The organism is Acerihabitans sp. TG2, from assembly GCF_035013185.1.
GTDB lineage: Bacteria > Pseudomonadota > Gammaproteobacteria > Enterobacterales > Enterobacteriaceae > Acerihabitans.
Window position 1 is genome coordinate 1 of record NZ_JAYGJO010000012.1, and the last position, 57,671, is coordinate 57,671.

The window sequence follows — 57,671 nt, forward strand, 5'->3', positions numbered from 1 at the left end:
TACGACAGGTCAACACAAAGGCAGTTCAGCCAATCCCAGCACGGGTCAGTCCGATCCGGTATTCAGGAGTATAGTAGACTGAGTATCCCAGCAGTTGCCGCGACGGCTCATGCTTTACGTTATCCGGTAGCGCCAAAGTATCTGTCGATACTCATGGCTGGTATAGTGACTACCTTGTCGCTATGGAACATCACACCTTTAGGCCGGCCGCGTAGCTCCCAAGCCATCTGAAGCGCTTTTACTGTTAACGCTGTATCAGGCGAGTTCAACATCGCCCAGTCCACCGGTTTGCGGGCAAATAAGTCCAGCACCACAGCCAGGTAAGCCCACTGCTTGCCCGTCCAGATATAGGTCACGTCACCGCACCAAATCTGGTCCGGTTCTGTGACTGCGAACTGCCTGTCGAGATGATTTGGGATTTCAACGTGTTCACTCTCTCCTCGTTTGTATTTGTGTGTCGGCATCTGACAGCTGGCGATACCGAGCTCTTTCATTAGCCGCCCTGCCAACCAGCGACCGAGTTTCACACCTTTGCTGCTCACCATTGTAACGATACTTCTTGCACCGGCAGAGCCGCCGCTGGCGCTCCATGCCTCAATGACCAAACCTCAGGTGGCCAAATTTAGCGTGCCACTTCACCTGATGCTGGCTGAAAAATTCATTTATTTAACAAAGTCACGTAGCGTCCACGCTGATTTACATAATACTGTGTGTTTTTACGCTTTCTTAACGTTTTTTGATGATTTACATTATGAAATATGTGATCGTTTTAAATAAAACAACGTTTTATTTTTGATATCATGAGTTCGTGGTGATATCCATATGCAATCAGTTGCTAAGAGAAATTATATTAATTTCATATAAACGACTTAACGCAATGGATATATTTTCAATCAGTAACCGTTTAAAGTTGTTTATGCTTTTTGTAGAAAGTAACCGATCAGGACGCGTTTACGTACGTCAGACCCACCTCTGATGTGGATTACTATATTGAAAATAGAAACACAGTAACTCTGGGAAAAATTAATGATGGATACAAAGAGTGTAGCATTAATATTCGCAATATTTCCTTTATCCTGTCTGGCAACAGATGGAAAAACCACTTTTCAGTATGAACATAACTGGAAAACGATGGATCGCCGTCATAGCGACTCAATCAAGCTGATTCACAAATTAACCAGTGGCTGGTCATATGAAGTAAAATTCAGCACATCGGCCGGGGGTAACAGTAATTACGATACCGCGTATGACGATATGCAGGGCGGTTCAGGCGGATTAGTTATTGGTAAAGATTTTAAACTGAGTGACAAAAAAAGCACTATCACGCCGTCGTTTGAAACGTCTATCGGTTCCTCCTCCGTCTCTTATCAGCCAGGAATAAAGTACAATTATTCAATCAATAAAGAGTGGTCGGCCTACGCGCGTTACCGCTATGAACTTAAAAAAATATCGCGCAGCACACGGTATTCAACGATTAGCAACTCTGATAAGTATGGCTATGCGGGCGACACTTACCTGTCAAAATCCGATACGGGCCGCCACCGTCTGGATACCGGCCTCACCTATTCAGGGTTTAAGGATCTGGCGCTGACCTATGTGTTCAACTACTACCTGGGCGATAACGTCACCGAGTCATATTCGTACAAAAATGGCAAATTCATCGAGAAAAACTATACCGTTCATAATGGCAAAAAGAACGATTACGAAAACCAATTTAAGATCCAATATAAATATTTTAAAAAATTGATGCCATATTTAGAAGTCGATGATGTCACCGTGTCAGGCACTTCGGCATCAAGGCAAGCGAAAATTAAAATTGGCTTTAATTACGTTTTCTAAACGCCTGATGCATTTTTTCTAACCAATACCTTACGCTTAATTTACAGTGGTAATGAAAATGAAAAAAACATTTATTATGGCCGGAATGGCCCTGCTGTTATTGACAAACTCGGCAGCTAACGCCTCTGACACCAAATTTAATTATGAACACAATTATGCCACCCAGAATAGATACCATGGCGATAAAATTGGCATGGCTCATTTTATGGATAATGGTATCTATCTCGGCGTTGAATTAGCTTTCTATAACACAAAACAGGATATCGCGCTCGATGACGTTGTGTCGAATGCTTACTCGTTTTATACCGGCTACGATCATATGCTCGCCGATAATGTCACCCTTACGCCGAACATCGAAACCAAGTTTTATTCAGGCGGCACCAGCGGTGAAGGCTATTCAGGCAACATTGGCGATAGCGGAACCCAAGGCGCACGCTACACGCCAGGGCTGAAACTCACTTACCACATTAATGACGCGCTGGCGTTGTATGCGCAATACCGCTACGACCTCCGTAAAATCACCCGCAGTAAACGTACCGAAGCCGATGGTGATACCCACCGCAGCCGCTATGAACTGGGGGCAATCCTCTCCGGGATCGGTCACGTCACCGTAGGTTACAAAGTATATTATTACGACGGTGACTATATCATGCAGAATAATAAAAATCATGATTATCAACAAGATATAGATATAAGTTATCGTTTTACCGAGAACTGGCAAGGCAATTTGGGTGCTGAAGATGTCGCCAGCAGCCGAGTGACGGATACGCGTGAAGTAAAAATCAAAACCGGTTTCACCTACACCTTCTGATTACTGCGGGGAGACGCGGTGGCTTCTTGCCCGCGGCGCTCCAGATGGAGAGGTTCATATGCAAGTTAAAACATGTTTCATGACATTAAGTTTGTTGCTTTCTACACCGGCAATGGCGCAGACCACATTGATTCAAGGTACGGTAGCCAATGGCGGCCCTGTGCGCTCCGCCGAGGTGACCGTGATCGACAAAAACGGCAGCCAGCAGAGCACCAAAACGGATCAGCAGGGCCGCTTCAGCCTCGATGCTTCCTCACTTCAGGCCCCGCTATTGCTAAGCTCGGTCGACCCACGCTTACCTGATGGCAAAACGAGTCATAACTGCCTGAACAGCGATACTCAGCGTGCTCGCTGCATGGCCTCAGTCCTCCCGCAGTTACACCACGGCAAGACCAACGTCGCCAACATCACCCCGTTCACCGATCGGCTGGTATCAGAAATCGCTGTATCACTGAAATTTATCGGGCCCCAACAGTGGATCGAGAGTGGCAGCGCAGAGGCGATGAAAGCCGAGCTGCTGCAACAGCCGCTGGCGCATTTTCACGCGGGAATGGACGCCGCGCTAACCCGGGCCGGTATTCAAGACGCTGCTACCTTTAACCCGATTAGCACGCCGATGCAGGCAAATGGTCAGGGCATTGACGCCATTTTGCTGGTAATTAATCACAATCGAGGCTACGACAACAACAGCGGGCAAGCCGGTGAGACCACATTGAGTGACATCTCTTTTCGCCCCTTGGTTGGGCTGACTGCCAGCGACCCTTATGAACCATTTGACTACACTCGCGCAAAAAAAGAACGAGAGGCAATCATTGCGGCTAAAACCCGCGTATTGATCGTGGGTGACTCCACCGCCGCCACTTACGAAGTCAGCCGTCTGCCGCGGATGGGATGGGGCCAGGTATTCCAGCAGCGTTTTCGCGATGGCGCGCAAGTTCAGGTACTTAACGGCGCTCGTTCTGGTCGCTCCAGCCGCGACTTCTATAACGAAGGCTGGTATCAGCAGATGGCGCGATTCATCAAACCGGGCGATGTGGTGTTGATTGATCTCGGGCATAACGATGAAAACTGCAACGCGGCCAAGCCGATTCGCGGTGCGGCCGATGTTAAAAACCTGTGTAGCTACCCCAATGATGCTCAGGGAATGAAGCAGTATCCGGCCGGCCAGCCCAAGCTATCATTCCAAAACGCACTCGAAAACTACATTAATTTGGCTCGTGAAAAAGGTGCTACGCCAATTCTGATGACGCCAACGACACGTTTTACGAATGCCGATCGCAAGCAGGCATTTAAAGATGGGGATACCCGGCCAGTGATCAGTAGCCACTACACCCGGCAGAACAGTGCCAATGGCTACGCCTTTACCGGCGATTACTCTGCCACCATCAAAAAAACTGCCCAGGATAAGCAGGTCCCACTGATTGATCTGGAACAGTTGACCATTGATTTCGCCAATCATCATGCCAGCGACTGGACTTCTTACTGGCTAGCGATCGACCCCAATGACAGCCGTTACCCCTACTACAAAACGCAAACCGCGGGTGTGATGAGCAAGCCGGATACGACACACTTCCAGCAAAAAGGGGCTGAAGCTGTCGCGGAGTTGGTCGCCGGGGCGATTAAACAAAATACGCAGTTAACGTCATTGGCCGGTCAACTGAATTAAGGAGCAAGACAACATGTTCATACATTCTTTGGGCAAAGCATTTCTGCTGGGGTTGATCTCTTTCACCGTCACCGGCACGGTCTGTGCGGCATCGAATCAGGTTGTCGTGTCGACAAAGGTACAAAAAGGCGAATTTGCCACCATCGCGGCGGCACTGGAATCCGCACCCGCAGACGACACGCCTTTCACCATTTTCCTCAAAAAGGGGATCTACAACGAACGTCTGGAGATCAACCGGGCCAATGTCACCTTGAAAGGTGAAGCGCGTGATGAAACGGTGATCAGCGCGACCACCGCCGCAGGCATGCTGAATCCGCAGGGCGAAAAATGGGGCACTTCGGGCAGTAGCACGTTACTGGTCAACGGCAGCCACTTTACTGCCGAAGATCTCACTATCCGCAATGATTTCGACTTCCCCGGTAATCGGGCGCTGCCAGAAGGCGCGCCGGGTAAACTCAAGGACACGCAAGCGGTAGCGCTGTTATTAGCGGAGAAAAGCGACAAGGCACGTTTTAAACGCGTCAGACTCGAAGGCTATCAGGACACGCTCTACAGCAAAACCGGCAGCCGCAGCTACTTCACCGACTGCGAGATCGGTGGCCATGTCGACTTCATTTTCGGCTCGGGCGTTATGGTGTTCGATGGTTGCAAAATCATCGCCCGTGACCGCAGTGATATCGCACCGCCCTACGGTTATTTGACCGCGCCGAGCACAAAAAGCGAGTCACCTTACGGCCTGGTATTTCTCAACAGCCAGCTGCTAAAAGAGAGCGGCGTTCCGGCGAACAGCTTCGCCCTGGGCCGCCCGTGGCACCCGACCACCACCTTTGACGATGGGCGCTATGCTGATCCAAAGGCCATCGGACAGTCTGTTTTCATCAATTGCTATATGGACAACCATATCTACGGCTGGGACAAGATGTCGGGCAAAGATAAACAGGGCAAAACGATCTGGTTCTATCCACAGGACTCTCGTTTTTTCGAGGCCAACAGCTCTGGCCCAGGCGCGTCCATTACCCCGGGACGACGCCAATTAACTGAAGCACAGCTGGCCATGTTCACTCTGAAAGCGATCTTCCCTGATTGGGCGCTAGATTAGTATTTTATTTAATAGGATATTGATAATGAATACTTTTTATCTTAATTTAGTCGCAGCATCACTGCTTATGCTCAGTATCTCGCCGGTACAGGCCGATAGCACACAGCGCCTCAAGGCCGTCCAGCAGTATGTCGATACCGTGCTGGATAAAGCAGGCGATCACTACCATGGCGATAAACCGACTCCGTTGCTGGCGGATGGTATCGATCCGCGCACAGGCAACCAGCTCGAATGGCATTTTCCTGGCGGCAGAACAGCCGTGCTTTCCAATTTCTCTGCACAACAGAATCTGATGCGCGTTCTGGTCGGTTTGAGCCATCTTACCGGAGATGCGCGCTACCACCAGCGCGCGGCAGACAACGTGAAATACTATTTCGATCACTATCAGGATAAGAACGGTCTGCTAATCTGGGGCGGTCATCGTTTCGTCGATCTCAAAACGCTACAAGCCGAAGGGCCGAGTGAGAAAGAGAGGGTGCATGAATTAAAAAATGCCTATCCCTACTACGACCTGATGTTTGAAGTGAATAAACCAGCGGCCGAACGTTTTATCCGCGCCTTCTGGAATGCGCATCTGTATGATTGGAAGATCATGGAAACCAGTCGTCATGGCGAATATGGCAAGAAAATGGGCGATCTCTGGAACAACAAGTTTGAGCAGCAACCCCCCTTTTTCGCCACTAAGGGTCTGAGCTTCCTTAACGCAGGTAACGACTTAATCTATTCCGCGTCCATGTTGTATAAATACAACAATGAGGCAGGCGCGCTGGTGTGGGCAAAACGTTTGGCCGAGCAGTATGTCCTGCCACGCGACAAAACCACCGGGCTGGGTGTATATCAATTCACTCAAGCGCTCAAACGTGAGTCGACAACGGACGACGCCGATACCCAGTCCAAGTATGGCGACCGGGCACAACGCCAGTTTGGCCCTGAATTTGGTCCGAGCGCGCTTGAAGGTAATATGATGTTAAAAGGTCGCACCAGCACCATTTATTCCGAGAATGCGCTGATGCAGCTCCAACTGGCGAGCGACCTCGGCAACGACGGTAAAGACCTGCAAAAATGGACGCTCGATGGCCTCAAGGCCTTTGCCAAATATGCTTACGACGCAGCTAACAACAGCTTCCGCCCGATGATTGCCAATGGTAAAGACCTCTCCAACTATGAGTTACCGCGCGATGGCTACTACGGTAAAAAAGGTACTGTACTGAAACCTTACAAGGCCACCAGCGACTTTATGCTGTCTTACGCACGTGCCTACTCACAGGATAACGATGCTGATTTGTGGAAAGTGGTACGCGGTATTGCCATGGGTCAGGACCTCGGTGATATGGGCAGCAAACCGGGAGAAAGCATGAAGGTTAACCTTGCGACCAGCAATAACGATCCCTACGCCGTCTTTGCCCTGCTGGATATTTATCAAACCAGCAAGGTGAAGGATTATCTGACGCTGGCAGAGACCGTGGCTGACAACATCGTGGCGACCAAACTGCATAACGGCTTCTTTATGGAAAGCTCCGATCGCCAGTATGCCGACATCGATAGTATTGATCCTTACGCCATTCTGGCGTTGGACGCGGTGCTGAATAATAAGCAAGGCGCGGTAGCTCCATTCCTCAATGGAGCTGGTTTCACGGAGGGCGCGTATTTGATGCCAGATGGCACATCACGTATCTCGACAAGTGATAACGAAATTTTCGCGCTTAACGTTGGCGAACAGTTGAAGCCCAACAATAAGAAATAATTTTTCTGCGTAACATCAGGAAAACCGGGCTGGGTAGGGGCCTTAAAAGGCCATCGCCCCGCTTTTGACCCGATCTGGCCCGATCAGGAAACGGTTGATCAATGACTATTGCTCCAGAGAAACCGGTCACGGCAGAAAGCGACGGAGTGTTAGAAGTTCGGTGTCATTCCAGTTAAATACCGACAAAAAGGAATGATACATGTCCCAGCCCTTCGATTTTGATAAAGCCCTGAAAGCACTTCAGGATGGTCCGACCTTAACGGGAAAAATGGCATATTGACACCGTTAATCAAATAGTTAACGGAAGCCGCGCTGGCTGCTGAGCTGGATTCTCACCTTGCTCAGGATATCGCTGCTAACCGTAAAAACGGCTCGACCAAAAAGACAGTTAAATCACCCACCGGTGCCTTTGAACTCGCCACTTCCCGCGACCGTAACGGCTCCTTTGAACCTCAGTTGGTGAAGAAGTATCAGACCACCTCTCTGACGAGATTGAGCGCAAGATCATCCGCATGTTCGGTAAGCGCCCTTAAATCGGCATCTTTTTTTCAGTGATTAACTGCACCACACTGCCTTTGTCTACCATAAATGCAGGGCGCAATCATGAAATCTCAACAGCGTGCCGAGCATTGGCGCGAACAGATCACTGCCTGGCAAGCATCCGGTCTTTCTGGCCAGGTTTTCTGTCAACAACAGCAACTGACATATCACCAGTTTGTTTACTGGCGGCAAAAATATTGCACCGATAACCCGACCCAAGCGCGTGCCCCAGGGTTTGCCAAAGTCACCGCCGACATCACCCACGCCGACACCCCAACCGAACTGACACTCTCATTGCCAAATGGCCTGGTGATCACCGGTCTTAATAACAGCAATGTGACCTTGTTGGGCGCTATTCTCAGGCAACTCTGATGCGTAACCGTGACTTACGCCCGGCGCTGGCGATGCCGCAGATTTATCTTTATCGCGCACCCATCGATTTTCGCAAACAGGTCAACGGGCTGGCGGCGCTGATAGAACAGGAACTGGGGCATAATCCCTTTTCCGGGGCGCTGTATGCTTTCACTAACCGCCAGCGCAATAAAATCAAATGTCTGATGTGGGAAGACAATGGTTTTGTCCTCTATTACAAGGCGCTGGCAGAGGAGAAATTCAAGTGGCCCAATCTGGCCGATGACCTGTTGCCCCTGACCGGGGAGCAGATTAACTGGTTGCTGGATGGTTATGATATCAGTCTGCTCAATGGGCATAAAAAACTGCATTATGATGGCGTTAATTAGTCGAAATAAGAAGCATCAGGTAGCTGTTTTTGTTATAATTTAGCCATGAAAACGCCCATTTCCCCGCCAGCCGAAAACCCAGACAACCGCAGTTTATCTGCGGTTGAATTGCTGGCGCAGGTCGAGGAACTTCAGCAACAGCTTCAACATCGCGAATGTTACATCGCCCTACTCGAAGAGCTGCTCCGCCTCAAAAAAGCCCAACAGTTTGCCGCCAGCAGTGAGCGGCATACCGACCAGATTGCCTTGTTCGATGAAGCCGAACTGGACGTGGCAATGGAGTCCTTGTTGGCTCAACTGCCGGATGACGTATCGCCGCCCCCACCGCCGTCTGGCACCCAAAAACGCCAACGCGGTTTCTCCGCCAACCTGCTGCGTGAACGTGTGGAGTTGTGCCTGTCCGACGAAGAAAAAGCCGGCGCCCGCGCCACCTTCTTCAGCAAGGTTAAAGAAGAGCTGGCGTTTATTCCCGCCCAATTAAAAGTCATCGAATACTGGCAGGAAAAAGCGGTGTTTGACCGCGATGGCGAGGAGTTTATCGTGGCGGCCCGCCGCCCGGTCCATCCGCTGGGCAAATGTTTTGCTACCACCGCCTTGCTGGCCTATATCATCGTGGCCAAATATGCCGATGGGCTGCCGCTGTACCGTTTGGAAAACATGCTTGCCCGCAGTGGCCACCCGGTAAGCCGCACCAATATGGCCCACTGGATCATCCGGTTAGCCAAGGTATTGACCCCGCTGCTTGCCCGGCTGCGTGACGTGCAAAGCAGCAGCCGTTACCTGCATCTTGTGCAAAGCAGCAAAAGCAATATTTTCAGGGCTTCCCGGTGATCATTTAGGCAAATACACCTACAAAAAACGCCTTGTTTTACCAGCAGTGAGCGCAAAAGATGGTGCGCGTTCGATAGTTTTTTTCAACAAAGGAACCAATGCTTACTTTTTTGATATGTATCTGAAAAGTGCGCTATCAAAGAAGAAAGGAAAAGAGCTGGAAGATGATGAAATCGGCGCATATTGCAAGATCGCAACTGATTTCGTCGATCTGTCGCTCAAGCAGATAATGCAGCTGTTGAAAGACAGAGAACTAATAGAGGTGAGTTGTGATGAGTGACCGTCTGAAACGCATTCAAGGTATGGCTCAGCGTTATAACACGTTAGGCGTAGTTAAAGATGAGACAGTAGCCGCCATCAATGCAGCGGTTGAAGCGCGCAGCATACCAAAGGTTCGCGCGATGACAGGGGCGGAGATTAAGGAAGTCCGCGTACGTTACCATATGTCTCAGTCGGCGCTTGCTCACACGACAGGTATGTCGGTTGAGAGCGTGTCGAAATGGGAGCGCAATGAAAGCAAGCCAAATCAGGCGGCGTTACGCATTATCAATGTGATTGAAGATAAAGGACCTGACGTTTTCATGGTCTGAGCTAATACAAGTAATGACCGGCTTTAGATGTTTAGCATTGTAAGCTTCTGGGGATTCGCTGCGTTAGCGCCTTCCTGCCACGCGAATTCTTTAGGGTAGACAACTAGCAGCTACGCAGATTGTTTTTGATAAAGGTGCTGGATTCCATGACTAAGGCGCTCAAATCGCAGCGCTGACGTAGCGGGGATCCACGTGAATACGGGACGATATGACAGTTCCAGCGTCGGCGCGACGCTTTACGTGACCTCATTCGCCGCTAGTGGATATTGGCTGAGGCCTAATTTGAATGACCTGATCCCTCTTGTGAGTGAATGGTGCTCATTATCGATCGCCACAACACGCATGAACTCCAGCAAGCAAAAAAACATCTATACTTAATCAACATTACTTAAATAAATCTCACTATTCAGGATGTGACCATCATGAAAATTAAGTGCCTCACTGCCGTAACACTTACCGCTTTATCACTATTGTTTGTTGCCGGATGCTCTTCGGACCAAGCAATCAAAACCGTTGATGGAAAAACCATTGTGACTGATGGGAAGCCCCAAGTTGATAAGGATACCGGACTGGTGTCTTACAAAAATGCGGAAACAGGCAAGACAGAACAGCTCAACCGAGATCAAATTAAAAATATGAACGAGCTACAAAACTGACAAAAAGGCTACTGCTTCGAGGCGCTCCCGTAGAATTGCATGTCACGTTTTATCGCGCCGCCGCGTTTGATCACTTTCGGGTAGACGCGCATAGCACTATTGCTGCCGCATTAACTTAGCGCTAAATTTGGCATCAAACATCGTTCTAAAAAGGATGCGTTATCGCCGATGTAAGGGTACGCCTCGCGCGGCGACCCACGTGATGGCGGCATAAGTCGCAGCACTTTTCTGCATCAGTCTCTTTTTTCCCCGTGCTACAGTGCGGCTATTGTTTAGCCGGCTCACATTTTACCGTTAAGCCAATAATCACAAAGACCAGCGCTACACCATCCGGTGGGACAGCATCCCTGCGCTCAAATTAAGCCCTGAAGGAAAAAACAATGACGACCTTAAATGAAAGACTGGCATGGCGCTATGCAACCAAGAAATTCGACGCCACCAAAAGCGTGCCGGCCGAAAAACTTGAACGTATTGTTGAAGCGGTGCGACTGGCCCCTACCTCCAGTGGGCTGCAACCGTTTGAGTTGTTTGTGGTGAGTAATGCGGATATTCGCGCCAAGATCCGAACCGTTGCGTGGGACCAAGCGCAAATTACCGACTGTTCGCACCTGCTGGTATTTGCCGCATGGGATGACATCACGGCTGATCGGGTTAATATGATGTTCGACCTGACCAACGATGTACGCGGTGTTAAAAGTGAGGCTTGGGAAAATTATCGCCAAATGTTGCTGGGTATCGTCGCCGATCGTGGAACGGAGGCTAACTATCAAGCGGCTGCGCGCCAAGCTTACATCGGTCTGGGTGCAGCCTTGATTGCGGCGGCTTTCGAAGAGGTTGATGCGACGCCGATGGAAGGGTTTGACCCGGCAGCGGTCGATGAGATCCTCGATTTATCATCAAAGAACCTGCGTAGCGTGGTGATGCTGCCGCTGGGTTATCGGGCGGGCGAAGGTGATTGGCTGGTGAACTTGAAAAAAGTCCGACGCAGCCGCGACAGTTTTGTCACCGAAATAAAGTGAACTGAACAAGATAACGCCGCAACAAGCAAAACCCGGCACGTCTGTGCCGGGCACCCGCGGCACACCCCCCCGAAAAGGGCAGGACCTCAGGTCTGAACGTGCTGTTGTTGATGCCGGTAATGGGTGTATTGATGAGAAAAAACATCACCTAAACCTTTCCCGATCGTGAGTGGTTATGTTAGATTTTTAGCACCGCCAAATGCAGGATCGTACTTGCCAATGTAACGATTTCTCAATGCAAACAGTTTTCTGATTCGTGTAGCCATGGCTATGCGCAATATTCTGTTTTTTATTGAGAGCGTTATTCATGAATAATCTGCTTATAGGGTTAGTCCGTGCCTTGCGTCACCATCACTGGTTGAGACTGCTGGGCGGCGCCTTTATGTTGTCTTCCGTCGGTAATGGTCTGACTCAGGTGGTGGTTTTCGGCCAGTTGTTGCGTTGGCATGCGTCACCGTCCGCCCTGACGCTAGCTTATGTGCTGGCGACATTACCCGGTTTTTTTGGCAGTTTTTTTGGCGAGAAAGGGTGTCGCCGAGTGCCACCATTGCGTTTATTGATCCTGACCGAGCTGTTGGGCATGTTCGCCCTGATATTGCCGCTGCTGGGTATGTTTTATCATAATATCCCCGCAATGTTGGCCGTACAGTCGGTCGCGGCATTCCTGGCCGGCATGTCATATCCGGCCCTGACGCTGACCTTTAAGCAGGGATTATCAGCCGAGGAACTTCCGGCTGCCACTTGCATGGAAACCCTGATTTTTTCTGCACAGGTACTGCTAGGAACCGGATTGGGTGTCCTGTTGTTTGAGGTGTTTTCCCCACTAACCTTGCTCAGTATCGATGCAGTCAGTTTTGTGGCGGCCATCCTGCTGCTGGCAGCCACAGCACGCCATATCCACCTTCGTCCGCTACAAGAGATGGACACACCGCCTCAGGTGGCGGTGATCCGCTGGGCTGGGTTGTCGATATTGCAAAAACGCAGCCTGCTGTTACTACCGGCATTGGCCGCCGTCGGCTCGCCGGCCATGGCATTGTTGCCCGCCATAGCACAGCAAATCCGTCCCGGTGATGCCACCGGGTTGGCATTGCCTTTACTGTTCGCTCGCAGCCTCGGACAGTTATGTGGCCCGTTGTTGCTCAACGGCGAGAGGCTGCGACATTATGCAAAAAGTAACCGGCACTTATTGATGTGTTTAGGGATTTTTTTGGCGGCTTATGGTGCGCTTCCGCTGCTGGCAGCAGAAAAAACCACGGCATTAGGGCTGATATTCGTCGCGCATTTGGCCTCTAATGTGGTGTTTGCTTTAGGTACCTTCAGCGTTCTGGCCTATTTCCCGGCACAAAGTGTTTCAGGCGCCAGTGCCAAAGCATGGCGATGGCAGACACTAACGGCAGCCCTGGCAACCACTCTCGCCGCCGGGCTGGCCGCTCAATGGGGTGCAACGCAGTCTTTATATGCGGTGTCCCTCACGTCGTTGGCGGCAGTGGCACTGATTTTGGTGCGTTACCGCCAATAATAAGACTATAAAATACCATGCATAATGCCCGATATCTTTGTCGGGTCAACGTTGGCCTCTAACCCTGCGCAGCAAATACCTAACGTGTTATTTTCCCTGCGCAGGTGACGGGGATCCCTTGACCGGTGTTTACGGACCTTGCTCTGCTGTTGCTATAATTAAAGCCATATTTTACGTGGCGACTATTGAGTAAAATAATCGTCTGATTCACATTTATTGATTTCAATTCTTGACCGTTCTTATAATAGTAATAAGGTTATATTTTTCCAATGCTACCAAAACAATGAATTAACATTTAATTTACCAACAATTTGATTGCATTAATAAGCCCACTGATTCATCGATAAAACCGCGCTCCAGGTATCATTTTCATTTTTTTTTACAAAATAAAAACATCATCGTACTTTGTTGATCAAGATCAACAGTAATAAATATATAAAAGCATTATATAAATACTTAACCATACTGATAGATAGGCTACGTAAATCAGCAGCCATAAATAAAAATAATTTATTATCCATATGTCAACATTAAATAGCTAAAAAAATAGAATTATATTATCTGTGCACCATTGGAAAAATGCTTAATCACTTATAGACACCTACTATGAAAGCAATACCAACAAGTACGGAGCCAGAATCGGCCAGCACAGGCCCAGAAGGAAAGCTACACCGGTTGATTTTTATGTTCGTGCCGGTACTGGTCGCAGTGTTGCTGTTATTGATCCCGGTGCCCTCGGGGTTACAACCCTATGCATGGCATTTTTTTGCCATCTTTGCGGGGGTGATTGTCGGCTTGATCTGCGAGGCATTACCCGGTGCAGTTATCGGTCTGACGGGCGTCGTGGTCATCGCCTTGGGTGCGCAATGGCTGTTGTTTAGTCCGGCTGAAATGTCCGCCCCCAAGTTTGATCTTGCTACACAATCGTTTACATGGGCGGTGAGCGGATTCGCCAACTCGACGGTATGGCTGATCTTTGGTGCATTCATGTTCGTTGCAGGCTACGATAAAACGCATTTTGGACGCCGTCTGGCACTGATCTTGGTAAAATATCTTGGTCGCCGCAGCCTGACCTTGGGTTATGCCATCACCTTTGCTGATCTATTGCTGGCACCCTTTACACCGTCCAACACCGCACGCAGTGGCGGCACGATCTACCCGATCATTGCCCACCTGCCGCCATTATATGGTTCCATACCTCATGACCCCAGTGCCCGTAAAATTGGCTCCTATCTGATGTGGGTGGCCATTACGTCCACCTGTATCACCAGTTCCATGTTCCTGTCGGCACTGGCGCCAAACCTGTTGGCCATCGCGCTGGTAAAAGACATTGTCGGCATCACTATTTCCTGGGGTGACTGGTTTATCGCCTTCCTGCCGTTGGGTGTGCTGCTGATTCTGACGATGCCGTTACTGGTTTATTGGATTTATCCGCCTGAGATTAAAATCAATGATGAAGTGCCTCGCTGGGCCAGTGAGGAGTTGGGAAAGCTGGGCAGGTTGTCGCGTAATGAAATTCTGCTGCTGGTGTTCGTTTTTTGTGCGCTGGCGATGTGGATTTTTGCTGCACAATGGATTGAACCCGCACTTGCCGCACTGCTGGTTGTCACACTGATGCTGTGGACCGGCGTATTGGAGTGGAGTGATATTTCCAACAATAAAGCTGCCTGGAATACCTTTGTGTGGTTTGCCACCCTGATTGCGCTGGCGGATGGATTATCCTCCACCGGGTTCATTGGCTGGTTGGGTGATGAAGTCGGAACGCTCATGGTGGGGATACCCCCGCTTCAAGCATCTATCTTGCTGTTGGTGGCGTTTTACTTACTGCACTATCTTTTTGCCAGTACCACCGCACATGCCACTGCATTATTACCGGCCATGCTAACCATTGCGTCCACCATTCCAGGCATCAACATGCAGGTATTTTGTCTGATGATCGTCACCTCAATGGGGATTATGGGGATCATCACACCTTACGGCACCGGGCCTAGCCCGATTTATTATGGCAGTGGCTATCTACCCACCGCCGATTACTGGCGCCTGGGTGCTATTTTTGGCGCTTTTTTCTTGATTGCGCTGTTGGTTATTGGTTATCCATGGATGACAATGATGTTCTGATAACCGACCTATTCATACCTGCACGTGTGAAGATAAATACTTTATATTGAAACATCCACCACCGTTGCCAGCCGACTGGTTTTATCAGATCGGCAAGGTGGTGATAACCAACCAGATGTCGCTGGTGATGCGGTCCAGAAACCCGGGACGAACGGCGGCAATAACGGATTAAGTGAGAAAAAATGTCGAATAAACCTTTCCATTACCAAAACCCGTTCCCCCTTGCCAAAGAGGATACCGAATACTACCTGTTGAGCCAGGAGCATGTCAGCGTTGCTGAGTTCGATGGGCAAGAAATACTCAAAGTCGCCCCCGAAGCCCTGACGCTGCTGGCGCAACAGGCGTTTCACGATGCCGCATTTATGTTGCGTCCCGCGCACCAAAAACAAGTGGCATCCATTCTTCATGACCCGCAGGCGAGCGAAAACGATAAATATGTTGCACTGCAGTTTTTGAGAAACTCAGAGATTGCAGCTAAAGGGGTTTTGCCAACCTGCCAGGACACCGGCACTGCGATTATTATGGGGAAAAAAGGCCAACATGTGTGGACCGGTGGCGGCGATGAGGCCAGTCTGGCTCTCGGGGTGTACAACACGTACCGCGACGATAACCTGCGCTATTCCCAAAACGCCGCATTGGACATGTATAAAGAAGTGAACACCAGCACCAACCTGCCCGCGCAGATCGACCTCTACAGTGTGGATGGCGATGAATATAAGTTTCTGTTCGTTGCCAAAGGTGGCGGTTCTGCGAACAAAACCTATCTCTACCAGGAAACCAAAGCTCTGATAAGCACCGGGAAACTGAAAAAGTACCTGGTGGAAAAAATGCGCACATTAGGAACCGCAGCCTGCCCGCCCTACCACATCGCGTTTGTGATTGGTGGCACGTCGGCGGAAAGTACCCTGAAAACCGTCAAATTAGCATCAACCCATTATTATGATGGCCTGCCGACTGAAGGTAATGAGCATGGCCAGGCCTTCCGTGATGTCCAGTTAGAAAAAGAGCTGTTGATAGAAGCGCAGAACCTGGGCTTAGGGGCTCAGTTTGGTGGAAAATACTTTGCTCATGATGTGCGCGTGATCCGTCTACCGCGCCACGGTGCTTCTTGCCCGGTGGGAATGGGCGTTTCATGCTCCGCCGATCGTAATGTGAAAGCCAAAATTAACCGTGAAGGCATCTGGATTGAAAAATTAGAGCACAATCCGGGTCAGTACATTCCCGAATCCCTGCGCCAGCAAGGCGAAGGCGACGTGGTGCGTGTTGACCTGAACCGCCCGATGAAAGACATTCTTGCCCAGCTCTCTGAGTCCCCCGTGTCCACTCGTCTTTCCCTGAGCGGAACCATCATTGTGGCACGTGATATGGCCCACATGAAACTCAAAGAGCGGTTAGACAACGGTGAAGACTTGCCGCAATACATTAAAGATCATCCAGTGTATTACGCGGGACCGGCCAAAACGCCGGAAGGTCATGCTTCGGGTTCCATGGGACCGACCACCGCAGGTCGTATGGATTCCTATGTGGATCTGCTGCAATCTCACGGTGGCAGCATGATCATGCTGGCCAAGGGCAATCGTAGCCAACAGGTTACGGACGCATGTCATAAGCACGGCGGTTTCTATCTGGGCAGTATCGGCGGCCCGGCTGCGGTACTGGCTCAGCAGAGCATAAAACATCTGGAGTGCGTCGAGTATCCGGAACTCGGTATGGAAGCCATTTGGAAAATCGAAGTCGAAAACTTCCCGGCATTCATTCTAGTGGATGATAAAGGCAACGACTTCTACGAGCAGATCCAGAAAAATCAGTGTGCCGAGTGTTTGCAATAATCACCGCACTGCCGACCCAGTGCTTGCCAGCGTACGGCGAGCGCTGGATAGTGCGGGCTACGCCATCATAAAAAGCATTACGCCGTTGGTCACACTACCGATGGCGTTACCTAACCCGCCTGTGGACAAAAACGCGTAGGTGAAAATACCCACAACAGAGTGCCGCTGTATAGCCTATGTCAAAAAAGTGTAAATATTGAGGTTGTATTTTAAACAAGATAATTGCAGTATTAGGGATAATATTAGTTATCTTATTTTTAAACTACTCCTCGGTTTTTTACATTTAGCACTGACCTCTGGCGCTGTTTATTTTATTAAAATGAATTCTGATGCGTTGATAAGTTAGAAATTTGACTTATGGCAAAAGAAATGACAGTAGATTATTTTCTAATGCTTTATGATAAAAAAGAAGTTGGTATTTAATAAACAAAATTAATTCTTATCTACCTAATAATTATAGCTTTTTCAATTATCATTTCCAAAAAAATCCCCCTACCCACCAGAATAGATCAATATAAAAATTGAAAACACTGATTATTACCGCTATTTTATAGCATAATTTTCAGTTGCGGATTCATTATGCAAATAACCAAACGGGCCGCATGGATCGGCGTATTTGCCTTTAGTCTTATTTTCTGGCTCTTGGTCGCGCTCGCGTTCTATCTATGGTTTCATTGACGGACATCAATAGGCCACTCGCGGGTGGCCTATTGATGCACTATAGTTTTTTTTGCCAGAATAACGCGCGACCAGCTTCCGGCTGTAATTCATAACCGGCAAAACCAAATTTGCGATAGCTGGCCTGCGCCACTGCGTTTCCTTCCAACACCTCCAGTGTGATTTTGCAGCATTGGCGAGCCTGCGCATGGCCCTCAATTGCCGCAAGCAACCGCTGGCTAACACCTAAACCGCGAAACGCCGGCAATACCGCGATATCATGGATATTCATTAGCGGCCGCGCGGCAAAGGTGGAAAATCCCTCGAAGCAGTTGGCCAGACCGGCAAACTGACTATTCACCACGGCCAACAGCGTTAGAGCATCAGGCCGCTGGGCAAGTTGTTCCACCAGGTGGCTGCGCGCATAGTCGCTAAGCGGCGCCGCTCCTCCCATGGGATCGCGGGCGTAATGGTCCAACAGTTCCACAATCTGACCCGCGTGTTCCTGGTTGCCATAATCCGCCCTGATAATCTCTATGTTCATCCCTTTGCCTCCTGTGCCGTGGGGCTTATAAACTCGTCGGCCTGATAGCCAGAGCGGTATTTTCTCCACCTGAAATCCTAAATTTCTGCACCTGGCCGGAGTTTACCACCGTGACAGACTGCACCGGCGGCTGTGCTGGTTGAATAGCGCAATGACCGTCAGCTAAAGAACCACCCGATACGCCGACAATATGCTGTCCTGGCTCAACAAAAAACCGTCCGGTTTCACCCGCGGCAATGTTTGCCGCAGTTTTACCGTCAATCAACACCGATAACAAACATCCCGCCCCGGAAAGAAATTCGCTGTCGCGATTCACCACGATCGTTGCGCCATTGTTGACGTTGGTTTGGAACCCTAGCGTACGCTCCGGCGGGATCAGCGTCGGTTGGACGGTGGTCATCGGGGGTGTGGTGCAGCCAACGAGCCCAAGCAGGGTGGCGACAATGATGATAAATGCGGATTTTTTCATTCTATGCTCCTCAAGTGATAAGGGGGAATCATACCAATATCACTCTCTGTTCCATAGACCCAGTGTTATCACCCCATAGCCCGTCAACCCCCTCTGCACATTGGGCTAGAAAACGGATGCAAGCGCGGGTAGAGAATGCAAGACCCGCGCAACGAATGCTTTTTCTACCGCGTTCACTTGGCTGGGTCATAGGGTCCTTTGATCCATTAGTGTGAGCGCCAACGCAGATATTGAAACGATTCAATATGAGCCCAGCGGATAGTGATCCCACTACCAGTATTTTGACATAAGCAGCATATGATTAGGCTGATAATGATATTCGCGGTGAATACGGTTGATATTTAGCCATTTGGCAATATTTTACCCACCCGTACACTGAGGATGACATTCTGATAACCGCTTTTTGGCGGTTTCACCAAGGAGAACTATCATGTCAAGTGGAGCTAATTTATGTTAATTCTTGAACTGCTCATTGTGCTTTTCGCCATTTTTCTCGGCGCTCGATTAGGCGGCATCGGCATCGGATTTGCTGGCGGTCTCGGGGTATTGGCGCTGGCGATCATCGGCGTGCATCCAGGCAGCATTCCTTTTGATGTTATCTCGATTATCATGGCGGTGATCGCAGCAATTGCTGTTATGCAAGTCGCCGGCGGGATGGATTATCTGGTGCAACAAACTGAAAAAATCCTACGTAAAAACCCCCGGCATATTACGTTACTCGCCCCCATCGTGACCTATTTCCTGACCATTTTTGCCGGTACCGGCAATATCTCTCTTTCCGCGCTGCCGGTCATTGCCGAAGTGGCCAAAGAACAGGGCATCAAGCCCTGCCGACCACTATCAACTGCGGTGGTGTCGGCGCAAATCGCCATTACTGCATCACCAATTTCAGCGGCGGTGGTGTATATGGCATCGGTCATGGAGCCACGCGGGGTAAATTATATCCATCTATTAATGGTGTTGATCCCCTCGACTTTTTGTGGCGTGGTGCTGATGTCGCTGCTGGTCAGCAAACTGTTTAATTCGACGCTGTCCACCGACCCGGTATACTTAAAACGTTTGGAAGAGGGGCTGGTGACACTGCGCGGCAGTCAATCTATCACTATCAAACCACGGGCCAGGTTGTCCGTTTTGCTGTTTCTGGCCGGCGTATTCAGCGTGGTAGCATATGCTATCGTTAACAGTCCGGGGCTGGGACTGGTCGTCACCCCCATCATGAGCACCACCAGCGCTATTCTGATTATTATGCTTAGCGTCGCCACCTTGACCACCCTGCTTTGCTCCGCCAGCACCGATGCGGTACTCACTTCAAGCACGTTTAAAGCCGGGATGAGCGCCTGTATTTGTATTCTTGGAGTAGCATGGCTGGGTGATACCTTTGTGCAAGCCAATCTACCCTGGATCAAAGAGACAGCCGGCGGGGTCATCCAAACCCATCCTTGGCTGTTGGCGGTGATTTTCTTTTTCTGTTCTGCCCTGCTCTACTCGCAGGCGGCCACGGCCAAGGCATTGATGCCCATGGCGCTGGCACTGAACGTTACCCCACTCACCGCCGTAGCATCCTTTGCCGCTGTGTCCGGATTGTTTATTCTGCCGACCTACCCTACGCTGGTAGCCGCGATTCAAATGGACGATACCGGCACTACCCGTATCGGGCGCCTGGTGTTTAACCATCCGTTCTTTATCCCTGGCACCATCGGGGTGGCATTTTCCGTGCTGCTGGGCTTTTTATTTGGCAGCATGATCCTATGAACTGATATCCCAGCCCGCATTGAACTGCACCCCAAACGTTGGACACCCAACTGAGTAAGGTGCATTTTTTATAGGAAAAGCGAAACATTCACTGTCGTTCAGGATGGCGGCAGCGAAATAATCGCTCTGTTACAGCGCGTAAATCAGGCGACTCGGTCCACCCCCCATCCAATGCCATTCTGATGTTCAAAAAATAATTAGCCGGTATCTGCCGAGAAAATCCTTGCGTTGACAATAGGTTAGGATTATGTTCATTTTTTTTGAATAAGATGAACAAATTTATTCGATATTCTATTTTATTAATGAACGTTAGTATTATCCCATCGAAAGCAAACGCTTTCACACTCACACTCTAGGATATCAATTATGAAAAAGACAATCGCCGCACTCAGCCTGATCGCCGCCATGATGGTTCCAGCTGTATCAATGGCTTCTGTTAGTGACTACCATGACTATGCCAATACCTATCCGGTAAGTCAGGGTATTTCCAGCCACACTAACACTGCGGAATAATGCCTGGACTACCTGGACTAAGTTATACAAAAATTTTCATTAATTTACAAACCCGGATGAGCTCAGCTAACCCGGGTTTGTTTTTTTTAACCATCAGTTACCCGCGTTACCCCCTCGCTTAATCAAATGATTGCCCACCACGACCAATAACCGTATAAATAACCCATCAATAAAATCATGCCAAAGTCCTGTGAGTCTCAGACCGGTATTTACCTGGCCACTCAGGAGACTATCGATAGGGATTTCCAGTGAGCAAGAGGTAACAGATGTTTTCAGCGTCACCCCAGAGTAAGGCAACCATGTTAGGCCTGTTGGCTATCTTGCTATGGAGCAGTTCAGTAGGATTGCTGCGCAGCGTTAGCGAATCATTGGGCCCCATTGGTGGCGCCGCCATCATTTATAGCGTCAGTGCGGTCATGTTGCTGGTATTGATGGGGTTTCCGGCGCTACGCACCTTTCCACGCGCCTATTTGCTCGGTGGCGGTATTTTATTCGCCAGTTACGAGATTTTTTTATCGCTGGCTTTGGGTTATGCCAACGATCGCGCTCAGGCGATTGAAATCGGCATGGTGAACTATCTCTGGCCTAGCTTTACCATCTTGTTGGCGGTGGTGTTCAATGGGGAAAAGGCCAATGGCTGGATTGTACCGGGCCTGCTGTTGTGTCTGTACGGCATCGGCTGGATCATGGGGGGTGATGGCGGCTGGTCGCTAGAGCGTATAGGGCATAATATTCTGTCCAACCCACTGAGTTACGGACTGGCCTTTTTCGGTGCGATTATCTGGGCGGCCTATTGCAATGTTACCAAGCGCTGGGCACAGGGTAAAGATGGCGTAACACTGTTTTTTATCCTGACGGCACTCACGCTTTGGGTACAGTATGCCTTTAGTCATGAACCGATTATGCGGGTGGATTTTCCGATCACCGTACGCTTCGTGTTGGCGGGTGCCGCTTCGGCCGTCGCTTATGCGGCCTGGAACAGCGGGATCATGCGCGGCAATTTGATGCTGCTGGCCACTGCGTCCTATTTTACCCCGGTACTGTCATCGCTGGTAGCGGGACTGGTATTAAATACTCCGTTAACGCTCTCTTTTTGGCTCGGCGTGGTGATGGTGACTGCCGGCTCGCTGCTATGCTGGCATGCCACCCGACGTAATAAAACCCGTCCCGCCTGATGACCATTTGGAGAAAGGCCTACAGCTATCTCGCGAGTACTCACCTTTATCATTTACGATAAGCGTATTGCGTCATCCCACCGGTTATAATAATGTAATCGGTAACGTTTTTTTGTCCAGACTACACATCACTCGCGACAAATCAAAAACCGCTGGAAAACCGCATAAATACTCGATTTTAATCTTATTTCAAAATATTACTAAAATAGCAAATTTATGTAATTAATATTATGTAAATATGAATATTAATTTCATGTTTATTCTAATTTTTACTAAGCATGACGAATTTTTATTTCTATCAATGTTATACAAAAAAAATTTTCTCAGTAAATTCTGTTTTTATCAATTCACTACGATTTTATGTAAAATTTTTACAACAATATCATATAGTTAATAGCCAGTTTTTTATCATAAACATCCAATCATAGCTGTCTATCAATTTTTTACTATAACAATAATTTCATGATCTAATTCTATCCAGACTTATCCGTTTTGTTCTTATTTTTCGTGTAGATATTTTCGATAGTCATAATTTAATTATTTTCAATACTATAAAATGTATCTAAATATTTCAATGACTTGCAAATAGTCTTTATATTACATTACTATAAATTATTATAGTTATTTTCAGCACATTACTGCCAGGATGGTAACTGACATTAACGTAGGTGTAGTGGAATTTCATTTTTCAGACGATTTGTGTCAGATGGTAATAACCAAGGTTGCTATACATGTTTTTGGTAAAGGTAATTAATGATGTTTAATCAGCCACCCGCTAAAAAAATAGTTATTCTTAGCATTCCACCTATTGATCTTTTAGATATTATTGGGCCAATAGATGTGTTTCGTCTGGCTAATTTTTTAACAGAAAAAAAAACGCCTTATCATGTGGAGCTGGTATCCACCGGAGCAGATAAACAGATAGAAAGTGATTCTGGTATAAGCCTATTGGGACATTCAACCTTAGCTGATATCAAATGGATAAATTCGGTCATCGACATAGATACCTTGATCATTAGTACGCATATCGACACCATTGGCAGGTATCCACCCCATGTGATTGAGTGGATCAGATCTCAGGAAAACCGCGTAAGACGCATTTGTACCCTTTCAGGGGGAATATTTGCGTTGGCGCAGACCGGTATGTTGGATGAAAAACATGCCACCACCCACTGGCGCATCATGGATGCGTTTGCCAAACATCATCCGCGTGTGCATGTAGAGAATCAGCCTGTATGGGTAAGGGATGGCAATATTTATTCGTCAGCCGGCATGTCTTCCAGTATCGATCTTGCGTTGAACCTGATAGCCGACGATCTTGGTGAAGCCTTGGCGGCAGAAGTGACTAAAGAACTGGTGTTATTTCTTCGTCGACCCGCAGGGCAACCACAGCTCAGCTGTTCTCTTATGGCACAAGATTCCCATCATCGTAGCGTAAAGGCGCTGCAACCCTGGATACATGAGAATCTGACGCAAGATCTTACCGTCGAAGTTTTAGCAGACCAACTTGCCATGAGTCGCAGTACCTTGATCAGGATTTTCAAACATGAGCTGAATATCACTCCAGCAAAATATATAGAAAATATTCGACTGGAAACCGCGCAACGATTTCTACAAATGACCAGCATGAGTTTGGATAAAATTGCGACAAAGTGTGGCTTTACCAGTGCGGATGTTTTTCGACGAGTATTCCAGCGTAAACTGGGCATCAGCCCGTTAAATTATCGCCAGCAGCTGAACGCTGATAAATAATAGTCGACTTGGATAGACTACCCCGTAATCATTACTTGGCGTGGGTAGACGTGACGGGAAAACGTGCTGTAAACAGGGTGGCCGAGCCCCTTGGGGAAGAAGAAGACTGTCTTACACTTGCCAGATCTCTTCCATCCATCTGTCCAACAATCCAGTTGGCGATATTTTGATAAGGAACAAAAATACTTTGATTTCTTTCCCGGTGGGTGGCGGTGAACACCCCGATGACGGCCCCATCGCCGCCATACACCGGACCGCCACTCATGCCTTGGATCCCGCCAGCATCAGTCAATGCCATCCTGCAACTGGTACCGGGTTTTTTCCACCAGCCAAATTCCTGCAAGGTGCCTGATGAGGATGTTGGCATGGCGGTATACGCATTATAGCCATACATCTTGAGCTTTTCGCCTTTTACCGCCGTCTCGAGTTTGGGTAAGGTTCGCCCGGTATTGTCATGATAGATTATCGCCACATCACAGGTCGGATTGTAGGCCTTGACCCGCACCATCATGATCTTGGCCACATGTCCCGCCGTGAGACTGTAATGCTTGGTAAGAGGGAAACTGGAGCCAATGGCGCCAGCCAGTACCGGGATGCCGATAAAATGAAGATCAACTTTAGCACTGGCATTGTGATCCACGTGATAATGTCCTACCGCACTACAACCGGTCAGCCCACAGATCAGGCTTGTGAGTATTAATTTCATACGTTCAACCTGTAAATAAATTAATTAGGGAATGGCATCAGGCGACGCTCCACAATTAACTTGTGACTGCCCATGGCACCCACATATCATTGCGGAACTCTGCTCGATTTCCATTCACATTTCTGCCATATTTTTCAGACAGCCTGTACAGAAAAATAAAAACCGCATTAATGTTTTTTATTTACAGCTACCATGCCCTGTCAATTTTTTTAAATTTAACAGGATAGAAAAAAACAACATCACCTCTGACTACGCTGCACTCTCCAGCGCTTGACTATCATTATCGGCAACCGAGTAGCTTGGCTTACCGGGCCTTGTCGTACGCATCATCACCGAGGCCCCATAGAACCGGCCGGTATGATGATGTCCTTTTTTGGCGTTTTTCCATTTTGGTAACGTACGACTTTGTATAAATTTCATATGTCGATAAAAACTGTATGTAGCAATGGCCATCAAAAAAAAACATAAGATGAGTTGGTTCATAAGAAATAAACCTTATTTTTAGATATATCGCTTTAAAGCGAATGTTTACATCATTACTATTAGTTCAGCAATGACTTACTGTGCTAGGTTAGCGAATGCATTAACAATAAAACACAAAAAATGTCATTATTATGTAATCATTAGCCTCTTCTTATCGATATTTTTCATAAATTTTTACCATAATAATCACATAGGAAAATTCCTATGTTTCAATCTTACGACGATCTGCTCCTTTTTTTTTTAGCCAGCGTGCAGACGCGCTCACATCGCGGTGCCAAAGCGCACAAAGCCTCGCGGGGTAAACCATTCGACAGCCATGCGCAGCCTCACTCGGTTATCCTGAAGATAACGGGAAAATGTTTATTGTTTTTTTTCGCTTAGGCGCCGATGCTTTATGGTAGATGAGCAGCAAATCCGAGGTGATAAGCATGACTGAACTGGAAAAAATGCAGCAAGGCGAACGTTATTTTATTAACGACCCTGCTTTGGTTGAGATTCGACATGGTGTACGGGATAACATTGACCGCTACAATGCACTTGGGCATAGGGACATCGCTCAACAACAAGCTCTACTAAAGGCGATTTTTGCCGCGATGGGTGAAGACGTTCATATTGAAAAAAACCTGCGCGTAGATTACGGCCTAAATACCCGCATCGGTAGCCACGTGTTTATCAATTTCAACTTTGTTTTGCTCGACTGTGCGTCAGTGACGATAGGAAATCACGTATTCATCGGACCCAACGTACAACTTTTTACCGCGCATCATCCTTTAGAACCCCAGATTCGCTTACAGCATATCGGCTGGGCTGAGCCGATTATAATTAGCGACAATGTATGGATTGCCGGTGGCTGCACTATTTTGCCTGGGGTGACGATTGGCGAAAACTCCACTGTCGGCGCCGGCAGCCTCGTGACCCGCTCCATTCCGCCAAATGTGGTCGCATGCGGTAATCCGTGCCGGGTAGTGAGGGCGCTGGCGTAAATCCGTCACATCGACGATTGCGGCCAAAAAAGTGGTAACTCTCGCGATTTAACACGGGAAATCATCCCCAGATTTACTCACTGCACGCGAGTAGAACGGGGGTCAATGAGCTAAGTCGTAATTAATGCTAAAGCAGGCTTCACAGAAGAAACAGAAGGTTTATGATGAGTTCATCATAAATCGTGCGGGAGTAACCGATGTTCATCGTAGATTTAACCTATGAAGAACCCATGGAAAAGGTCGAAGCGTTGTTGGAGATGCATGTTGCCTGGCTTCAAAAACATTATACTAGCGGTGATTTTGTGGCTTCCGGCAGAAAAGTCCCCCGCACCGGTGGGATCATCCTGACTAAAAGTCTGTCGAGGTCCATGCTGAATGAAATTTTGGCGCAAGATCCGTTTAACGCGGTAGCCAATTACAGCATTACCGAGTTTATGCCTTCCATGACCAGCGATACACTCAGCATCCTTAAATCCATCTGATCTTGACCAGATCGTGGGTGGCGGATACCCGGTCCGCGCCGGCCACACAAGGCCGTGGTGGCCGGTTCTGTCTCTGGTAAGTGGGGTACTCATCCATTCCCGTTATAACCCGGGCGCTTATCTTCGGCAGACTAAGAACGTCCGGCGGCAAAATCGGCAACCCGGCCTTAATCAACAATAATAATATTTATATTAAAATAATCTTATATTATTAAAAACACACATTGCGCTCAGAGTTGTAATTATAAATTATGTGAATTAATTATATATCTGCATGGATTTTTAATTTTTTACATGATACTTTACGTTAACTATGTAAACATTATTCCTACGCAATTTTATCAATAAAACATAGGTACATATGGATAAAAAAGTAATAGTTTATAATAACATTATTACCAACCACAATATTTCCATAAATAAATTTTTAAATAATAAAAACAAATATATTTATACGTTTATTAATGAGTAACAATAATCAGTTGTTAATTTGCTATGTCGTCATACATTACAATAATTCACCAGCACATAACATAGGCGATAATGAATGTACCCAAACCTTACTCATCTGCATAGACAGTCGCACAGCAAAAATCAACTTAACAATAAACCAGCAGAAATATTTATTATTCAAAATCCGAGTGAAACGTTGATTGATGGGTCTCACGCGGCAAGGATCATCGGTAGCGAAAATAGACATTTACCCTTTAAGGGGGCTAAAGAAAAATCACAAACCACATCAACAATACGAAAAAAACAGGTGGATGATTTATATAAAAATGTCAATGAATTTAAACAAACCCCTGATGATCAGCTTATCCCTTTAGGCACGAGATATATCGATATTGAGTTTACAGGAGGACGGTATTCACTGCTGGCGACTATTTTTAAATTGAGCAGTGGCGTGCGGGTTTATGTGACCAGTTTGATGGGCAAACAAATCATTTCCGATGGCGAAATTTATTACATCGATAATATTGTTGCCCCTCCGCCAGCTTCGTTGTTTTCTCAGATATTCCAACTGCTGGCCCAGCTTATCAACGTGGTGCAGGTTTCCATCCCAGTTTTTACTCGCGCAACCCACACCGCGCAGACGCCCGTAGTGATGACAACACTGGACAGCAATGCACGTGTCATTCATATGCCAAACGTCTCTGCACATGGCGTTATGACTCAGAGATCATCTGACCGTGGCCGCGACCCTAGCCCGTATCCATTCACGGCCGCTGTCCCTTTTCTCACCAGAAAACGGCGTAACACCGACAACCAGCATGATGTCGAAGCGTCTAAACAGCCGGATCATAATACAGTATTTTCCCATTCGTCATTATCACTGGAAAAGGCATCACTGCTTAAATACTGTGCTTGTTTATCAAATTTCGATTTGCCGAGTGAATATGCAAAAAAGACGTTAATGACTCTGGTACAAGATTATTCCGCCACACTAACCCAAGCGTTAAAGGAACAAAATTGGCTTAATGGTTTTGATTATTATTTAGGTAAATTAATTAAGCATCACATTGATCACGCATTATATTTTAAAGAAAAAAGAAAAACATTAACCATTATTTTAATCAAGCGTTATGTGGAAATAGAAAATAGCGCCGTGTGTAAGAAAAATCCATCACAAACCGGTGGTCAATGTGACATTGACCCGAAATTTGACCATCCACAATTTTTTCTTGAAAAGTATTTCAATTTTAATGAAAATATTGTCAATGTTTTCAAAGAAATAAACCTACGCGTGTTAAATGAAGTCATAGTGATTAAAAATCACAAATCTTATACAGTGACTAAAACTCACTTACAAAAAATGTTATCTTCTGCTAGTAAGGAAAATGAAAAGGTATTTTTTGAATACTACACAACGCTCATTTTGATGGAAAAAGCGCACCACCATTTTCGCCGCCACGTCCAGCATCATTCGTCAACGAAAGGATTACGCAAAATATTATTTGAAAATAATTTACATTTGTGGTACGCAATTATTAATAAAAATATGTTAAATTTAAAACAGACTTTATTATCTCGTTTTTTTTATTATATATTTCATTACAACATGATTCATAATGATCCATATGATGAAGAAAACTTGATTATTCCTGGTGAATTTACCCCACACTGGCAGATTTTTGTTATAAAAAAACAACAGTTAGAATTTAAATCACTGGATGATATATTCCAAAAGCAACTTATTGATTATTTTCAACATTCATTACCCCCAAATACCCATTTGACAAAAATTATTAAATTGATAGAGTACTCGCGGACAAAAATATCAACCTCCACCCTCAGAGACGATTGGCAAGCCGATAGCCTTGCACCGTACAGAAAAGCTAAAGATATTTTAGAGAAAAACATATTGATTAACCTTGATGTCGACCATAGCATCGGTGAATTGAGCCATGATCAGTGGCATGCAGATTCTGATTTGTTAATAAAATATAACAAAGAGTGCCAGATGTTATTGCAATATTTAGCCACGGTACAAAAGGAATTCAATAAAGCGTTAATATCTTATTCTGAAAATAATATTGTAACCACTGCTGAAACTCCAGTGCAATTTTTAGTAAACGCAAAGATTTCTGCTGTAAATCATTTAGTTAATAATGAGAATACCATCAATGCTGCCGGTGGCCCCTTACCTTATTATCTTGAAAAAATCAAGGAGGGTGATATTGATTTTTTTATATATGCGGCTTGTTATTGGTTTATGGCCACCCATCAATCGACGGAAAAAAATTGGCGTGATCTAGATGCTTTTTCTATTTTAAAATCCTTTAAAACCTCCGATGAACTTGAATTCAATGACTTCAGAATCCGTAGAACAACGCAGTACACAAGTGTATTTAATTTGAAAACATCAGCTACATTTAACGACACTGATTCATATTTTGACCAATTTGCTGAATATGAATTTCATGATATGCATCATGAAGCCAAAAACATGACTGCTCATTTGGTCATGCATTCATTAATTTCGTTCCGTGATCTTATCTCACCACTGCAAGAAATATTTACCTTTAGAATTTTTTCTAGACATTATATTCACAACACACTTGTTCCACAAGTCTGGGTTTCTACGCCAAAGAAGAATTATGGTTTTATTATCATAATGAAAACCCAAAGTGGAAATACCTATTTAGCCTCAACGTTGCTGAGCGCACCATTCATTATTGATATTACTAAACATAGAGACAATGCTTTATATAAACGCATCATTGATATACTACAAAAAACAAATTTTAATGTTAATGTAAGTAATAGAGAAAAAACACCATTGACGTATAATGAACTAAGTGAATTATTATCCTTGTCTTCTGATGATCCCACCGATAACCTACTTAATTTTATTGTTCATCCACCGAAAAAAAATATATTTTCAAACCCGCAGTCGGATTTTTCTCTTGTCGCAGATATCAATAACATGCGTTACAGTTCGCCTTTAGCAGCGCTTGATCATTGGTACAAAGACATGCTGCTTGAAATCAGTCAGGATAGCGCAGATATATTAGTGGATCATAATTGGGTAGACTATCTAACGTCATTAATCCCTTTCTACGAGGTCATCTGGCGTTACTGGCATGACCAACGTTATGAAATTCGCATTAAAGACATTCTTCTTGATTCATTTGATTTAACCTGTTCTTTAGTACCCGCGGGTGTAGGTATCATTAAACTCAATAAAATTACTTTAAGTAAAATCATAAGCCTTGCCAAGGAAAATAAGATTAAACCGAGTAAATTTAATTATTTTTTACTACAAAAGATTTTAAAAAAATCAGCAACAGCTCTCTTAGATAATGCAATAATAATAAATAATGAATTGATTTCTTTTCTGAACCCTAACCCACTTCAAAAGTTATTCAATAGACATATATTTGGATTTGTGAATCGGAAAGTCTTAAATGAAAAATCATGGTTACGCCACAATATTCTTGACAATGAGATAAAAATAGCAACCATGAAAAAATCGTGGGCGATTGATATTGAAAAAATCGTAGCTCGCCCAAATGAAAATGGAATATTCGAATCTGACATGGAAACAATGTACCGTGAATGTTATGTTAAGATAGATAATATTTTTTATTCCATTATTTTTGACAAAACCATCAATCGATGGAGAATTGTCAATCCACGTAATACCGACAAATTTGATGGAGCCATTCCAATTATAAAAAATCAAGCGGGTCAATGGCACTCGGCTGCTTTTCATGATCCAGACCCGATTTCTCCCCTTACTGGCATCGGTATGACTTCAGCAGACCTTTATTCCGGCTTAAATATCATACAATTCGAGCCACTAACGATAATAAAAGATCCTGAGGTACTTAATGATGAAGTCGTTTATCTTACCAAACGCAAATTACAGTTATTTTTTGACATTTATCAACCTTATATTAACGATTGTTTAGCCAAAAAAATACCCGAACACGATATTATAAAAATAATAATAAATGGACTTATCACCAAAAAAGGGTTTGACAAAATACCTTTTATTGGCATTAATCCGCAAATAAAAAAATATATATTATCCATTGTGGACAGTTTTGAAAAAAATGACTCGGTGACAGTAAGTTACCGAGTTAATAAATGGTGGGTTGATGAGCAGGACATCAATCCCATTGATCATCTGGTCATAAAACTCAACATCGATGATACTTTATTTATTATCGATCTGCTCAGTTTTCGCCCCGACACGGGATTAAAGGGCGAACAAAAACAATTTTTTTTGGAGCATGAATGGTTAACATATTATGATATTAATATCCCAATACAATATGGATTGGTTAAATTCGTAGATTATGAAAAAATAAATTCTGCTATTGATTTCTCATTAAAAGTTGCCATCACTCCAACGAATTACATCAAAGAAGCAATGTTAATTCGTGAACCTATATGGTATAAAACCTCCTTAATTAAGAGTAATTTGAATTATTTTAATAACGCAGTATCTCCTGATTATCAGGTTAGCCCTACCGTATTGAGTGCTGCTCGAAATATTATAATTAGAACTGCAGAATATGACCCACACCCTGGGATTGATGCCAAAAAATTAAAATTCCCATTTTTAATACTCGAAAAAGCAGAACTCATAACACTTAAGATGTCAGAACGGAGTAAATCACTTATGGATTTTACTCCACGGATAAAAATCCCGTTAGAAGCTTATTTTGGGTTATATTATGAAGTCAAATGGTTCAAGCAGTTACTTGACCTTGAGCAAGGTGTGTTGCTGGCTTTTATTTCTTTAGACGGAATGTTACATCATCTGATGATTTGCCTCGGCCTTGGCCGTTTTGCTGCACAAGATAATGGTTTTTTTAACCCTCAACTTAGCGCCAGACCTTCCATTATTACCGCTGAAGAGATGGGTGTGTTTTCACAAGGTACATTTCAACTTCGCGGAATAGGCGGACCCTATAAACTATTTATTGGCATTACTGATACTTCAATACAAAATAAAGTTTTTATCCCCCCCAATCAATTGTTGGATCCACCACTCGCCACGACAATGAATGGGGATGATTTTACCAATTATGATAATTATTTCAATAGGTTTACTCAACTACTCGGCGATCGTTGGGAAATCCGTAATTCTGTTAATATGGATCATTGCCTAATAATCAAAATGCAGGCTGTTCCACACAATGCCCGAATCATTCATGGTATGGAGTTAGCCAATATTGTTCGTGGTTTATCTTATTACACATCTTTTTTATCTCCATTAAGCACAGTCAGCTCTATTCAATTGATATCTTGTTACAGCCTACATAATGGCATTAAACCTTTAGGTCAGGTTTTAGCCGATGAACTTCTACTCACGGTGGAATCTATCCCTTATTACTCTAATGATGCTATTCGTCAACGACATCCCGAATGGTATACTGTTTACACCCCACAGTCAGCAAATTCTAATACCATTAAAACCGCCGACGATGAAATTGACTATATAAAAATGCGTAACGAATTAAAAATTACCAACAGTCGACTAAATCTTTTACTTAAAGCATTGGCCAGTATAAAACAAAACGTCAATAACCGAAGGAAAAAACGGTCTATACAAGACATCCCCGAGATTTTCATTAATATTGCGCTGACGATACTGGGGGATTCAATCTCGGCAGAGGATTTTATCGCATATCTACCCTCCGCGACCGATCGCAACACGTTTAACAAAATTAAACTCGAGTATAATATTAATGAAAAGACCTCTAATGAAATATTTTTCCAATGTTTTTTTGATATTGTCTCTTATATTGATGATCTAAAATATCGCGCTAACTGGTTTCAGTATTCGAAAGAAAATATTCTAAAATCCAGTGAGTAGGCGTTAATACGCCACCACGATGTGCTCTGCGAGCCTTGCCAGGCATTCAAGCCATGATCGCCTGGTACGGCTGCGTTATTTTGTCCTCTGTCGGGCAAAAACATGCGGTATCGGGTTGGCTAATGTGTATGAATGACGTAGCCCATGCCGGATTAACCAAACCTTCGATGGCCATTGCCACACAATCCCTCCGCCTACATCTTGCACAGATCACATTTTCCCCTACTTTCGTGAAAACACTCACACGCCTTCATGCAGACGCCCAAACATAAGGCGAAATTTTCGGCGTTTAGCCCTGGAAATGAGCTAACAAACTGGCTAACTTCAATAATGAAACTATGTTTTGATGTTTTTACTCTATGGTTTTAATGAATTGTGAATGTGCTCACATTGTTGATAAAACGCGCAATTGCTGAGCGCCCTCCCGATGTTATCCTTCTCAGTAATGGCAGGTATCACTGTGAAAATAAGTTCTGTTGAAGTCACTGTTTTTACTTATCCGACCCATCGCGTTTCTGACAGTGCAGGTCATTCGCATCCGGGTGAAGAAAACCAGGCAAAAATGGCGATGTTGACGATTACCACTGACGAAGGCGATTGCGGCTATTCGTTCGCACCGCCGGAAGTGGTGCGACCCCACGTCGTCAGCGCCTTTTTTAGAAAAGTTCTGATCGGTCAGAATCCGTTCGACCGTGAGCGGCTGTGGCAGGATCTGGTTCACTGGCAGCGCGGCAGTGCGCACCAGTTGACTGAGCGTGCACTGTCATTTGTCGAACAGGCGCTGTGGGACTTAATTGGCCGCAAACTGAATATGCCGGTGCATAAACTGTTGGGGGGATTTCGCGAAAAGGTCCCGGCTTATGGCAGCACGATGTGCGGTGATGAACTCACGGGTGGGCTGTCAACGCCAGATGAGTTCGGCCAGTTTGCCGAGAAGCTGGTGGCACGGGGTTATCAGGCCATCAAGCTGCACACATGGATGCCACCCGTGGCATTCGCACCTGATCCTAAAATGGACATCAAGGCCTGCGCCGCGGTGCGTGAAGCTGTCGGACCTGACATCGATCTGATGCTCGATGGTTATCACTGGTACAGCCGCAGTCAGGCGCTAACCATCGGTAAGGCGCTGGAAAAACTCAATTTTGCGTGGTTCGAGGAGCCGATGGAAGAAGAGAGTATGGCGTCCTACGCGTGGTTAGCGGAAAACTTGTCTATTGACGTGATCGGTCCTGAAAGTCTGGGCGGCAAACACCACAGCCGAGCAGACTGGGTAAAAGCTGGCGCCTGCGACATTTTACGCGCCGGAGCCAACGGCGTCGGCGGGATCTCGCCGTGTATGAAAGTCGCGGGTCTGGCCGAGGCATTCGGTATGGACTGCGAAGTACACGGCAACGGTGCGGCGAGTTTGGCGGTGGTCGGCGCTATTCGCAACTGTCGCTGGTATGAACGCGGCCTGCTGCATCCATTCTTGGAATACGACACCCCCGCAGCCTACCTGAACAGCATTGTTGACCCGATGGATGCGCAAGGTTTTGTTCATCTTTCTAACCGCCCTGGCCTCGGAGAGGACATCAATTTTGATTACGTAGCAACCCATACTGTCAGTCGCGACTGACCTGCGGGCAGAAAAAATAATAACCCTCTGACTCTACCCGGAAGGTACCTCATGAACACTGGCACATCTCTCGGGGCGTGGTTTCTCGCGCTCTTACTCACGGTGAGCAGTTGGACCGCGCAGGCAAAAACGCCGCCCGACCAGTTGATCATCGGCATGAACATGAACAACCTGCTGACACTTGATCCAGCGGCAATGACCGGCAACGATATCGTCGGCATCGTGATGAATCTTTATGACCCGCTGATTGAGCTTGACCCGCAACAGCTGACCCATGTTCGGCCAGCGCTGGCGGTCTCGTGGGAGGTCAATGATGCAAGGAATCTGTTGACGTTTCATCTGCGCGAAGGCGTGAAATTCCACTCCGGCAATCCGGTCACTGCACAGGATGTGGTGTGGTCGATGCGCCGCGTTCTGCATCTGAATCTGGCGCAGGCGTCGGTGTGGAAATCCTATGGGTTCAGCAAAAAGAATGTCGATGAAATGGTGCGTGCGCCTTCGCCTTATACCGTTGAAATTCAACTACCTAAACCGAATGATCCGCAACTGGTGATTTACTCGCTGGCTGCACTCGGCAGCGTAGTGGCGCTGGACAGCAAAACCATGCAGGCGCATGAAGTCAATGGCGACTGGGGCAACCGCTGGCTGACCACCAACGAAGCCGGTTCCGGGCCGTTTCGCCTCGACGGTTGGCAGGCAAAAGACGTGCTCAATATGAGCCGCAACCCTGCATACTGGCGTGGTGAGCCTCGGCTATCCCGTGTGGTATTCCGCCATTTCCAAGAATCGCAAACCCTACGCCTGATGATCGAAAAAGGCGACTTGGACATCGCTAAAAACATGGCGGTTTCTGACGTCAATGCACTCAGCCACGACCCGGCGATAACCGTCGATAGCGTGAAAAAAGGCACTATTTATTACGTGGCGATGAGCATGAAAGAGTCACATTTCGCCAACTCAAAAGTGCGAGAAGCGGTGCGCTATCTCATTGATTATCAGGGAATCGGTAAGGCACTCATGTCCGGTTACGGGGTTGTGCATCAACGCCCGCTGCCGATCGGCATGCCTGCGACGTTGCCAGATCCGGGTTATCACCTGGATATTCCGCGTGCCAAAACATTGCTTGCGCAAGCCGGTTATCCTGACGGTTTTGACACCACGTTGCGGGTACTGGCCGATCAGCCTTTCCTCAATATCGCCATCGCCGTGCAGTCCACCCTGATGCAGGCCGGCATTCGCGCCAAAATTATCACCGGCACCGGCAACCAGATTTACGGCGCAATGCGTGAACGTAAGTTTGACATGCTGGTCGGACGTGGTGGCAGCGGCGTGGAACCGCATCCGCATTCTAGCCTGCGCGCCCTGGTCTACAACCCGGATAATAGCGATGCTGCGCGTCTCACCAATTTTCAGGGGTGGCGCACCGGTTTTTACGACCAACAGCTGAATACGGAAATCGTTCAGGCATTACTTGAACGTGACCCGGAAAAGCAAAAACAGGATTATGTCGTCATTCAGGAACGCTACGACTTGCTGATACCGGCGTTGGTGCCACTCTCGCAAATGGTGGATTCCATTGTGGTACGTAAGGACGTCAAAAACTACCTGCCACATCCTTCTGCAACCACCTTCCTGCGTGACGTCTACAAGGATGAGAGTCAGCCAACCAGAGGTAATGGGTTATGACAGCGCAAACCTTCACTCAGCAAAGTCTGCTTGCCCGCATTCCGACCGGACGCATTGGTAAACGTTTGGTTCAAGTTGCGGTGACACTGTTTGGTCTGCTGCTGCTGACCTTTTTCATCGGTCGCGTGATGCCGGTGGATCCGGTGCTGGCGATTGTCGGGCCGGATGCTGACCACAGTACTTATCAGCAGGTTTATCACCAATTGGGTTTCGATAAACCGTTGTGGACACAGTTTGGTATTTACCTTTCCGGGCTGGCGCACGGTGATTTCGGCAATGCGCTGCTAACGGGTAAACCGGTGACACAGGATATTTTACGCGTGTTCCCGGCTACGATGGAACTCGCAACGCTGGCGATTATTATCGGCGCAGGCGTCGGCATTCCGTTGGGTGTACTGGCGGCGGCAAAACGTAACAGCATCGTGGATTATGGGGTGCGTATTATCAGCCTTGCCGGTTATTCCACACCGATATTCTGGGTCGGGATGATGGGGCTGCTGGTGTTTTACTCCTGGCTCGGTTGGGTGGGTGGCGCAGGGCGTCTGGATTTCAGCCTTGACGGACAGGTCACGCGCCACAGCGGTTTTATGCTGTTCGACGCGTTGATCGCCGGGAACTGGGATGTGTTCCGCAGCGCGCTTAATCATCTGATCCTGCCTGCGTCATTGCTCGGGTTTCACTCACTGGCGTACATCAGCCGCATGACCCGCAGTTTTATGCTCGCGCAACTCACGCAGGAGTTCATTATTACCGCGCGCGTTAAAGGCCTGAGCGAATGGCAGGTGTTGTGGAACCACGCGTTCCGCAACATTCTGGTTCAGTTGTTAACCGTGGTGGCGCTGGCATATGGCTCGTTGCTCGAAGGTGCCGTATTGATCGAAACCGTCTTCTCATGGCCGGGGTTCGGTTCGTATCTTACCAGCAGCCTGATGCTCGGAGACATGAATGCGGTGATGGGCTGCGTATTGGTCGTCGGCATGATTTTCGTGATGCTGAATTTGCTCTCAGACCTGCTGTATCAGGTCTTTGACCCGAGGACAAAAGTATGACGATTTCCCTCAATTCCGTAACACTCAGCGCAGGTGATGAAAAACACCAGCGTATGCAACGTGTATGTGGTCGCGTTGGTCATTTTCTGTGGCTGATGACATGCAATCCGCTGACCGCCATCGGCGGCGCGATTGTCCTGATGTTAATGATTGTAGCGCTTTTCGCGCCGTGGATCGCGCCGTTCCATCCGTTGGTGCAGGATTTAAACAATGCACTCAGCCCACCCTCTGCGGCGCACTGGTTCGGCACCGATGAATTCGGCCGCGATATTTTCAGCCGGATGGTGTACGGCTCACGCATTACGCTGTACATCGTATTGCTGGTGTCGGTCACCGTCGGGCCGCTTGGCCTGCTGCTTGGCGTGACCGCGGGTTATTTCGGTGGCAAAACCGATATGGTATTGATGCGCGTTACCGATATTTTCATCTCCTTTCCGAGCCTGGTCCTGGCGCTGGCATTTGTCGCGGCGCTGGGGCCAGGGCTGGAGCATGTGGTGATCGCCATTACACTCACCGCCTGGCCGCCGATTACGCGTCTGGCGCGCGCGGAAACCCTCTCGCTGCGTCAGGCAGATTTTATCTCTGCGGTGCGTTTGCAGGGTGCGTCTCCGGTACGGGTACTGTGGCGTCATATTGTCCCGCTGTGTTTGCCGTCGGTGATCATTCGTATCACTATGAATATGGCAGGAATTATCCTTACCGCTGCCGGTCTCGGCTTCCTTGGCCTCGGCGCCCAGCCGCCGGATCCGGAATGGGGCGCCATGATTTCCAGTGGTCGTACATACATGATGGAGTGCTGGTGGGTCGCAACTATTCCTGGTCTGGCAATCCTGATTAATAGCCTCGCGTTTAATTTCTTAGGAGATGGCCTGCGTGACATCCTCGATCCCCGTAATAGCTGACGCTCCGGCGTTACTTGACGTGCAAAATCTGCACGTCAGCTTTGTGAATGGCCGCCAGGTGACGCAGGCGGTACGCGGCGTTTCTTTCCTGCTCAAGCGTGAAAAACTGGCGATTGTCGGTGAATCCGGTTCGGGAAAATCCACCGTCGGGCGCGCTTTGTTAAAGCTGCATCCATCAAAAGCGCATATCACTGCTGACAAAATGCAGTTCAGTGATGTCGATTTACTGCGCGCCAGCCCGACTCAGATGCGTCAGGTGCGGGGTAAACGCATCTCGATGATCATGCAGGACCCGAAGTATTCGTTGAATCCGGTGCTGTGCGTCGGCGATCAGATCGCCGAAGCATGGCGTTCGCATCACAGATGCTCGTATCAGGATGCCAAGAGCAAAGTGCTGAACATGCTCGACGTGGTGCGCATCCGTGAGCCGGAACGCGTTTATCACCTATACCCGCACGAAATTTCCGGCGGACAGGGACAGCGCATCATGATCGCCATGATGTTGATCACTGACCCAGAAATGGTGATCGCCGACGAACCAACCTCTGCTCTGGATGTGTCCGTGCGTTTGCAGGTGCTGGCTCTGCTCGACGACCTGGTGAAGACGCGCGGGCTGGGGCTTATTTTTATCAGTCACGACATCAATTTGGTGCGCAGTTTCTGCGACCGCGTGCTGGTGATGTACGCCGGACGCATTGTGGAATCCATTGCGGCAACCGAACTCGACAACGCGCAGCATCCGTATACGCGCGGCCTGTTGAATGCGTTGCCCTCCATGGATAACCGTCGTTATCCGCTGCCGGTGATGCAACGTCAGGCCAGTTGGCTGACCGATTAAGGAGCTTACATGCAACCACGTACCATGATCGACATACGCAATCTGAACCTTTGTTTTGGCGAAGGTGCAAAAAATACGCAGGTACTGACGGATGTCAATATTGCCGTGCGTGAAGGGGAAATTTTCGGACTGGTAGGCGAATCTGGCTCGGGGAAAACCACGGTACTGAAATGTTTAGCGGGACTGTTTACGCACTGGAAAGGCGAGCTGGAGATTGATGGTCAACAGCTAGAACACCGTATTGGCCGCGACCGTTGTCGTCTCGTGCAGATGGTGTTTCAGGATCCGTACGGCTCTTTGCATCCGCGCCACACCATCTTCGACATTCTGGAAGAACCGCTACAAATCCACCACATCGACCAGCGCGAGCTGCGGATAAACACCATTCTGGAAAAAGTCGGTCTGGACCGCGCATTCCATAGCCGTTACCCGCACCAGCTTTCCGGTGGCCAGCGACAGCGGGTCGCCATCGCAAGGGCGTTGATCCTCAAACCCCGTGTGCTGCTGCTTGATGAGCCAACCTCAGCGCTGGACGTTTCGGTACAGGCGGAAATTCTCAATTTGTTGTTCGATCTTCAAAAAGAGGAAGGACTGACGTACCTGATGGTCACGCACGATTTGGGGGTTATCGCCCATCTATGCCAGCGCGTGGCCGTGATGAAATACGGAAAAATCCTCGAAACGTTAGAAATCGATGCCCTGCTGCGCGGAGATATTCAGCAGGACTATACCCGCGTGCTGGTCGATGCCAGCCGTGATTACAGCAGGGAAATGGCGGCGAAAGTGATGTTGTAGATGCCGTTGAGTCGGCTCGGTGTCCCGTGATGCAGACCAGCCGGATTTAGGCGGCATCCTGCAGTAGTTTCTTATGAAGTTCAGCGGCCAGGACTTCTATACGCTCGGTGAGATTTTTAGTCAGGGCCGTCAGTTCAGTATTTTGCGTAAGCAGTTCCATTATTTGTGCCGAGGTTTGGGCCGCCTGCTCCTGACGTTGTGTATTCGCGATGGCCAGTGCCTCGCGATGCTCGGCATCCGCGTCGGAATGGGCTTTGTCCCGCTCCGCCTGGCGGGTTTGCGCCAGTAATATCAGCGGTGCAGCGTAGGCCGACTGTAGGCTAAACGCCAGATTGAGCAGAATAAACGGGTAAATATCAAAATGCACCAGGCCAATGGAGTTAACACCAACCCAGGCGATGACAATCAGGGTTTGCGCACCTAAAAATACCGGCGTACCAAAAAAACGGGCAAAGTCTTCCGCTTTACGCGCGAACCAACCATTGCCGAATGGCGAGGCCAATTGGGCATGTCGGCGATGAAAACGCAGATGGTCCACTTTTATCGCCGGTGCTGAAGTCGATGCGGTTTCATTCAGCGTGTTGAATGGATCGGTGTCACTCATATTGTTATCCCTGGGAAGGTTATCAAAGCAGTTGTGCCATTATAGATACCGTACAGAGTTAATATATATTAATTATGTAACCGAAAACTGGACATGATGATGTGGTGTGCTATTGCGGGTATATGCTAGACCTGTACGGATTAACCCGACAAAACAATGGGAGGGGTCCTCTGGTTAAGGTATGATGAATCTATTCTTTTTGTCTTCGTCAGGACAGCAACATGCTGGACGTGCTCATAAAAGCCTTTTCTTTCCTTTTCATTATCGTTATTGGTTATCTCTTAAAGAAATATGGCATTTTGCAGCGTTCTGATAGTGTAGCCTTATCGAAAATCATGATGAATCTGACGTTGCCCGCAGCGGTAATCACCGGTTTTGCCAGTTTTAAGGTGGATAATTCATTGCTGATGTTGGTGCTGTTAGGGTTTGTGTGCAATATCATCTTGCTATACGCCGGTTATCTGATTGCCAAAAAACGCGATAACGATACCAAAGTGTTTTTTATGATCAATACCCCCGGCTACAATATCGGCTGTTTTACCCTGCCTTATGTGCAAAGTTTTCTTGGTCCGGCAGGCATTGTTGCCACCTGTTTATTTGATGCTGGGAATTCGGTTATCTGTACCGGCGGGAGTTATGTCGCAGCGGCCAACGCCACCGGCAAAAGTACCGGGCTTAAAAACACGTTTAAGCGGTTGTTTTCCTCGGTCCCTTTCGATGTCTACATGGTATTGCTGGTAGCGGCGTTATGCGGTTTGCATCTGCCTAGCCAGGTCACTATTTTGACCTCCATTATCGGTAACGCCAATCCGTTTCTGGCCATGCTGATAATCGGCATGATGCTGGAAATCAATATTGACCGAACCCAGCTTAACAACGTCTATACGTTGTTGGTCGTGCGTTATGGCGCCGGCGCGCTCTTTTCGGCATTGTTTTATTTTTATACGCCGTTCCCCCTGGAGATCCGTCAGGTACTGGCGGTAGCCGTCTTCGCCCCATTGTCATCTCTGGCACCGATATTTACCGCCCGGGGCAGCAATCTGGGCTCGGTCGCTAGCTTTACAGGTTCTATTTCGGTGTTAATCAGCATTATCATCATTACCACGCTGCTCACCCTTATGAACGTGTAATGTTCTTGACCTCAGCTTTCCCAACGTCTTATACAAACTGCTGTGACTAAATAAAAGGCCAGTAGTTTATATTGCCATAAGCAAGATTTTTTTGATTAATATTTTCACCAGCAATGAATAGGTTTTTTTATGGGCATAAGACCAAACGTTTTGGTCTTATTATCCACTATCATTGTGGGATGAATAGTTTATGATGCCGCATCGAGGTACCGCTAAAACCTCATTCCGTTATTAAGCAAATCACCATTGTCGGGTAAAAAAGGCATCATTCGCTCGGCATGCGGTTTAATGCAGACCAGCGTCTGTTCCACTGAGTTATCATGATTAATTATTTATTACAGGCAGGATGGATAACCCGTAGGCATACAAACAAGGTCGAAAAAAAAAAGAGATCCCCCCTTCTTACCCCCGTTGCTGGATAGCGTAAATAATGACCCAGTAGGGGGATATTTATTATACCAATTTGGCTTACAGGTAATTTTACCGGCAACGTCACACCTGACAATCATAGTCGGATTGTGCTTTTTTTGGCTTCAATGCTGCATAAACGGCTAACGCGGCCTTAAATTCGGTGATGTTTCTGAAACATAAACTGGTTTTGTGATGGTTCTCAACTTTTAGATCTGTATGACACGTTAAGGTAGCCTCGCGCGGCGACAGGGGCGTTGTTCGGTGCTTCAGTAATTGATTAAAAATGAGTCATTTACTGGTTTAACGAAAAGTTCACAATCCTAACGTCGATTAAGCTGCTACTATCCTTCGGAATTCGACCCCCAGGGCTGGATAGCTAAATGATGGATTGCGCAATTTCTGAAATACAATTTTAAAAAAAACACTGGATAGCACTGGATATCAACCACCAAAAGGTTGAGTCCTCTTTAATTTAACTAAAAAGTATTGGTAAGGAAAAAGTAATGAAGAAGATAGCATTGGCAGTTTTGGCAACGTTAGTTGCTGCACCAGCTCTACACGCCGCAGAGATTTACAATAAAGACGGTAACAAGCTGGATTTTTACGGCAGCGTGCGCGCCCGTCATTATTTCACCCAAAATACCGCCAACGACGGCGATCAAAGCTATGTGCGCCTCGGTTTTAAAGGCCAAACCCAGATCAATGATCAGCTGACCGGCTACGGCCAGTGGGAATACAACGTCCAGGCCAATAATACTGAAGGCGGCTCCGATGCTCAAAAAAACACCAAAACCCGTTTAGGTTTTGCTGGTTTGAAACTGAAAAACTTTGGCTCCCTTGATTACGGTCGTAACTGGGGCATCGCCTATGATGTCGCGTCGATTACCGATACCGCCCCGATCTTCGATGACCTGACCTACAGTTCCGCTGATAACTTTATGACTGGCCGCGCCACCGGCCTGCTGACTTATCGCAACACCAACTTTTTTGGTCTGGTTGACGGCCTGAAGTTCGGTCTGCAATACCAGGGCGCCAACGACGAAAACTCCAACAACGCCCGTACAACTAACAAATCTAACGGCGACGGCTACGGTTTGTCGGCGTCTTATACCACCCCTATCGATTTGTCCATTTTGGGTACCTACGCTACGTCTAAACGTACCGCCCCGCAACAGGCAATGGATTTCGGTAAAGGTGATAACGCTGACGTATGGGCCACCGGTTTGAAATACGACCATGCAGGTGTTTACGTAGCTGGTTTGTACGGTCAAGGCCATAACCTGACGCCGATTTCATCCGGTTCTACCCTCAAAGGTTACGCCAATAAAACAGAGAATATGGAAGTTGTGGCATCCTATCTGTTTGATTTCGGTTTGAAACCGATGGTTGGCTACTTCCAGTCTAAAGGCAAGGATATCGACAAGGGTGTCGGCGATGCAGATTTAGTGAAGTACTATGATGTGTCCATGACCTACTTCTTTAATAAAAACATGAACGTCTACGCGGATTACAAGATCAACCGTCTGGATGAGAACAACCCGTTGGGAATCAACGCCAAAGACGAATTTGGCCTGGGTCTGACCTATCAGTTCTGATTCTTGGCAGCTTATTTACCCAAGAGCCCGTTGACCTACAAACCAGTATCTTAGCGGCAAATCGTCAAGCCGAAAAAAAGCGACCCGCGGGTCGCTTTTTTTATTGGCTACAATAGAGGCATGTTGTTTGCCTGCATTACTGGCGGTGGAACTTATTTATACAGTTCGGCACTGCCGTGCAGAGTGTCATTACCGCTGACGCCAATAATGCGATAGGAGGTCGCACCGGTGGCATCGGCTTTGGCAGCCAACTGTGATTGCAGGTCATCAAGCGTTGACGTAGTGGCACTAGAAACCACACCGATGCGGTGTTCACCGGCAGGGCGACTGTTCACTTCCTGGGCGGCAAAACCGGCAAAAGAAACGGTACTCAGTACGATGGCGGCGACGGCTAAGTGCAGGTTTTTCATGATATAAACTCGCTATGTAATAGGTTATTTGGCTAAACGTTAATATCTTAACGTTCGATAAACAAATGATAAACGCTGCTACTCCTAAGATCAAGTATTATTTTAATGACCATTAATTAAATATATCAATACCCGCAAAACAGCATGAATGGGGGGAGTTGCTGTTAGCGTACCTGCCCCCAGTACAGAAACGTCAGCGGTAGCACATTGCTCACGCGGGGCTTTACAGCTTACTAGTACAGGCCTAAACTTAATCAATCGATTGATATATTTTGGAGCAATCATGTCACAACCCCCCTCGCCCACCGCGCGCGGCGAGCAGGCCAAGGCCCAGTTGATCGCCGCCGGGATTGAACTGTTTAGTGAAAAAGGCGCCCAGACCGCCACCACCCGCGAGATCGCCCGGCTGGCAGGCCAAAATATCGCCGCCATCTTTTATTATTTTGGCTCTAAAGAGGGTCTTTACCTGGCGGTGGCCCAATGGATCGCCGATTTTATCCAGCAGGCCAATCAACCGCTAATGGCGGAAATTGACGATTTACTGGCACAGCACACGCCGGCGGACCCGGGACAATGCCGGGACTATATTATTAAAAGTATGATGAGTTTCACCGAACTGCTGACCAACCCAAAAACCGTAAACCTGAGTAAGATTCTCTCGCGTGAACAGCTGATGCCCACCGAGGCCTACCAGCTGATTCACCATCAGGCCATAGCACCTTTGCATCAGCGGTTTACTAAACTGGTGGCCGGTGTTACCGGCTGCGACCCAACTGACACCACGACCATCCTGCATACCCATGCCCTGCTGGGTGAGATGCTGTCGTTTCGTATGGCACGTGAAACTATTCTGCTGCGAACCGGCTGGGATGATATGGGCCCGGAGCAGATCACGCTTATTAAAACTATTTTGACGCACCATATCGATTGGATTCTTAACGGACTGCGAGCCGAACAGGCAGTGGTTTTAGGCAAAACATTATGAAGAAAAAAATAATTGCTATTGTTATTATCCTGTTCGCGCTGATAGCCGCAACGGTATATGGCCTGCGCTATTATCAGCAACAACAAAACCAGGCACTAACCCTGTACGGCAATGTGGATATCCGTACTGTCAATCTGGGGTTTCGGGTCGGTGGGCGGCTGGCGCAGGTCATGGTGGATGAAGGTGATAAGGTTCATCCCGGCCAGATGTTGGCCAAAGTAGATGATGCGCCCTATCGCAATGCCCTGTTGCAGGCCCAGGCAAATGTGGCCAGTGCGCGGGCCAAGCTGGATTTGGCCCAGGCCGGTTATCGCAGCGAAGAGATTGCACAGGTGCGCTCACAGTTGGCGCAACAGCAAGCAGCCTTTAACTATGCCGACAGTTTTTATCATCGCCAACAGGGCGCGTGGGCAAAACGGGCGATTTCCCCTAATCAATTGGAAGATGCGCGCGCCGCCAGTAATCAGGCCAAGGCTAACCTGCAAGCCGCCAAGGATAAACTCCAGCAATACCAAACCGGTAACCGGCCGCAGGAAATCGCCGCCGCGCAGGCCGAACTGTCGCAAACCCAGGCAGCGATGTCCCAGTCGGCTCTCGACCTGGCTGATACCCGATTGGTTACCCCTTCAGCGGGGACCATTTTAACCCGAGCCGAGGAACCCGGCAGCATACTGAGCGCTGGGGGAACGGTATTTGTTCTGTCGTTGACCCGCCCGGTGTGGATTCGCGCTTATGTCGATGAAACCAACCTGTCGCAAGCGGTACCGGGCACCCCAGTCACCATTCGCGTTGATGGTCAGCCCGACAAACGTTATCACGGCAAAATAGGCTTTGTTTCACCCACGGCGGAGTTCACCCCCAAGAGCGTGGAAACCCCGCAGTTGCGCACCGATTTGGTCTATCGCCTGCGTATTATGGTTAATGATGCCGATGATCGGCTGCGCCAGGGAATGCCGGTTACCCTGAACTTGACCACCGGGCATCACCCCACCCCGGTATCGGACGGCGGCTCAGTGGATGGCAAAAATAATGCCCGCTAATGTCATTGAGCTCAACGCGCTGGAGAAGACGTTTCCTACGCAACAGGCACCGGCGGTGGCCCCGCTGACCCTGGATATCCACAGTGGCGGGGTGACCGGTCTGGTGGGTCCCGACGGCGCAGGTAAGACCACCCTCATGCGTATGCTGGCCGGGTTACTGACCCCCAGTCAGGGTACTCTGCGAGTCGTGGGCCTAGACCCCACAACCGAAGAGGGTCAATTACATGCCATTCTGGGTTATATGCCGCAAAAGTTTGGTCTGTATGAAGACCTGACGGTGATGGAAAACCTGTCTTTGTATGCCGATTTACGCGATGTGACCGGGGAACTGCGCCAGCAAACCTTTGATCGATTACTGGATTTTACCGACCTGTCCCACTTTACCCAGCGACTGGCCGGCAAACTCTCCGGCGGCATGAAACAAAAACTCGGTCTGGCCTGTACGCTGCTCGGCCAACCCAACGTTTTGCTACTTGATGAACCGGGCGTCGGCGTGGACCCGATCTCGCGCCGTGAACTTTGGCGCATGGTACATGAACTGGCAGACGAAGGGATGTTGATCCTGTGGAGCACCTCTTATCTGGACGAGGCAGAACAGTGCCGACAGGTGCTGTTGATGAATGAAGGTGTGGTGATCTATCACGGCGCGCCCGCTGAACTGACGCAAACCATGGCTGGACGGACACTGCTGGTCAGCGATAGCGCCGGTACCAACCGACAGTTATTGCAGCGGGCACTGCAACTGCCGTTAATCAGCGATGGTGTGATCCAGGGCAAATCCGTACGGCTGATTTTAGCCAAGCAAGCGCAGCCAGGCGCATTGGCCGCCGCCCTTAACCTGCCAGAAACCGAGATTAAGCAGACTGAACCGCGCTTTGAGGATGCGTTTATCGATCTGCTGGGCGGTGGCCCGGGTGGTAAGCAGGCACTGGCAGACATTATGCCGAACATTGACGGTGAATCAGGGGAAACAGTAATCGAAGCCCGTCATTTAACCAAAAAGTTTGGCGATTTCGCCGCCACCGATGACATCAGTTTCGCCGTCACCCGCGGGGAAATTTTCGGTCTGCTGGGGCCGAACGGTGCGGGCAAATCCACCACCTTTAAGATGATGTGCGGTCTGTTAGTACCCACTACCGGTCAGGCACTGGTGTTGGGCATGGACTTGAAGACCGGCTCCAGCCAGGCACGTCAGCATTTGGGTTATATGGCACAAAAATTCTCCCTGTACGGCAATTTGACCGTGGAACAGAATCTGCGTTTTTTTTCCGGCGTTTATGGGCTGCACGGCAAACACCAGCAGCGCAAGATGGATGAAATGAGCCGGGCGTTTGATTTTGCCCCCATTTACCATCAGACCCCCGACGCACTGCCCTTGGGTTTTAAGCAGCGCCTGGCCCTGGCCTGTGCGTTGATGCATGAACCGGATATTTTATTTCTCGATGAACCGACCTCCGGCGTCGACCCGCTCACCCGTCGGGAATTTTGGCTGCATATTAACGGTATGGTGGAGAAAGGCGTCACCGTGATGGTGACCACTCACTTTATGGATGAAGCCGAGTACTGCGATCGCATTGGGCTGGTGTATCACGGCAAGCTGATAGCTCACGGTACACCGGATGAGCTCAAGCAGCACAGTGCCAACACCGAAACCCCCAACCCCACAATGGAGCAGGCGTTTATCGCGTTGGTGGGCAATTACGATAAGGATAACGGTAATGAAACCGCATAACAGCACCCGGTTTTCCTGGCGGCGACTGCGGGCATTGTGCACCAAAGAGACCCGACAAATCATGCGTGATCCCAGCAGCGGCTTGATAGCCGTTGTCATCCCGCTCTTGTTGCTGTTTATTTTTGGCTACGGTATCAATCTGGACTCCAGCCGGCTGCACGTCGGCATATTGATGGAGCAGCAAAGCGCTGACGCCCGTGACTTGGCCTACGCTTTCGCGGGGTCGCCCTATATTCAGCCGACCATTAGCGATAATCGCCAGCAATTGGTATCGCTGATGCAGGCAGGTAAAATCCGCGGCCTGATTGTGATACCGGTGGATTTTGATCGCAATATGGCACGTGCAGGCAATAGTGCGCCGATCCAGGTGATTACCGACGGCAGTGAACCCAATACCGCCAATTTTGTCCAGGGCTATGCTCAGGGGATATGGCAAATTTGGCGACAGCAGCGGGCGGAGGATCGCGGTCAGGCGTTCGAGCAGTTGATTGATGTCAGGGCGCGTTATTGGTTTAATCCGGCGGCAATCAGCCGGAATTTTATCATTCCCGGCGCGATCACCATCATTATGACGGTGATTGGTGCCATTCTGACGTCACTGGTGATCGCCCGTGAGTGGGAGCGCGGCACCATGGAAGCGTTATTGTCTACCCAGGTCACCCGTGCCGAACTGCTGCTGTCCAAACTGCTGCCCTATTATGTGCTAGGCATGGGTGCGATGGCGCTTTGCATGATAGTGGCGGTATGGGTGATGTCCGTGCCCTTTCGCGGTTCTTGGTTACTGTTGTTCGGTATCAGTAGCCTGTTTTTGGCCAGCACACTGGGCATGGGGTTATTGATTTCCACCCTGACCCGCAACCAGTTCAACGCTGCCATGGTGGCGCTTAACGCGGCTTTTCTGCCTGCCGTGATGCTATCAGGGTTTATCTTCCAAATTGAAAGTATGCCTGCGGTGGTGCGCGCCGTGACCTTTATCATTCCGGCGCGCTATTTTGTCAGCACATTGCAAAGTCTGTTTCTGGCAGGGAACATAGGCGGGATCCTGTTGATGAATACCCTGTTTCTGGTGGCTTCGGCGCTGGCATTTATTGGCTTGACGGCCTGGAAAACCAAGCGCCGCCTGGATTAAGGAACCAACATGTTTTACCGACTTTGGACACTGATCGTCAAAGAGCTCCAGACACTGTTGCGTGATCCGCAAACCCGAATGATTTTGGTCATGCCGGTCATCCTGCAGGTCTTGCTGTTTCCTTTCGCCGCCACCTTGGAAGTGACCCATGCCACCATCGCGATTTACAGCGATGACAGCGGCCAGAACTCGGTTGAACTCACACAGCGTTTGGCCAAGGCACGGTCGTTTACCCAGGTTTTGCTGCTACACAGCCCACAGCAAATTCAGACCACGCTCGATAACCAGCGAGCCTTGCTGGTGGTGCGCTTCCCGGCGAATTTTTCCCGCAATCTGGCTGCCGGCGTACCGGCACCGCTGCAGTTGTTACTCGACGGACGCAATTCCAATAGCGCCCAGATCGCTGCCAATTATGTCCAGCAAATCATCAATACCTACCAATTGGATTTGCTGGGTTCCCGGCCCAAAGCCGATAACAGCGAGCTGACCATCCGCAACTGGTATAACCCCAATCTTGATTATAAATGGTTTGTTGTACCTTCGCTGATTGCACTGATCACCACCATTGGTGTGTTGATCGTCACCTCGCTGTCCGTGGCGCGCGAACGTGAGCAAGGCACGCTTGATCAACTGTTGGTTTCACCGCTGGCCACTTGGCAGATTTTTATCGGCAAAGCAGTACCGGCGTTAATGGTGGCAACCGTGCAAGCCTCGATTGTACTGGTTATCGGTATCCTGGGTTATCGCATCCCCTTTGCCGGTTCGTTGACGCTGTTTTATGTCACCTTGCTGCTGTACGGTTTGTCGTTGGTGGGTTTTGGCTTGCTGATCTCCTCGTTATGCTCAACACAGCAACAGGCGTTTATCGGGGTTTTTGTGTTTATGATGCCGGCTATTTTGCTGTCTGGTTATGTGGCACCGGTGGAAAATATGCCCCAGTGGCTGCAAACCCTGACCTGGATTAACCCGGTGCGCCATTTTACCGACATCATTAAGGAAATTTATCTTAAGGATGCCGATTTTGGCATTATCTGGCACAGCCTATGGCCGCTGCTGGTGATTACAGCCACCACCGGCAGCGGGGCATATTGGTTGTTCCGGCGTAAAATTGCCTGACGGCCACCGTCGGTTTATTTGGCCGGCGCACCGCTGCCCGTCGGCTCGTAACCCGAGAGGGCTTTGCCCTGGGTTTCACGTCCGAATGAGACCAGTAGGCAAATTAAAATCGCCACGGTGCCGGCCACCACCGCCATGGCCAGACCATAGTTATTACCATGGGCCTCGGCAATGCGCGATTGCAAGGTCGCGTTCACCGAGGCGATCAGATTGCCCAATTGGTAAACGAACCCTGGCAAGACAGCTCGGGAATTGGCGGGAACCAGCTCCGTCAAATAGCTGGGCACTACGCCCCAGGCGCCCTGTACCATAAACTGCATCAGAAACGCCCCCAGGCCAATCATCACCGAACCCGTAGAGAACGCCCACAGCGGCAGGACTGGCAGGGCCAGCAATGCGGCGAAGATAATGGCTTTTTTACGGCCAATTTTTTCCGACAGGCTACCAAAGACGACTCCACCTAGCATGGCGGCAATATTGTAGCAAATCGCGATAATGCTGACGGTATGTGGCCCGAAACCGTGTTGTACTTTTAAGAAGGTCGGATAGAGATCCTGGGTGCCATGGCTGAAAAAGTTAAAGCAGGCCATTAGCGCCACCATATACAGGCATAACTTCCAGTGAGTACGGATAATCGGCAATAACGCGACGCTCTCTTTACGCTCCCGGGCGGCTTGCCAAACCGGTGATTCGGGAACCTTAAAGTAAATAAACGGCAGCAGCAGCACCGGCAACGCGCCGATCAGGAACATACCGCGCCAGCCGACCAGGCTAAAGAACAGACCAAAGATAATGGATGCCAATAAATACCCGGCGGGATAACCCGCCTGAAAAATGCCCGACATCAGGCCGCGGGAACGATCCGGTATGGTTTCCATCGCCAGTGATGACGCGACCCCCCATATCCCCCCCATCGCCACGCCGTATAACACCCGAAGTCCGATAAATATCGCCAGAGTAGGCGACCAGGCCGATAACAGTTCAAATGCCGAAAACATCAATACATTAATCATCAGGATGGGTCGACGGCCATACTTTTCTGCCAAGCGTCCGAATAACAGAGCACCGAGTGGGCGTACCGCTAACGTCAGCATAATGGAAATGGAAACGCTGGCGATATCGGTATGGAACCAGGCAGCCAGATCGCTTAATACAAAGACCAGAATAAAAAAGTCGAAAGCATCCAACATCCAACAGGCAAAGCAGGCGAAAGCCACGTTGCGCTGTGTTGACGTCCAATTGAACATAGTGGTTGTCCTATCTTTGAATCGGCCATGTTTGGGGTGAGCCGAAAAAAACTATGGTCTCGAAAACGACCAGGGAACACGTCCTGACGCTCGAAATCTATTGGGTATCGCGGGTACGGTTATTTTAATAATGTTAACCATTTGTTTATATCAGGTTATGAGCATGAGAAGTTGAGACCTTTGTTACCATCATAATCAAAGTGTAAACACGCGTTACACGGCAGAAAAAATGCGTATTAACATCAGGCCGATATACTCTCACCGACAGCTCGATAGGCGATTAGCCGCTGGGTAAATGGGTAAATAGGTAAATAGGTAAATAGGTAGATAGGTAGATAGGTAGATAGGTAGATAGGTAGATAGGTAGATCGGTGGGCTAATGGGCTAATAGAGGAAGGCAAGCAGCGCCGGTGTTGGCGGTGGCCTGGTGGTGAGCCTGTCGTCAGTATCAGTGTGCTGGGTGGGTCAGGGGTTCATTGTGCATAACGAGCGGCGGCAATCAACGCCTGTCCGAGTGCCAGTCCCCCATCGCCGGCCGGCAGTCGTGAGGGTTGCAGAATACGTAGCGCCGGTAATTCAGCCACCAGTAATTCCCGGAACAAGCGGTTATGCATTACCCCGCCCGAGAGCGCCAGCGTAGTCAAGCCATGGCGCTGTGCCGCTTGGCGCGCCAGCGCAGCGAATCCTTGCGCCAGGGCCAAATGAAAAGCATAAGCACGATCGGCGGGCTCAGCACGCCAGTCAAGCCATTGGCGCCAGAACGTGGCCAGATCCAGCCGGTTACCCAGCAGCGGTAGCGTAACGGGAATAGTGCTTTGCGCAGCTTTGGCCGGTGCCCGCCAGGCTAAGGCCTCCAGCCGGCAGGCGGCCTCACCTTCCCAACTGATTTCACGCTCGCAAAGTCCCAGCGCCGCGGCCACCGCATCAAACAGCCGTCCGGTAGACGATGCCATGGGCGCGTTGATGCCCCGGTTTATTGCGCGGGCCAACAGCTCGCCCTCAGCGCGCACGATCATGGCCGCCTCGGGCAAATCGCGCCAATCGGGCACAAAACGCAACCACTGTGCCAATAGATTGCGCCATGGCTGGCGTGAGGCCAGATCCCCTCCCGGCATGGCAACGGCGGGCAACCCGCCCAGCCACTCGCAGTGACAATAATCCACTTTTAGGCACTCGCCGCCCCACCATCTGGCCGAATTACCGGCGGCATCATCCATACCCTCTTCTGCTGTGCACGGCGCGCCGTAGCCTAACCCATCCAGGGCCAGGCCGATCACCGGGCCGGCATCGAGAGGCCAGCCCTGTTCCGCCAGACAGGCGACCAGGTGTGCGTGGTGATGCAGTGTGCTGATGCAAGGCACGCCGAGCTCTGCCGCCAACGTCTCACCCCAGCGATGGCTAACATAACCGGGATGGGCATCCACCACCACCCGTGTGGGAGTAAAGTTCCAGATATCACGATAGAGCGCCAACACCTGCTGCTGTTGCTGCTGGATGCCTTCGTCGGCCAGATCCCCGAGATGCTGGCTCAACACCGCTTGCCCGTCCCGCAGCAGACAAAAGGTATTTTTTAAATCCGCCCCGAGCGCCAGAATAGCCGGCGACCTGGCAAAACCGGGCGGCAAGGCAAGGGTATCCGGTACATAGCCGCGCGAGCGGCGCAACATCTCCACACCCGATGTGCTTAAGCGCACCAGAGAATCGTCAGCACGTTGCACAATGTCACGATCGTGCAATAACCAGCCGTCGGCGATAGTGGCCAGATCGTTCAGCGCCTGTGAGTTGTCCAGTGCCGGCGGCCGGCCATTGCGGTTGCCGGAGGTCATCACCAGCGGCCGGCCAACAGCGCGCATTAATAGATGTTGCAGCGGATTGGCCGGCAGCATCACGCCCAACTCATGCAATTGCGGGGCAATCAAATCACAAAGCGGACGTTGGTGCGGTCCATAACATGCTTCGCTACCAGAACGCGTTTTTGTCCACGTCTCGCCCGCCGTGTCGTGCCACACATCCTGTCGGCTGTCGACCGGCCAGGGGATCAATACAATGGGCGCGGCTGGGGATTGTAGCAACTGGGTTAACGCCGGATTGTCATGCCCTGCCCAGCGCTGCAGCCAGGCAATGTCAGGCACCATCACCGCCAGCGGCTTGCTCGGTCGGCGTTTGCGTTGGCGTAGGTGCATCACCGCCAGACCATTGGTGGCGTCGCAGGCCAGATGAAACCCACCCAGCCCTTTGATCGCCAGGATCTCGCCGGCACACAGCCGCCTCGCGGCCTCGGCAATGGCCTGGTCTTTCGCGGCCAGTACCGCGCCCTGCGCATTCGCCAGCCAGACCTGCGGTCCACAGTGTGGACAGGCGTTCGGCTGGGCGTGAAAACGTCGATCGGCGGGATGCTGATATTCAGCCAGGCACGCAGCACATAACGGAAAACGATCCATGGCGGTATTCGGCCGATCGTAAGGCATGCGGCGGATCAAGGTGAACCGTGGTCCGCAATGAGTGCAGTTGATAAAGGGGTAACGCCAGCGACGGTTGGCCGGATCGTTCAGTTCGGCCAGACAATCAACGCAGGTGGCGGCATCCGGCACCACTTGGGTCGACATGGCACCGCCATGACTGGGAATAATGCTAAAGGTTAACGGACGGTTCACCCAGTGCCAGGGGGCAGTGTCAATACTGTCAATGACCGCCAGCGGCGGACAGCTTCGCCGTAGTTCCAGGATAAACACCGTGGCATCGCTGCCCCACAGGCGCACTTCAACCCCAGCGGCGTTATTGCCAACATCACCGATAACACCAAGACGCTGGGCCACCTGCCACACGGTGGGGCGAAAACCCACGCCCTGGACCTTGCCTTTGATGGTCAGCCGCACACCATTGGTCGCCATGGTAAGCTCCGCTTAGCAAATCCTCGGCAATGGTTCATCATGGGGTAACATGAGCAACCGGCTCACGCCGTACAGTCCACACAGTCGCACCTGCTTATCATCGGTGACCTCGCCGATGGTTACAGCATCGCGTCCCAAAGGATGATGATGCAGGGTTTGTAGAACTTGCTGCTCCGCCTGAGGACTGACCACCAGCACCAGTTTGCCTTCATTGGCAAAATTGAGCGCTTCCAGGCCGAGCAGTTCGCACAGCCCGCGCACCGTGGTTTTCACCGGCAGTGCCGCCTCGTGAATATTCATGCCGCAACCGCTGCCGCGGGTAAATTCATGCAAAATGGCGGTCACGCCGCCGCGCGTGGCGTCGCGCAAGGTACGCACACCCGCAATGGCGCGCAACGGTGCGATCAGCGGGGCCAAAACCGCACAGTCACTGACCAGATCCGTTTCCATGCCCAGATGCTCACGCAAATTGAGGATCGTTGCGCCATGATCGCCCAACGTACCGCTCACCAAAATGCGATCCCCGGCGCGGATTTGACTCACGCCCCAATCCAGCCCCAGGGGAATAACACCCAGCCCGGCAGTATTGATAAACACTTTATCCACCGCGCCGTGGGGTACTACTTTAGTATCGCCGGTGACAATTTGGATACCGGCGTCGCGGGCAGTGGCCGCCATGGACTGGACAATGCGTTGCAACGTCTCTAACGGCAGACCCTCTTCAAGCATAAACCCACATGACAGCCAGCGCGGCGTGGCACCACTGACCGCCACATCGTTGGCGGTGCCGCATACCGCCAACTTGCCAATGTTCCCGCCGGGGAAAAACAGGGGATCAACCACATAGCTGTCGGTGGTAAATGCCAGTCGATCGCCCAGCCCATTCAGTTCGGCGAGCGGCAGGCGCGCCTGATCTTCCCCGGTGCTCAGCAGCGGATTGTCAAACGCCTTGATAAAAACATCACTGATCAGCGCCTGCATGGCGCCGCCGCCGTTGCCGTGCGCCAGCGTAATCTGTTTGTTCATGCCTCACTCCGACGATATTGATACCAGGCGGCGCAAGCGCCTTCTGAAGAAACCATCAGCGCGCCGAACGCATTTTCCGGCGTGCATACATTACCAAACAGCGGGCAGTCGGCCGGCTTGCAACGGCCGGTCAGCACCGCACCACAGCGCGCGCGCGGGTCATCCGCTACCGGATGCTGCTCGGGATTAAAACGTTGCTCGGCGTCATACTCCATCCATTCGGGACGCAGGTTGACCCGGGAGTCGGCTATCACACCCAGGCCACGCCATTCGCTGGCACCCTCGGTAACAAACACCTGGTTCATGGCGCGCTGTGCCAGGTTATTGCCCTGTTCAGGCACCACGCGGCGATACTGGTTTTCCACCGTACAACGCCCGTCGATATATTGTTCAATCAGCATCAACATTCCCTGCAGGATATCCCCGGGCTCAAACCCAGTCACCACCACCGGCTTGTGGCATACGTCGCTTATATAGGCAAACGGCTGCTCACCGATCACCATGCTGACATGCCCCGGCGCAATAAAACCGTCGATGCGCACGTCCGGCTGTCCGAGCAGGCTTTTTAAGGTGGGCATCAGGGTAATATGCTGGCAAAACAGGAAAAAGTTTTTCACACCGTCGGCGCGCGCCTGTTGCAGGGTTATGGCGCTGGCGGGCATGGTGGTTTCAAAGCCGATACCAAAAAATACCACAGGCCGATCGGGGTGCTGCTTGGCGATGGCCAGTGCGTCGAGCGGAGACCATACCATACGGATATCGGCCCCCTGTTGCCGGGCGCTCAGCAGCGAACCATGACGGCCAGGCACCCGCATAGCATCACCAAAGGTGCAAAAAATCACCCCGGGCCGCAGTGCGATTTCCAGGCAGGCGTCAATACGGCCGGCCGGCAGTACACAAACCGGGCAGCCTGGCCCGTGGATGAATTCCAACGCCGACGGCAGCAGTTTATCGAGGCCAAATTTGAAAATGGCATGAGTATGTCCGCCGCAGACTTCCATTACCTGCAGTGGATGTGCATCGGTATAACCGGTCAGTGGCATCCGCTCGGCAATACGCGCCACCAGCCCGTTGACCAGTTCCGGCTGGCGGTACTCATCAACGAACCGCATGGGACTCGCCTCCTTGCAGGAACAAACCCACATCCGGCTCCATCTCACCCATTTGCCGCAACGCGTCGAGGGTTTCCTTGGCCTCACTTTCATCAAGCAGGCTCATGGCAAAACCTACGTGAACCAAAACCCACTGCCCCGGCAGCGCCGTCATGGCGGCGGCATCGGCGCAGACCAGCCGGACGTTCACCCGCCGCTTGACGCCGCAGACGTCAACCCAGGCATTGCCTGGGCTGGTTTCGTCCAGCGTGATAACCTGTCCGGGAATGCCTATACACATGTGTTGTTTCTCCAGCCCGTTCTGTCAGGCGTTACTCGGTAGGCCGCCGGATGCTGGCGGCGCAGCGATTAGCTAGCCCGCTGCTCGTCCAACCAGCTGATCCAGGTATCCATACCGTCACCGGTGGTGGCGGATAGCATCAGTACCACCATGGCCGGATTGACCCTGCGGGCGTTGGCAATACAGGTGTCGACGTTGAAATTAACCCAGGGTAATAAATCCGTTTTGTTCAGGATCATAACGTCAGCAGCGGCGAACATATGAGGGTATTTTAACGGTTTGTCCTCGCCTTCGGTGACGGAAAGCACCACCACCTTGTGACGTTCGCCAAGATCAAAACCCGCCGGGCAAACCAGATTGCCAACGTTTTCAATAAACAACAGGCTGTGGTCCGGCGGTGCCAACCGGCGGGTAGCATCCTGGATCATCTGCGCATCAAGGTGACAGCCTTTGCCGGTATTCACTTGGATCGCGGGAGCGCCGGTGGCACGAATACGATCGGCGTCATTGGTAGTTTGCTGATCCCCCTCAATGACCGCGCAACTTATCCGATCTTTGAGCCGCTGCAGCGTTTCAGTCAGCAGCGTGGTTTTACCCGAACCTGGGCTGGACACCAGATTAAGCGCCAGAATGTGACGCGCCTGGAAATGTTCACGATTCTGCGCCGCCAGGCGATTATTCTTGTCCAGCACATCAATTTCGATTTCCACCAAGCGCCGCTGGCTAAGACCAGGAGCATGAACGCCGGCCTCGCCATGTCCATAGTGCAAATCAGCGTGTGGGTCAGAATGCAGATCAGAGTGCAGATCATCGTGCGGACCCGCGTGTAGATCGGCATACCCATCATCAGCCAAAGCATCATACCGATCGCCGGGCAAATCGTCCTGGCGTATCGCCCCAGACATCGAGCTACCGTCCCGTTCTTCGGGTCGACACGCGGCCGGCGGCAAGCCATTGTAATAATGGTGATGCACCTCACCATGGTAGTGATGATGATGAATCACCAGTGGTGCCGCCGCGCCATTGGCGGGTAGCGTGACGCGGCGCGAGGCCAGCGCTGCCGACGAGCGATCGTAAGCCCGTGCCGCCAGATGCTCCGGTTTCACCGAGTCGGTGTCCGAGGTGTGGACATGCCCCTGCGCATGACGAGGCAAGCCGGATGTATGGTCATGGCCATGCATATGCCCATGTAAGCCCGAATCGGACCGGTGATCGTGAATGTGATCATGC

Annotated in this window: 45 protein-coding genes and 3 pseudogenes (1 of these 48 running past the window's edge); 36 read left to right on the forward strand and 12 right to left on the reverse strand. The window is 49.5% G+C overall.

The features are described 5' to 3' along the window. Positions 1 to 117: 117 nt before the first annotated feature. Positions 118 to 581, reverse strand: a pseudogene (locus SJI19_RS12265) (DDE-type integrase/transposase/recombinase); the annotation flags it as partial. Positions 582 to 1,026: 445 nt separating this feature from the next. On the opposite strand from SJI19_RS12265, the gene SJI19_RS12270 reads away from it, so the two are divergent. From SJI19_RS12270 to fumA, 16 genes and pseudogenes are all read left to right on the forward strand, one after another. Next, positions 1,027 to 1,839, forward strand: a complete 813-nt coding sequence (locus SJI19_RS12270) for an oligogalacturonate-specific porin KdgM family protein (protein ID WP_323478550.1) — start codon at positions 1,027 to 1,029, stop codon at positions 1,837 to 1,839. A 58-nt stretch (positions 1,840 to 1,897) separates the two neighbouring features. After that, positions 1,898 to 2,650, forward strand: coding sequence for an oligogalacturonate-specific porin KdgM family protein (locus tag SJI19_RS12275; protein WP_323478551.1), 753 nt, complete (start codon positions 1,898 to 1,900; stop codon positions 2,648 to 2,650). 58 nt (positions 2,651 to 2,708) lie between these two features. Further along, positions 2,709 to 4,316 (forward strand): SGNH/GDSL hydrolase family protein, encoded by a 1,608-nt coding sequence (locus SJI19_RS12280; protein WP_323478552.1) that lies wholly within the window; start codon positions 2,709 to 2,711, stop codon positions 4,314 to 4,316. Positions 4,317 to 4,329: 13 nt separating this feature from the next. Beyond that, positions 4,330 to 5,415, forward strand: coding sequence for a pectinesterase family protein (locus tag SJI19_RS12285; RefSeq protein WP_323478553.1), 1,086 nt, complete (start codon positions 4,330 to 4,332; stop codon positions 5,413 to 5,415). A gap of 25 nt (positions 5,416 to 5,440) precedes the next feature. Then, the gene (locus tag SJI19_RS12290; protein WP_416347538.1) at positions 5,441 to 7,159 is read left to right on the forward strand and encodes a pectate lyase; all 1,719 of its coding nucleotides are present in this window, start codon (positions 5,441 to 5,443) and stop codon (positions 7,157 to 7,159) included. A gap of 199 nt (positions 7,160 to 7,358) precedes the next feature. Beyond that, positions 7,359 to 7,677, forward strand: a pseudogene (locus SJI19_RS12295) (transposase); the annotation flags it as partial. Positions 7,678 to 7,762: 85 nt separating this feature from the next. Further along, positions 7,763 to 8,071 (forward strand): IS66 family insertion sequence element accessory protein TnpA, encoded by a 309-nt coding sequence (gene tnpA, locus SJI19_RS12300; RefSeq protein WP_323478554.1) that lies wholly within the window; start codon positions 7,763 to 7,765, stop codon positions 8,069 to 8,071. Next, positions 8,071 to 8,439, forward strand: coding sequence for an IS66 family insertion sequence element accessory protein TnpB (gene tnpB / locus SJI19_RS12305; RefSeq protein ID WP_323478555.1), 369 nt, complete (start codon positions 8,071 to 8,073; stop codon positions 8,437 to 8,439). Before tnpA ends, tnpB begins: the two co-directional genes overlap by 1 nt. Positions 8,440 to 8,484: 45 nt before the next feature. Further along, positions 8,485 to 9,222: pseudogene (locus SJI19_RS12310) on the forward strand (transposase); the annotation flags it as partial. A 4-nt stretch (positions 9,223 to 9,226) separates the two neighbouring features. Next, positions 9,227 to 9,550, forward strand: a complete 324-nt coding sequence (locus SJI19_RS12315; protein ID WP_416347539.1) for a type II toxin-antitoxin system RelE/ParE family toxin — start codon at positions 9,227 to 9,229, stop codon at positions 9,548 to 9,550. Beyond that, positions 9,543 to 9,860, forward strand: coding sequence for a helix-turn-helix domain-containing protein (locus tag SJI19_RS12320; protein WP_323478557.1), 318 nt, complete (start codon positions 9,543 to 9,545; stop codon positions 9,858 to 9,860). Before SJI19_RS12315 ends, SJI19_RS12320 begins: the two co-directional genes overlap by 8 nt. Positions 9,861 to 10,282: 422 nt before the next feature. Beyond that, on the forward strand, positions 10,283 to 10,516 hold the full coding sequence (locus tag SJI19_RS12325; protein ID WP_323478558.1) for a YgdI/YgdR family lipoprotein: 234 nt from the start codon (positions 10,283 to 10,285) through the stop codon (positions 10,514 to 10,516). 380 nt (positions 10,517 to 10,896) lie between these two features. Further along, positions 10,897 to 11,535: a nitroreductase family protein gene (locus tag SJI19_RS12330; protein WP_323478559.1), complete on the forward strand. Its 639-nt coding sequence runs from the start codon at positions 10,897 to 10,899 to the stop codon at positions 11,533 to 11,535. 307 nt (positions 11,536 to 11,842) lie between these two features. Beyond that, on the forward strand, positions 11,843 to 13,054 hold the full coding sequence (locus SJI19_RS12335; RefSeq protein ID WP_323478560.1) for an MFS transporter: 1,212 nt from the start codon (positions 11,843 to 11,845) through the stop codon (positions 13,052 to 13,054). A gap of 606 nt (positions 13,055 to 13,660) precedes the next feature. Next, on the forward strand, positions 13,661 to 15,172 hold the full coding sequence (locus SJI19_RS12340) for an anion permease (protein WP_323478561.1): 1,512 nt from the start codon (positions 13,661 to 13,663) through the stop codon (positions 15,170 to 15,172). Between the two features lie 182 nt (positions 15,173 to 15,354). Beyond that, on the forward strand, positions 15,355 to 17,001 hold the full coding sequence (fumA, locus tag SJI19_RS12345) for a class I fumarate hydratase FumA (protein WP_323478562.1): 1,647 nt from the start codon (positions 15,355 to 15,357) through the stop codon (positions 16,999 to 17,001). A 718-nt stretch (positions 17,002 to 17,719) separates the two neighbouring features. On the opposite strand, the gene SJI19_RS12350 is transcribed toward fumA, so the two are convergent. Together SJI19_RS12350 and SJI19_RS12355 are read right to left on the reverse strand one after the other, a co-directional pair. Then, the gene (locus SJI19_RS12350; protein WP_323478563.1) at positions 17,720 to 18,202 is read right to left on the reverse strand and encodes a GNAT family N-acetyltransferase; all 483 of its coding nucleotides are present in this window, start codon (positions 18,200 to 18,202) and stop codon (positions 17,720 to 17,722) included. Positions 18,203 to 18,227: 25 nt separating this feature from the next. After that, positions 18,228 to 18,671, reverse strand: coding sequence for a hypothetical protein (locus SJI19_RS12355; RefSeq protein WP_323478564.1), 444 nt, complete (start codon positions 18,669 to 18,671; stop codon positions 18,228 to 18,230). Between the two features lie 450 nt (positions 18,672 to 19,121). Here SJI19_RS12355 and SJI19_RS12360 point away from each other — a divergent pair, with 450 nt between their 5' ends. The 4 genes from SJI19_RS12360 to SJI19_RS12375 all read left to right on the forward strand — a co-directional run bounded on the left by SJI19_RS12360 (position 19,122) and on the right by SJI19_RS12375 (position 23,863). Beyond that, a complete protein-coding gene (locus SJI19_RS12360) occupies positions 19,122 to 20,423 on the forward strand; it encodes an anaerobic C4-dicarboxylate transporter (protein WP_323478565.1) in 1,302 nt (433 codons plus the stop codon). A 366-nt stretch (positions 20,424 to 20,789) separates the two neighbouring features. Further along, positions 20,790 to 20,936: a hypothetical protein gene (locus tag SJI19_RS12365; RefSeq protein WP_323478566.1), complete on the forward strand. Its 147-nt coding sequence runs from the start codon at positions 20,790 to 20,792 to the stop codon at positions 20,934 to 20,936. A gap of 266 nt (positions 20,937 to 21,202) precedes the next feature. Continuing rightward, the gene (yddG, locus tag SJI19_RS12370; RefSeq protein ID WP_323478567.1) at positions 21,203 to 22,111 is read left to right on the forward strand and encodes an aromatic amino acid DMT transporter YddG; all 909 of its coding nucleotides are present in this window, start codon (positions 21,203 to 21,205) and stop codon (positions 22,109 to 22,111) included. Between the two features lie 753 nt (positions 22,112 to 22,864). After that, positions 22,865 to 23,863 carry a GlxA family transcriptional regulator gene (locus tag SJI19_RS12375; RefSeq protein ID WP_323478568.1) on the forward strand — a complete coding sequence of 333 codons (999 nt, stop codon included), beginning with the start codon at positions 22,865 to 22,867 and terminating at the stop codon, positions 23,861 to 23,863. Positions 23,864 to 23,894: 31 nt separating this feature from the next. Here the strand turns inward: SJI19_RS12375 and SJI19_RS12380 are convergent, their stop codons facing one another. Then, on the reverse strand, positions 23,895 to 24,569 hold the full coding sequence (locus SJI19_RS12380; protein WP_323478569.1) for a trypsin-like peptidase domain-containing protein: 675 nt from the start codon (positions 24,567 to 24,569) through the stop codon (positions 23,895 to 23,897). 911 nt (positions 24,570 to 25,480) lie between these two features. Here SJI19_RS12380 and SJI19_RS12385 point away from each other — a divergent pair. From SJI19_RS12385 to SJI19_RS12425, 9 genes are all read left to right on the forward strand, one after another. Beyond that, positions 25,481 to 26,035 carry a sugar O-acetyltransferase gene (locus SJI19_RS12385; protein WP_323478570.1) on the forward strand — a complete coding sequence of 185 codons (555 nt, stop codon included), beginning with the start codon at positions 25,481 to 25,483 and terminating at the stop codon, positions 26,033 to 26,035. A gap of 197 nt (positions 26,036 to 26,232) precedes the next feature. Continuing rightward, positions 26,233 to 26,517: a YciI family protein gene (locus SJI19_RS12390; RefSeq protein WP_323478571.1), complete on the forward strand. Its 285-nt coding sequence runs from the start codon at positions 26,233 to 26,235 to the stop codon at positions 26,515 to 26,517. A 547-nt stretch (positions 26,518 to 27,064) separates the two neighbouring features. Next, positions 27,065 to 32,848, forward strand: a complete 5,784-nt coding sequence (locus tag SJI19_RS12395) for a hypothetical protein (protein WP_323478572.1) — start codon at positions 27,065 to 27,067, stop codon at positions 32,846 to 32,848. Between the two features lie 460 nt (positions 32,849 to 33,308). Next, positions 33,309 to 34,463, forward strand: a complete 1,155-nt coding sequence (locus SJI19_RS12400; protein WP_323478573.1) for a mandelate racemase family protein — start codon at positions 33,309 to 33,311, stop codon at positions 34,461 to 34,463. A 51-nt stretch (positions 34,464 to 34,514) separates the two neighbouring features. Continuing rightward, complete coding sequence (locus tag SJI19_RS12405) at positions 34,515 to 36,149, forward strand: ABC transporter substrate-binding protein (RefSeq protein ID WP_323478574.1); 1,635 nt, start codon at positions 34,515 to 34,517, stop codon at positions 36,147 to 36,149. Next, complete coding sequence (locus SJI19_RS12410) at positions 36,146 to 37,198, forward strand: ABC transporter permease (RefSeq protein ID WP_323478575.1); 1,053 nt, start codon at positions 36,146 to 36,148, stop codon at positions 37,196 to 37,198. The genes SJI19_RS12405 and SJI19_RS12410 overlap by 4 nt, the downstream gene beginning before the upstream one ends. Beyond that, entirely contained in the window at positions 37,195 to 38,100 is a 906-nt protein-coding gene (locus tag SJI19_RS12415; RefSeq protein WP_323478576.1) for an ABC transporter permease, read from the forward strand. Before SJI19_RS12410 ends, SJI19_RS12415 begins: the two co-directional genes overlap by 4 nt. Then, the gene (locus SJI19_RS12420) at positions 38,072 to 38,938 is read left to right on the forward strand and encodes an ABC transporter ATP-binding protein (protein ID WP_323478577.1); all 867 of its coding nucleotides are present in this window, start codon (positions 38,072 to 38,074) and stop codon (positions 38,936 to 38,938) included. Before SJI19_RS12415 ends, SJI19_RS12420 begins: the two co-directional genes overlap by 29 nt. A gap of 24 nt (positions 38,939 to 38,962) precedes the next feature. Next, positions 38,963 to 39,733 (forward strand): ABC transporter ATP-binding protein, encoded by a 771-nt coding sequence (locus SJI19_RS12425; protein ID WP_323478671.1) that lies wholly within the window; start codon positions 38,963 to 38,965, stop codon positions 39,731 to 39,733. A 46-nt stretch (positions 39,734 to 39,779) separates the two neighbouring features. On the opposite strand, the gene SJI19_RS12430 is transcribed toward SJI19_RS12425, so the two are convergent. Next, the gene (locus tag SJI19_RS12430; protein WP_323478578.1) at positions 39,780 to 40,337 is read right to left on the reverse strand and encodes a DUF1003 domain-containing protein; all 558 of its coding nucleotides are present in this window, start codon (positions 40,335 to 40,337) and stop codon (positions 39,780 to 39,782) included. Positions 40,338 to 40,558: 221 nt separating this feature from the next. Between SJI19_RS12430 and SJI19_RS12435 the strand changes: the two genes are divergently transcribed. Next, positions 40,559 to 41,467: an AEC family transporter gene (locus tag SJI19_RS12435; protein ID WP_323478579.1), complete on the forward strand. Its 909-nt coding sequence runs from the start codon at positions 40,559 to 40,561 to the stop codon at positions 41,465 to 41,467. 914 nt (positions 41,468 to 42,381) lie between these two features. Beyond that, positions 42,382 to 43,473 carry a porin gene (locus tag SJI19_RS12440; protein ID WP_323478580.1) on the forward strand — a complete coding sequence of 364 codons (1,092 nt, stop codon included), beginning with the start codon at positions 42,382 to 42,384 and terminating at the stop codon, positions 43,471 to 43,473. A gap of 152 nt (positions 43,474 to 43,625) precedes the next feature. On the opposite strand, the gene bhsA is transcribed toward SJI19_RS12440, so the two are convergent. After that, positions 43,626 to 43,883, reverse strand: coding sequence for a multiple stress resistance protein BhsA (gene bhsA / locus SJI19_RS12445; RefSeq protein ID WP_323478581.1), 258 nt, complete (start codon positions 43,881 to 43,883; stop codon positions 43,626 to 43,628). Positions 43,884 to 44,166: 283 nt separating this feature from the next. On the opposite strand from bhsA, the gene cecR reads away from it, so the two are divergent. From cecR to SJI19_RS12470, 5 genes are read left to right on the forward strand one after another with little or no spacing between them, the layout of a single operon-like run. Continuing rightward, on the forward strand, positions 44,167 to 44,868 hold the full coding sequence (cecR, locus tag SJI19_RS12450) for a transcriptional regulator CecR (RefSeq protein ID WP_323478582.1): 702 nt from the start codon (positions 44,167 to 44,169) through the stop codon (positions 44,866 to 44,868). Continuing rightward, entirely contained in the window at positions 44,865 to 45,908 is a 1,044-nt protein-coding gene (hlyD, locus tag SJI19_RS12455; protein WP_323478583.1) for a secretion protein HlyD, read from the forward strand. The genes cecR and hlyD overlap by 4 nt, the downstream gene beginning before the upstream one ends. Beyond that, a complete protein-coding gene (locus SJI19_RS12460; protein ID WP_323478584.1) occupies positions 45,886 to 47,640 on the forward strand; it encodes an ATP-binding cassette domain-containing protein in 1,755 nt (584 codons plus the stop codon). Before hlyD ends, SJI19_RS12460 begins: the two co-directional genes overlap by 23 nt. Beyond that, positions 47,627 to 48,769, forward strand: coding sequence for an ABC transporter permease (locus SJI19_RS12465; protein ID WP_323478585.1), 1,143 nt, complete (start codon positions 47,627 to 47,629; stop codon positions 48,767 to 48,769). Before SJI19_RS12460 ends, SJI19_RS12465 begins: the two co-directional genes overlap by 14 nt. A gap of 9 nt (positions 48,770 to 48,778) precedes the next feature. Further along, positions 48,779 to 49,885, forward strand: a complete 1,107-nt coding sequence (locus SJI19_RS12470) for an ABC transporter permease (protein WP_323478586.1) — start codon at positions 48,779 to 48,781, stop codon at positions 49,883 to 49,885. A gap of 14 nt (positions 49,886 to 49,899) precedes the next feature. Here SJI19_RS12470 and SJI19_RS12475 read toward each other — a convergent pair whose 3' ends face one another. The 6 genes from SJI19_RS12475 to hypB all read right to left on the reverse strand — a co-directional run. Beyond that, positions 49,900 to 51,132: an MFS transporter gene (locus SJI19_RS12475; RefSeq protein ID WP_323478587.1), complete on the reverse strand. Its 1,233-nt coding sequence runs from the start codon at positions 51,130 to 51,132 to the stop codon at positions 49,900 to 49,902. Between the two features lie 473 nt (positions 51,133 to 51,605). Further along, positions 51,606 to 54,023: a carbamoyltransferase HypF gene (locus SJI19_RS12480; RefSeq protein ID WP_323478588.1), complete on the reverse strand. Its 2,418-nt coding sequence runs from the start codon at positions 54,021 to 54,023 to the stop codon at positions 51,606 to 51,608. 12 nt (positions 54,024 to 54,035) lie between these two features. Further along, positions 54,036 to 55,049 carry a hydrogenase expression/formation protein HypE gene (hypE, locus tag SJI19_RS12485; protein ID WP_323478589.1) on the reverse strand — a complete coding sequence of 338 codons (1,014 nt, stop codon included), beginning with the start codon at positions 55,047 to 55,049 and terminating at the stop codon, positions 54,036 to 54,038. Then, the gene (hypD, locus tag SJI19_RS12490; RefSeq protein WP_323478590.1) at positions 55,046 to 56,161 is read right to left on the reverse strand and encodes a hydrogenase formation protein HypD; all 1,116 of its coding nucleotides are present in this window, start codon (positions 56,159 to 56,161) and stop codon (positions 55,046 to 55,048) included. Before hypD ends, hypE begins: the two co-directional genes overlap by 4 nt. Then, positions 56,148 to 56,441, reverse strand: coding sequence for a HypC/HybG/HupF family hydrogenase formation chaperone (hypC, locus tag SJI19_RS12495; protein ID WP_323478591.1), 294 nt, complete (start codon positions 56,439 to 56,441; stop codon positions 56,148 to 56,150). Before hypC ends, hypD begins: the two co-directional genes overlap by 14 nt. Positions 56,442 to 56,509: 68 nt before the next feature. Beyond that, positions 56,510 to 57,671 carry the 3' portion of a hydrogenase nickel incorporation protein HypB gene (gene hypB, locus SJI19_RS12500; RefSeq protein ID WP_323478592.1) on the reverse strand. It continues 206 nt past the right edge of the window, so 1,162 of the gene's 1,368 nt are visible here — the last part of the coding sequence; the start codon falls outside the window, past its right edge — the gene reads right to left on this strand; its stop codon occupies positions 56,510 to 56,512.

Coding starts and splice junctions, on each gene's coding strand:
- SJI19_RS12270 (WP_323478550.1), top strand. CDS start 1,027: ATGATGGATACAAAGAGTGTAGCATTAATATTCGCAATATTTCCTTTA.
- SJI19_RS12275 (WP_323478551.1), top strand. CDS start 1,898: ATGAAAAAAACATTTATTATGGCCGGAATGGCCCTGCTGTTATTGACA.
- SJI19_RS12280 (WP_323478552.1), top strand. CDS start 2,709: ATGCAAGTTAAAACATGTTTCATGACATTAAGTTTGTTGCTTTCTACA.
- SJI19_RS12285 (WP_323478553.1), top strand. CDS start 4,330: ATGTTCATACATTCTTTGGGCAAAGCATTTCTGCTGGGGTTGATCTCT.
- SJI19_RS12290 (WP_416347538.1), top strand. CDS start 5,441: ATGAATACTTTTTATCTTAATTTAGTCGCAGCATCACTGCTTATGCTC.
- tnpA (WP_323478554.1), top strand. CDS start 7,763: ATGAAATCTCAACAGCGTGCCGAGCATTGGCGCGAACAGATCACTGCC.
- tnpB (WP_323478555.1), top strand. CDS start 8,071: ATGCGTAACCGTGACTTACGCCCGGCGCTGGCGATGCCGCAGATTTAT.
- SJI19_RS12320 (WP_323478557.1), top strand. CDS start 9,543: ATGAGTGACCGTCTGAAACGCATTCAAGGTATGGCTCAGCGTTATAAC.
- SJI19_RS12325 (WP_323478558.1), top strand. CDS start 10,283: ATGAAAATTAAGTGCCTCACTGCCGTAACACTTACCGCTTTATCACTA.
- SJI19_RS12330 (WP_323478559.1), top strand. CDS start 10,897: ATGACGACCTTAAATGAAAGACTGGCATGGCGCTATGCAACCAAGAAA.
- SJI19_RS12335 (WP_323478560.1), top strand. CDS start 11,843: ATGAATAATCTGCTTATAGGGTTAGTCCGTGCCTTGCGTCACCATCAC.
- SJI19_RS12340 (WP_323478561.1), top strand. CDS start 13,661: ATGAAAGCAATACCAACAAGTACGGAGCCAGAATCGGCCAGCACAGGC.
- fumA (WP_323478562.1), top strand. CDS start 15,355: ATGTCGAATAAACCTTTCCATTACCAAAACCCGTTCCCCCTTGCCAAA.
- SJI19_RS12350 (WP_323478563.1), bottom strand. CDS start 18,202: ATGAACATAGAGATTATCAGGGCGGATTATGGCAACCAGGAACACGCG.
- SJI19_RS12355 (WP_323478564.1), bottom strand. CDS start 18,671: ATGAAAAAATCCGCATTTATCATCATTGTCGCCACCCTGCTTGGGCTC.
- SJI19_RS12360 (WP_323478565.1), top strand. CDS start 19,122: ATGTTAATTCTTGAACTGCTCATTGTGCTTTTCGCCATTTTTCTCGGC.
- SJI19_RS12365 (WP_323478566.1), top strand. CDS start 20,790: ATGAAAAAGACAATCGCCGCACTCAGCCTGATCGCCGCCATGATGGTT.
- yddG (WP_323478567.1), top strand. CDS start 21,203: ATGTTTTCAGCGTCACCCCAGAGTAAGGCAACCATGTTAGGCCTGTTG.
- SJI19_RS12375 (WP_323478568.1), top strand. CDS start 22,865: ATGATGTTTAATCAGCCACCCGCTAAAAAAATAGTTATTCTTAGCATT.
- SJI19_RS12380 (WP_323478569.1), bottom strand. CDS start 24,569: ATGAAATTAATACTCACAAGCCTGATCTGTGGGCTGACCGGTTGTAGT.
- SJI19_RS12385 (WP_323478570.1), top strand. CDS start 25,481: ATGACTGAACTGGAAAAAATGCAGCAAGGCGAACGTTATTTTATTAAC.
- SJI19_RS12390 (WP_323478571.1), top strand. CDS start 26,233: ATGTTCATCGTAGATTTAACCTATGAAGAACCCATGGAAAAGGTCGAA.
- SJI19_RS12395 (WP_323478572.1), top strand. CDS start 27,065: ATGTACCCAAACCTTACTCATCTGCATAGACAGTCGCACAGCAAAAAT.
- SJI19_RS12405 (WP_323478574.1), top strand. CDS start 34,515: ATGAACACTGGCACATCTCTCGGGGCGTGGTTTCTCGCGCTCTTACTC.
- SJI19_RS12410 (WP_323478575.1), top strand. CDS start 36,146: ATGACAGCGCAAACCTTCACTCAGCAAAGTCTGCTTGCCCGCATTCCG.
- SJI19_RS12415 (WP_323478576.1), top strand. CDS start 37,195: ATGACGATTTCCCTCAATTCCGTAACACTCAGCGCAGGTGATGAAAAA.
- SJI19_RS12425 (WP_323478671.1), top strand. CDS start 38,963: ATGATCGACATACGCAATCTGAACCTTTGTTTTGGCGAAGGTGCAAAA.
- SJI19_RS12430 (WP_323478578.1), bottom strand. CDS start 40,337: ATGAGTGACACCGATCCATTCAACACGCTGAATGAAACCGCATCGACT.
- SJI19_RS12435 (WP_323478579.1), top strand. CDS start 40,559: ATGCTGGACGTGCTCATAAAAGCCTTTTCTTTCCTTTTCATTATCGTT.
- SJI19_RS12440 (WP_323478580.1), top strand. CDS start 42,382: ATGAAGAAGATAGCATTGGCAGTTTTGGCAACGTTAGTTGCTGCACCA.
- bhsA (WP_323478581.1), bottom strand. CDS start 43,883: ATGAAAAACCTGCACTTAGCCGTCGCCGCCATCGTACTGAGTACCGTT.
- cecR (WP_323478582.1), top strand. CDS start 44,167: ATGTCACAACCCCCCTCGCCCACCGCGCGCGGCGAGCAGGCCAAGGCC.
- hlyD (WP_323478583.1), top strand. CDS start 44,865: ATGAAGAAAAAAATAATTGCTATTGTTATTATCCTGTTCGCGCTGATA.
- SJI19_RS12460 (WP_323478584.1), top strand. CDS start 45,886: ATGGCAAAAATAATGCCCGCTAATGTCATTGAGCTCAACGCGCTGGAG.
- SJI19_RS12465 (WP_323478585.1), top strand. CDS start 47,627: ATGAAACCGCATAACAGCACCCGGTTTTCCTGGCGGCGACTGCGGGCA.
- SJI19_RS12470 (WP_323478586.1), top strand. CDS start 48,779: ATGTTTTACCGACTTTGGACACTGATCGTCAAAGAGCTCCAGACACTG.
- SJI19_RS12475 (WP_323478587.1), bottom strand. CDS start 51,132: ATGTTCAATTGGACGTCAACACAGCGCAACGTGGCTTTCGCCTGCTTT.
- SJI19_RS12480 (WP_323478588.1), bottom strand. CDS start 54,023: ATGGCGACCAATGGTGTGCGGCTGACCATCAAAGGCAAGGTCCAGGGC.
- hypE (WP_323478589.1), bottom strand. CDS start 55,049: ATGAACAAACAGATTACGCTGGCGCACGGCAACGGCGGCGGCGCCATG.
- hypD (WP_323478590.1), bottom strand. CDS start 56,161: ATGCGGTTCGTTGATGAGTACCGCCAGCCGGAACTGGTCAACGGGCTG.
- hypC (WP_323478591.1), bottom strand. CDS start 56,441: ATGTGTATAGGCATTCCCGGACAGGTTATCACGCTGGACGAAACCAGC.